The sequence below is a fragment of the Pseudomonas sp. Irchel s3h14 genome (assembly GCF_900187425.1).
Taxonomy (GTDB): Bacteria; Pseudomonadota; Gammaproteobacteria; order Pseudomonadales; family Pseudomonadaceae; genus Aquipseudomonas.
On sequence record NZ_FYDJ01000023.1, the window covers coordinates 1 to 57,671 of the forward strand.

The window sequence follows — 57,671 nt, forward strand, 5'->3', positions numbered from 1 at the left end:
CGTCCGGCCCCTCGCTTAGGCTCGGCGTTCCTTCGTTCCGGCATTCATCTGGGGGCATCGCCTCCGGTCGGCTTCGCTTCGACCTCCTCTCGATGTGTTCGACTGCGTCGAACGGCGCTGCGCGCCTACCCCCCAGATGAACACCTCCACTCAGCCTGCCGAAGGGGCGGGTGGATCAAGATCACAAGCTGCAGGCGAGCTAACGCTCGGCCTGTTGAGTGGTGAGGGGCGAAAGGCTTACCCGATTCCCTGTGGGAGCGAGCTTGCTCGCGATGGCGGCCTGACAGCCGACCAATCATTCGCAGATGGACACCGTTCCACTGTAGGAGCCGAGCTTGCTCGCGAAGGCGGCCTGACAGCCGACCAATCACTCGCAGATGTACACCATTCCACTGTAGGAGCCGAGCTTGCTCGCGATGACGGAGCGTCAGCCGGCCAATGTCTCGCAGATGGACACCGTTTCGGGCATTGCATTCAAAAACCATCACCCACAAAAAAGGCGACCCCCTCACAGGAGTCGCCTTTCCTTTAACCGCCGCTAAAACTTACTCGGACAGTTTGTACGCAATCACGTAGTCACCTTGCTTGGTGCCCAGCGACCCGTGGCCGCCTGCAACAACAAGCACGTATTGCTTGCCGTCCTTGCCGGTGTAGGTCATCGGTGTGGTTTGTGCACCTGCTGGCAGGCGACCTTCCCACAACTGCTTGCCGTTTTTCACGTCGTAGGCGCGCAGGTACTGGTCGAGGGTGCCGCTCAGGAAACCAACGCCGCCAGCAGTGACGAAGGTCCCGCCCAGGCTAGGCACGCCCATGCTCAGCGGGATCGGAACCGGTGAGCTGTCGCGCACGGTGCCGTTTTTGTGTTTCCAGATGATTTTGCTGGTGGTCAGGTCGACCGCTGCCACGTAACCCCAGGCCGGTGCCTGGCACGGCAGGCCCAGTGGCGAGAGCAGGGGTTCGAGGATGACGCCGTATGGCGCGCCTTTGTTTGGCTGCACGCCTTCGGTTTCGCTTTTGCGCGGGCCTTGGGCCGCGATTTCGGCGGCCGGGATCATTTTCGATTTGAACGCCATGTAGTCCGGGTTCATGAAAGCAATCTGACGCACCGGGTCAACCGAGATGCCGCCCCAGTCGAACACACCGAAGTTGCCTGGATACACGATCGAACCTTGCAGCGATGGCGGTGTGAACGGGCCGTCGTAGCGCATGGATTTGAAGTCGATCCGGCAGATCAGTTGGTCGAACGGGGTGACGCCCCACATGTCGCGTTCTTTCAGCGGCGGTGGCATCAGGTTCAGGTCGGATTTCGGCTGGGTTGGCGAGGTGTGATCACCTTCGACAGCGCCTTGTGGCACCGGCACTTCGTTGATCGGCACGATCGCCTGGCCAGTGCTGCGGTCCAGCACGTAGATGCTGCCTTGCTTGGTGGACGCGAGTACCGCCTGTTTAACACCGTCTGCGGTTTTCAGATCCATCAGGGTTGGTTGGCCGCCGACGTCCATGTCCCACAGGTCGTGGTGGGTGAACTGGAAGTGCCAGCGAACCTTGCCGGTGGCGATGTCGAGGGCGGTCAGGCCGGCGGCGTGCAGTTCCGATTCAGGGGTGCGAGCACCACCGAACTGGTCCGGGGTCTGGTTGCCCATCGGCAGGTAAAGCATGCCGAGTTTTTCGTCGACGGCGAACATGGACCACATGTTCGGCGAGTTGCGGGTGTAGACCTTGCCTTCGGCAATCGGCGTGGTGTCGTCCGGGTTGCCGCTGTCCCAGTTCCACACCAGTTTGCCGGTGTGCACGTCGAACGCGCGGATCACGCCGCTTGGCTCGTCGGTTGAAACGTTATCGGTGACGTGGCCGCCAATCACCACCAGGTCTTTAGTGACCGCTGGAGGTGAGGTGGAGTAGTAACCGCCTGCAGTGAAGCCGCCGATGTTGGCGCGCAGATCAACCTGGCCCTTGTCGCCGAAGTCTTCGCACATCTTGCCGGTGTCGGCGTCGAGGGCGATCAGACGGGTGTCGGCAGTCGGCAGGAAGATCCGGCGTGGGCAGACGTTGCTGACCGGCGCAGGGCTGGCAGTGCCGGTCGGGCTTTGCTCGGACGCGTAAGCGGCGTCATCGTGATACGTCACGCCACGGCAGGTCATGTGCGCCCAACCCTTGAAGTTCGCCGCGTTTTGCGTGGAGAGCTTCGGATCGAAACGCCAGATTTCCTTGCCGGTGTCTGGGTCGAGCGCGATCACCTGGCTGTGCGGCGTGCAGACGTAGAGCATGCCGTTGACTTTCAGCGGGGTGTTTTCGGCAGTGGTTTCGCCCGGGTCGTTCGGCCCTGGCAGGTCGCCGGTGCGGTAGGTCCAGGCCGGAACGAGCTTGTTCACGTTCTGCGGGGTGATCTGTGTCAGTGGCGAGTAACGATCGCCATGGGCGCTGCGGCCGTAGGAGTTCCAGTCACCGTCGGGCATGGCCGGGGCGGTGTTGGTCATGCCTGGCACGCTGTCGCGGTCCAGTTGGCCTTTGATTTCACCGGGGTTGGTGAACTGACTGGCGAGCGCGGCAACACCGGCAATCGCCACGGCAGCGCTCAGCGCACCCGTGCCGACCGGATTGAACTCACCGCGATGCAGCGGGCGGCGGACCCACGGCAGCAGCATGACGATACCGATGGCAAACAACATCGCCAGACGCGGCACCAGTTGCCACCAATCGAGGCCGACTTCCCACAGGGCCCAGATGGTGCTGGCGAACAGCACCGCAGCGTACAGGCCCAGCGCAGAGCGGCGGGCAGCGATCAGCAGCACGCCGGTCAGCGCCAGGCCGATACCGGCCAGCAGGTAATACAGCGAGCCGCCGAGCATGCTCAGCTTGATCCCCCCGGCCAGCATGGCCAGGCCCATTAGCAGAAGCAGGATACCGAGCAGGCTCGGCAGCAGACGGCTTCGACTCAAAGCACCATCAGTGCTCATAGTGTGGTTCTCCGTGACGTTTTAAGTAGTCCCGCGCAAGTTCACTGTAGATGACGATCCGGTGCGGGCAGGGTTCATGTAAAAAGTGTTGGGTTGATGTAACCCTTGTAGGAGCAGAGCTTGCTCGCGATGGCGGTGTGTCAGGCAGCGCCAATGTCAACTGACACTCCGTCATCGCGAGCAAGCTCTGCTCCCACAGGATTTGTGGTGTTGGTTAGAACGATGACTGGATCTTGATCCCGCCAATCAGCGCGTCATCGACCTTGTCCACGCCACCGGGGTGGCGGATGTATTGCAGGTTCGGGCGCACGGTCAGCCAGTTCGTGACGTGCACGCCGTAATAGAGTTCGGCGCTGTATTCGGTGTCCTGCGGTGGCAGGAAGGATGGGGCGTCGTAGTCGAAGACCGCGCGGGCCTGATTGGTCGCCTCGGCGTTCTTGCGATAGGCCGGGTTGACGTGGACGCGAGCCAGGGCGAAACCGATGTCGTCCTTTGCGCGTGCATCGAACAAGCCTTTGTAGACGACGCCTGCCTGGACATAGTTGTCGATGGCGTTGGTCTTCTTGTCGTGCATCGTGCCGTTGGCGAACACGCTCAGGCCGCGGGAGTTGTCGCTGGCGCGGCTGGTCAATTGCTGCTGCACACCGAGCCACACACCGTGTTTGCTCGACGCGCTGCGGTAAGCCTCGCCACTCAAGGCAGCCGGCTGACCGTTGCTGTCCTTGTAAGCGTCAGTGGCGTTGGCACTGCTGTAGTAATAGCCGGCGCGGTATTCACCCGGCAGGCCATTGAGCTTCGGCGACCACACCAGTTCCACCGGCAGGATCGCGCCCTGGGTGCCGCTGCCGCTGAGCTTGAAGCCATTGTCGCGATCAAGGTTCGACGGGTTTTGCTCGTAGGCGCCGACCTGTGCATACAGCTCCGGCGTCAGGTGATATTTGACCCGCATCGCCCATTGGCTGACCGGCCAGTTGTACCAGATGCCACCGACCCAGTTGCCGACCTGCGAGCCGCAGAACGCGAGGTTCTGGAAGTCGCAGGGGAAGCTGTTGAAGTCTTCGCCTTCGCCAAAACGACCGACCTTGATGTCGAGCTTTTGATCGAAGAATTTCTGCTGATACCACATCTGCGTCAGGCGCCAGGTCTGGCCACGGCCCCAGACTTCCTGAGCCGAGGTGAACCCGCCCACGCGCGGATCGTTGATGCGGTCGTTGCTGATGTTGTTGCCGTTGCGCTCGGTGATGGTCAGCTGAAACTCGGCGTCGTCCCAGCCCAGAATCTTCTGCAAGTCCATGTGGGTGCCGAGGGCAAACTGGTCGCTGTAGCGAGCGGTGCGGTCATGGTCGTAACCACCGTGCAGATTGCTGCCCATTTCGCCGGTGTAATCGACTTTGAAGTCGTAGCCTTTTTCCGAAAGTTCGGTGCGCGTGCCATTCCAGTCGCCGAGCATCCATGGCGACTCGCTATCGAAGGCCGGAGCGGCCTGGGTGCAAGTGGCGAGGCCCAGCGCGGTGAATCCGCCAATCAGGGTCAGGGCTTTTCGACCAGCAATAGCGGTGCAGACAGCGCTGTCTCGCGAAGTTTGAAGATAAGGCATAGGGGAAGTAATTCTGGGTCTTTTTCTGGGAAGTGAACTGAAGCGGCAGTATGTCGCGGGCAGAAGAAACGTTTCAGCTTGACGGGCGCAAGGATAATGTCCTGTTACAAATAGAGAAAGCGCTTTTACTGACATGGAGCGTTTCGGATTTGGTAACAGTCCCAGTCGGCACAACGCATTCCGTAGGAGCATGGCTTGCCAGCGATGGCGTCCTCAAGATCGCCATCGCGGGCAAGCCTCGCTCCTGCAGGTCCGGGTGCGTTCTTTTGCAGGTCACCTACATTTAACGGAGGAACACACAGAGCGCTTCCACCCGACCACACCCTCGGCTAAGGTGCGCGGCTTCCCATTCTTTCACCGCTCGAAGGCCCGGCATGACCGAACAGAACAACAACCCGCTGCACGGCGTGACGCTGGAGCAAATCCTCAACGCGCTGGTTGAACACTACGAATGGTCGGGGCTGGCCGAGCGCATCGATATCCGCTGCTTCAAGAGTGACCCGAGCATCAAGTCGAGCCTGACATTCCTGCGCAAAACCCCATGGGCGCGGGAGAAGGTCGAGCGCTTGTACGTGAAGCTGATGCGCACCAAGCGCCCGGTCTGAACATGGTCAACCCACCGACGCCAGGTTCTGCCGCGAGGCGTCGATTTGTGGCCGTGGCGGCGGTGCTTGGCTGGGCAGGACTGAGCATTCAGCTGTACTTGATTCTCTACTCACGCTGGACGCTGGCGGCCAGTCTGCTCGGCGGGCTGGTCAGCTTCTTCAGCTATTTCACCGTGCTGACTAATACGCTGGTGGCGACCGTGCTGACATGCGAGCTGACGTCCCGCGAGTCGGCGGCGCGACGCTGGTTTTTGCAGCCGTGGGTGAGTAGCGGCATTGCCGTGAGCATCGCCGTGGTCGGGCTCGCGTACAGCCTGTTGTTGCGCCATCTGTGGCATCCCGAAGGCTGGCAGTTGCTCGCCGATGAGTTGCTGCACGACATCATGCCGCTGCTGTTTCTGGTGTATTGGTGGTGTTGCGTACCCAAAGGCACATTGCGCCTGGGGCACATTGCCTTGTGGGTGATGTATCCGCTGGTGTATTTCGCTTATGCACTGCTGCGCGGGCATCTGCTCGCTGCTTACCCGTACCCGTTCATCGATGTGAGCACGCTGGGTTATCCACAGGTGTTTCTCAATGCCGCGGGGATATTGGCGGGGTTTGTGGTGATCGCGTTGTTGGTGGTGGGACTGGATCGCTGGCGAAAACCGAGCTAGCGAACACCACCGAACAACTGTGGGAGCGGGCTTGCTCGCGAATGCGGTGTGTCAATCACATCAATGCTGAATGACACACCGCATTCGCGAGCAAGCCCGCTCCCACAAGGGGGGCGTCGAGGTTGTTATTCCTCGTCGCCGTCATCCAGCCGCCAGTAACCCACGGCTTTGACGAACTTTTCATCCAGCCTATGCTCATCCAGCAACACCCGGCGTATCTGCCGCGACATTTTGGTTTCAGTCGCTACCCACGCATACAAATTGCCACTCGGCACTTGCAGCTGTTTCACGGTGTTCAGCAAGTTGTTTTTCCCGCCCTCGCGCAATACCCAGATCACATTGACTTGCGCGGCGCTTTCCAGACGTTGCTGCTCGGCGCCGTTCTCTACTTCCACAATCACCAATGCCCGGCGATTGGCCGCCAGGCCTTCCAGCCGCCGAGCGATCGCAGGCAGGGCGGTCTCGTCACCGATCAGCAAGTAGCTGTCGAAGATATCCGGCACGACCATCGAGCCGCGGGGCCCGCCGATGTGCAGGAATTGGCCGGGTTTGGCCTGCTCGGCCCAGGTCGCGGCAGGGCCGTCGCCGTGCAGCACGAAGTCGATGTCCAGTTCCAGCGTGTCGAGGTCGTAGCGGCGCGGCGTGTAGTCGCGCATCGCCGGCATCGGCCCGTTGTCTTTGCCGGCACCGAGCACCAGGGTTTCCAGGGCGGCTTGTTCCGCCGCGTTTTGAGGAAACAACAGTTTGACGTGGTCGTCCGTGCCGAGACTGACGAAGCCCGCCAGTTCCGGCCCGCCCAGCGTGATGCGGCGCATGCGCGGGGTCAGGTCGACCACCCGCAACACTTCCAGGCGACGGCGTTTGATCTCGTGGCTGACACGGTGAATGGTTTGCACGATCACTTCAGTCATTCGGCTTGCTCCTGAACGGGTTGAACGGCAGGGCCATCGACGATGGCTTTGGCGGTGTTGTTAAGCAGGTCGCGTACCCGCAGGATTTCTTCCAGGCTCCAGCGGCCGTGATGCATCTGCAAGGCATGACGCAAGTTGTGCACCGCTTCGTGGATCTCGGCGGGGCGGTCATGGCCGCGCAATGAGCGCTTGCTGACCTCGATGCGCATCCGCACGCCGTCCAGTGCGATCGCCTGATCGCTTAACGACAGACGTCCGGCATCGGTGATGGTGTAGCGTTTTTTCCCGCCCTCGGCGTCGCCCAGGATCATCTCGCTTTCTTCAAGGAAGGTCAGGGTCGGGTAAATCACACCGGGGCTGGGGCTGTACGCGCCGTCGAACATGCTTTCGATCTGGCGGATCAGGTCATAACCGTGGCAAGGCTGCTCGGCGATCAGCGCCAACAACAGTAATTTCAGGTCGCCGGGGGCGAACACCCGTGGTCCGCGTCCACCGCGTTCGCGGCCGGGGCCAGGGCGTTTCTCGAAGCCGTCGCGGCCGTCGCTGTGTTCGCGGTGGGGGGAATGATGGTCTCTCATTTTCCTTCTCTCTCGTCGTATTTAGATACAACTTAAGATATATCTTAAGGCGTAAGCAAGGTGTTTTTTGGGCAGCACCTTTCAGGCGACGAGTGGCAGGCAACCTTAGCGTTGACTTTCAATTGGCCTGGCACGCTTATTCTTTAGTGACTGCGAGTTGAGAATTAATTAAAGTCATTGCTCTAATAATAATTATTGGGTTTATCTTATAAAAGTCCTCGAAAGCCTCAAGTTTGTTAGTTGAAAGCGCTGTATGGTTTTTCCCGAAAAACTGTAGGTAGGGCGCAGCCTACAGTTGTTGTGTTGTGATTCTTGTTTTTGTTCTTTTTTCTGGCTGGTCATGGGGGCGATTAACTACGCGATTGTCGGAAGTTGCTTGCTTATTTTCCAGAGCGAACAGTCGATCATGGTCTGGCGTTGGAAGTGCAGGTAAACATGACCGAACCTGGTCGGTGTTGTTTGAACTTTCAATGATCTAATCACTTAAAGAAAACAGGTACTAATCGATGTTCAAAAAAATCGCATTTGCTGCTCCTTTGGCCGTCCTGGCACTGGGTTCGTCCATGGCATTCGCCGCAGAACCGATTAACCAGGTCATCAACATCAAGGCGTTCGTTCCTACTTCGCTGTTCAATGTTGCGCCGCAAAACCCGGATTTCGGGCGTGACGAAACCATGACCCGGCAGGGCAGCGGTGATCTGACCACCGTACGTGGTCTCTTCAACATGAAACACACCGACCCGAAAGGTGCCATCAACGCACTGATCGATGGTGACGCGGCGCTGTACAACGGCCGTGACAGCATTCCATTGACGGTTACGATTGGTGGCGTTGAATTGGGCAGCACCACTACTGAAGTCGTTAACCAACTGGACTCCGTACCGGGCGTGCAACGGGAAATGGTCATCAAGGCCCAAACGCCGACACCGACCCAGACGGGTGATTACTCCACCAGTTTTGCCGTGATATTCGAACCTGTTATCAAGCCGTAATTGAAATATCTTTTTGAATAAAGTTTTTTATTCAGCGGTCTTGCCCACTTGTCATCACTGGATGACAAGTGGGCGCCGAGTTCTTATGTAATTGAGATTTCAGATCATGTTCCCGATGACTCCCATCGCGACTGCGCTCGCACTTTTTTTGTGTGCCAGTGCCCTCGCTGCCCCCACTAACAACGACAACACACCGCGCAGTCTGCTTGCGCAGGCCAAAGGGTTGCCGGCGGAATTCGAAGAGCACTTCTTCGATGTGCCATTAGCGGTTCGGGTGGAGCGTGATCAGCAGTTTCTCGGTGAGGCGATGATCGTTTTGACCAAAGATGATCGTGTCACCCTGATAGATTTTACCGACGTTGGTGACAGTCGCATCCCCGCCAGTGAGCGAGAGGTCTGGGCCACTTACCTGAAACAAGGCGTTGCCTTGGGTGCCTGCCAGGGCAGCTGCCCGGAACAGATGCAGGCGGTGCATTACAACCTGCAGAACTCGTTGCTCTCGATGGCCACCGAAAATGCCGAGCGCGATGCCGAGACCCCGCGTTATTACGAATTACCCGACGGCGGCAGTACTGGCCTGATCGTGCGCAACCAGCTCAACCTCAATGGCGGCCAGGATCAGGACCTGGGTGGGCGCTATGGTCTTGAGGCCAGCAGCAGCCTGGGTAACTGGACCCAGCGGGTGAACCTGCAACTGGCCCGGCTCGGAGGCCCGGATGACAAGCTCTATCACGCGGTTCACGAGTTATACAGCCAGCGGGAATTGCAGGGCAGTTTTCTGCGACTCGGCTATTTCACCCCCAACTCCGAAGGCCTTACCCGACAACTGCGCTCGTTTGGTGCCAGCCCCGATACGGCAGCAGGCCTGATGTACGGCAGCTCCGACAGTCTGGCGATCAACAGCTCGGCGCCCAGCATTTATCCGATCTACGTCACGGCCAACCGCCAGGCGTCGGTGGAGATTTTTCGCAACGGCGTCTTGATCAACACCCAGGCCGTCGGTGCTGGCCTGCAAACCCTCGATACGCGGTCATTGCCCGGCGGCATCTACGAAGTCGAGGTGCGGTTGATCGAAGACGGCCAGATCACCTCGACCACCCAGGAGCTGGTGTACAAACCCACCAACTGGCGCAACCACGATGAGCGCTGGCGCTACAGCCTGTTCGCCGGCCAGGAAAGCAAATTGTTGAGCAATTGGGATCAACAGTCCCATGGCGATTTGACGGCCGGTGCGGCAGTCAATTACCTGCTGCATCCGCGGGTGATTCTGGGGTTGTCGGCGCGTCAGCTGCAGGACAAACAGCAGTATGGTTCGTCGATCGACTGGACCCTGGCCAACAACACCAGCCTGTACGCCAACCTCTATCAAACCAAAGACCACGGCACCGGCATGGACCTGCAAGCCCTCTACAACTACGGCTCAGGCAATCTTTTCGCCACGCACACCCGCAGTTGGCTGGACACCACCAATACGTATGAAACCTTGCCGGACGGCACACGCATACGCCAGCGCAACGTGTTCACCGGCCAGACCAGCAACAGCTCACTGGCGATCAACCATCGGCTCAGCAGCAAGAATTCATTCAATGGTCGGGTTTCCTACAGTGAGGGCAACACGGAAGGTGTCGCGCTTGATCTGGGCTGGTCGCAAAGAACCCGGTTGTTCGGCAGTGACGCCAGTTGGCGCTTCTCGGTATTCGACCGGCCGGGCAGTTTCAGCAGTGGCGACGAACGTAATCGCGGGGTCGACCTTAGCGTCAACGTGGCGCTCGGCGGACCGGGTGAACAATGGTCGGGCAGCATCGGCACTCGTACGGCCCGGGAGGGCGGACGCGACAACAACGGCTCGCTGACCTACAGCAAAACCCTTGAAGACCACGTTCTGCAAAACGTCTCGGTCACGGCCCTCGCCGACACTTATGGCGTGGGCCTGTCCGGACTCGGCAGTTTCAGGACCGACACGTTCAATGGCGATGCCTTCGTCCAGCGGTCGTCCTACAACGGCAACTACACCGGCGGCTTGAACTTCGACAGCACCGTGGCCGTGGGCGGGCAGCACATCGTCATGAGCAGCGAGCAACACCGCGGTGGCGCCGGGATGATCATTGATGTGGAAACCGATCTCGATGAGATCGCCCTGCGAGCCGACGACTTCAGCGGCGGCAGTGCGACGCTGCGGCCCGGCCGCAACTACGTGCCGCTGACCGCCTACAAAAACGGTTCGGTCAGCTTCGACTTCGAAGGCAATCACGTGCCGTCGGCGAGCATTCAGCCGCCGCGCACCCGCTATCACCTGAACAAGGGCGGGGTGGATTACAGAAAGATCACCGTGAGCAAAACCCTGACCGTGCTCGGTCGGTTGCTCGACCCCCAGGGCAAGCCGCTCAAGGGGCACCACATCATCAATCATGCCAGTCGTGGGGTGACGGAAGTGGACGGTTTCTTCTCCATGGAAATGAACGCCGGTTCGCCGACGCTGGAAGTACGACGCGGCGAGCAGTTGCTGTGTCAATTCCGGCTTGATCCGAGCAAGGCCCGCACTGAAAACAACCTGTTGCTGATCGGCGATCTTCGGTGCACCAGCGATACGTTGGCGCAGGGGCCCGACACCCTTCATGCACCGGGTTGATGAGCGGTTCAAGGACTTAATCAAGGCTGCTCACAGATCACTACCAAGAGGACAAGAAAATGAATTATCGATGGGCACTGCTGTTTGCTGGCTGGTTGCCGCTGATGGCCAATGCGGGGCCGGCGATCAATGTCGGGGTGGTCTACGACTACCTGGACGCTGACAAAAGTACGTACTTGAAACGGGTGTTCAACGGCGGCGATGCCACGGCCTTCGTCAAGGTCAATATCCTGGAAATCGTCTATGACGCGGATGGCACCTCGCGGGAAATCCCTCTGACGGCTCAGGTCGAAATGGCTGCCCGCAACGGTCTGATGGCCAGCCCCGCGCGCTTGATCGTTCCGGCCAACGGCATGCAGGGCACCCGTCTGGTGTACATGGGCGAGCGGGACCGTGAGCGTTATTTCCGGGTGCGATTTGTGCCTGTCGTGCCGGAAAAGGAAGACGAGTTCGCCGTGTCCAGCGACGAGCGCGACGCGTACAAAAAAGGTCTGTCAGCCGGGGTCAATGTGCTGGCCGGTTACGGCACGATATTTTTTGTCCGGCCCGAGCAAACACGCTTCGACAGCACGATCGATGACGGCCCGGGTCAGTACCGGATCCGCAATCAAGGCAATTCGGTGGTGGTGATCGATGAGTTCAGGGACTGCTCGGCCAAGAACGAATCCGACTGCCAGCCGACCACCAAGCATCACATCCTGCCGGGCCGCACATTCGAGTTCGACAAACAGAGCGGTCGCGAATATCGCTTCACGATGATCGAAGGCAAGGCGACGAAGGTGCTGGAACTCAAGGGCTGAAGCTCGCTGCGCAAGTGCCCTTATTGACCGTGTCAGGTGACAAATCATGTTCAAGGCAACACTCGTAACTACATCGCTGGCGCTGCTCATAGCGGTCAGTGGCGTCGTTCAGGCGACCACCTTCCGGGAAATCTTCGAGGTGGCGGTGACCATTCCCGTCGCGGAGTTTTACGTGATCCCGTCGGAGCCGGGCTGGATTCATCAGCAACAACTGCTGCCCTATAGCCCGATAACAAACCGGTTGGCTCCGTTGCGCAAAAACTTCGATGTGAAAAATACCCACGGCGGTATTTCCGCCAGGCTCAGTGTCGAGCCGTATCTGAGCAATGGCCAGGCCGGTGACGACATTCCCTTGATCGTGACGTTCAACAGTAAGCGACTGACTGTGGACGCCGAAGAGGTGATTTCCGAACTGGATGGCCGGGCCGGCAGGCGCGTAGGTCTGGAAGTGGCCGCAGTGGAAGTGCCGAACGGTTATCCGCCGGGCAGTTACTACGGCAGCGTGCACATGATTTTCGAGGCCTTGGCGCCTTAGCTGGACGTGATGGAAAACGCTCTGAAGGTGAATCGCAAGACCGCCTTGAGAACGGCCACTTTGCTGCTTTTCAGGACCCAAATGATGTATTTAAACAAGAGAATCACAAAGAACCGTGCTTCGGTACTTGCTCTCGGGGCGCTGTTGTTTCTGCACGCGCAGGCTACCAGTGCCGAAGACCTCGTCTATGAAATCGAGGCGTTTTTTGCGCCGAATGCGAACAAACCGACTGAAAACATATTTAAAAATACCACGCCAATAAGCAGCATTTGCCGGGTTCATATTCCCGCACAATGCCAAAGCCTGAACATTTTCAGTCTTCGATTTGACGGGTTTGCCGCAGACAGCACAGGGCCCTTTCTGGCCAACCATACAAACCCCAGAGAAGGAGCAATGTTCAAGGTTCCTTCGACGTTCAAAGACGTGGTGGTAAATCATGTCGGTACGAACAGAACGGAGGTTGTTCAAATGCGGATTGCCGGCGTCGGCTCGTCGTGGAGAATGCCTCGACCACCTGGGGTCAGCGCCTGGGGATTGGGGGAGGGAGGGGCGGGCTGGGACCAACAATGGCGGGAAGCCCCCAGCCCGTGCATGAGAACTGGCCATCTGGCGGCAGGCGTCCAAGACGCCAGTTTTTTCTGGATTGTGCCGGAGGGGGCGGGTGCCTGCAGCCGGCAGCCGACGATGGACGTCAATTGGTTCACTCTGCGCTCACTTGAATTTGCCTACGAACTCAAAACGCCCAATCCATTGGGGATGGCCGACGGGCAGTACACAGGCAGCACGAGTTATTCGGTGGGTCGAGGTAATGACTTCGATTTCGGTGATCTCATGAATGTCGTGAGCGGTAATACTTTCAACTTCAACTTCACCCTCACTGTGGAGCATCAGCTGAAGATCGAGGTTCCACCGGGCGGTAATAAAGTCGAACTGGTTCCCCAGGGCGGCTGGCAAGCCTGGCTGAATCAAGGACGCAAACCGACGCGGTTGTTCAGGGACCAGACCTTCAGCATTTCGTCCTCCTCGGCTTTTAAAATGACGTTGGAATGCCAGCATCAGGCTGACAACACCTGTGCCTTGAAGGATCCGGTGTCTGATCAGACGGTGGCGCTGGATATTGCCGTGAGCTTGCCCTATGGCTTGAACAGCCGTGGCGGAGAAGCCGTCAAAAGCCGTCCCTTGCGTCTGGATGGCGTGGGTACTGATTTCTTCCAGCCCGCTTTTTATGTGAGTCGTGGGGAGGGAACGCTGCACTTCGAAGTCGGACGCGACGAAGTCGAGAAAATGCTGGTATCGGGTGTTACCAATACGTATTCCGGCGATGTCACGGTTATCTGGGATTCGGAAGTTTGATAGAAAACTGTGGGAGCGCTCAACGCTGCGCCGTCTCGACCGGCAGGCACATCGTGTGGCCACCCGGTTGCAGGTACGGCGTCAGAATCGGCGCCATCCCCTTGAGCACTTGCACTGGCAAGGCCGAGGTGAACTTGAACGCTTCGGCCGATTGCCCGGGCACGAACGCAGTCATCGTGCCGAAGTGACGATCGCCGATGAAGAACACGAAGGTTGCGGTGCGGTTAATGGATTTCGAACTCAGGATTCGCCCACCCGAACCGAAAGCTTCGATGCGGTTATCGCCCGTACCGGTCTTGCCGCCCATGCCCAATGCTTTGCCATCGGGCGTCACGAAACTGCCGGACACGCGCTTGGCCGTACCGGCATCCACCACCTGCGACAACGCTTCACGCATGGCCGTGGCCACCTCGGAAGGCATCACCCGTTTACCGGCATCCGGATTATTGATCAGCTTGGTTTCATACGGCGTGTTCGCTGCAAAATGCAGGCTGTCGATGCGCAGTGTCGGCATGCGCACGCCGTCGTTGAGGATGGTGCCGATCAGTTCCGCCAATGCTGCCGGACGGTCGCCGGAACTGCCGATGGCCGTGGCCAGCGACGGCACCAGGTGGTCGAACGGATAGCCGACTTTCTGCCAGCGCTGGTGAATGTCGAGGAACGCCTCGATCTCCAGCATGGTGCGAATGCGGCTGTCGCGGGCACCCTTGTGACGGCTTTTGTACAGCCAGCTGTAGACTTCCTGGCGTTCGAACTGGCTGGCTTTGACGATCTGGCTGAACTTGGCGTCGGGGTTGTTCAACAAATAGCCGATCAACCATAGATCCAGCGGGTGAACCTTGGCGATGAAGCCTTGGTCCGGCAAGTCGTAGGCGCCAGGGCCGTAGCTTTCGTAGAGCCGTTGGAGGCGTTCGTCGGTCAGTTTTTCGGTGAGCTTGGCGCCTTTGAGGTGCGAGCGCACGAACATGTTGAAGCTTTCCTGACTGGCCTGTGGCAACAGATAACGATGCACCGCGGCCATGCGGATCGGGGTCGGGCGCATGCTGTCGAGGAAGGTCTCGAGCCGAGCCTGGGTGTCCTTGTTCTTGTACTTCTTCCAGAACTTCAGCAGGAACGACGTGCCTTCGCGGTCGGCAAACGAGGCCAGGTATTCCTGGCGGCGAGGGTCGCGGTCGTCCTTGAGCAATTCGGCGCTGCTATTGGCGCCGGAATACGTGGTGTAACGCACCAGGTCACGCATCAGCCGAATGAACGGCAGGTTGATCGACTCACGCAGGGCATCGCGCAGGGTAGGGAGGCGGCCGTTGTCTTCTTTGCGAAAGTTAACGAATGTGTGCAGCCCGCCACCGGTGAAAAAAGCTTCGCCGGGACTGGCCGAGTATTTGCGATCCAGCGCCGCGCCGAGCATGCCTGGCAAGTTGTGGTCTTTGTTCTGGATCAGGTAATCGACGGCCCAGCGACTCAGGCGGTCCTGTTCAGGGACGTCGACCTTCTTCAGTTCCGGGACGGTCATCGTTGCGTATTTATCGTGCAACTCGGCGATGATCTGCAAATAGGTGGTCATCACACGCATCTTGGCGGTGGAGCCCAGTTCCAGCTTGCTGCCTTCATTGATATCGAACGGCTGGTCGGTGCTGTCGGTTTGCACCCGCACCCGCGAGCCGTCCGGGGTCAGTTCGAACAGCGTGAAGCTGTAGCGCACTTGGGTGGTGCTGGTGGGGGTGAGCAGGCGTTCGCCCATCAAGCCGATCTGCGCTGCAAACACAGGGTCGGCCAGATGCTTCAGGTACTCGGTAGCCTGGGTTTGCAACTCGCCTTGCAGGGTGCTGGTGGCGGAAAGATCAAGGCGATCGAGGTCGTACAGCGGACGGTTGAGCAGCCCGCCCAGGCGACTGCGTGCCACGCTGATGCCCTTGTTGGTTTCGATCGGCTGAATGGTTGGCTGTGTCTGCCAGTCGCGATAGATCACTTTGCTGGTCAATGCCGCTGCCGCGAGTGGCGCATCGATCACGCCATTCAGTGCCAGCAGGCGAATGTGGCTGTCGGTGAGTTCGGCCAGTTCATCGTGCCCCTTGGTCAGGTAGTGGGAAGGGCGGCGCTGGGCAATCATCAAAGACAGCATCTCACGCAGGGCCAGACCTTTTTCCGACATGCTTTTCGGATCTGTCTCCTTACTGGCCAGCCGCTCGTTGGCCTGGTTGAAATCGGCGCCGTACCAGACGCGCAAACCTTCGGCCATGCCATGCACTTCACCGTGGCCCGGTACTGCCGACAGGGGCACGCTGTTGAGGTAATCGCGAATCACGTTCTGCCGGGCTTCGAGGGTCTCCGGTCCGGCCTGATAGGCGCGCACGCTGGCAGAAATCATCTGACGGATTTTTTCCGCGCCCGACACGGTCAGGCCATCGGGCGAATGCCGGTACTTTTCAAGTTGCGTTGCCAGGGTACTGCCACCCGCCGACTGGCCCGGCAGGTGCAATAACTTGGCGACCTGCGACCACGCCGCCATGCCGAACCGAGGCCAATCCACCGCGGGGTTGGCCCGGGGCTGACGGGGGTCGAGCAGAAAGCGGTTTTCGATGAACAGCAAACTGTTGACCACCACGGGGGGGATCGCCGCAAAGCTTGAATACAGTTGTTGTGGGTATTTGTACTGGTAAAGCGGTGCCGCACGGCAATCGGTGATCGACAATCCAGCCTGGATTTTCTCCGCGTAGGGCACGAAAAAGCCATTGTCGGTGTAGTCCATCAACTTTTGGGAAAACCGGGTCTGGGACGCCACAACATAGTCACGCTTGATCAGACGCGGCAGGAATTCATCCATGGAGCTGTAGCCCAGACGCATGTCGAAAGGACCGGCGCCGGGATAGTGAATGGCATCGCTGGGACCGGGTTTCAGCTCGTAGCTCAGGGTGGCGGCGTATTGGCTGAGTTCCCGGGATTGAAACTTCGACGTGCGCATTTCCTTGGCCGCGGCCAGCCCGAGGACAATCAGAATTATCAGCAACAACAACCAGAACGCCCCCCAACCGTGCTTCGTACGGCTGCGAGGGGGTTTTTCAGGTATAGGCGCTTCATCCACACGTTCAGTCGGAACCACATTTTTTCTCGGATCGGTTTGCCACAAAACGCCCATAGTCGACTGATCCATTCACGCAGATTGAGAGGACTTGTCTGAAGCTTAGACGGTGGTTGGCCTTGGTGAAAAAATTGTGAATACACAAATCTTGAATTTTCATCGTCAAGTCCCGCTTTACGGCTACTGCGCAACCGAACGGGGATAAAAGCTGCTGGCGAGCTAACGCTCGGCCTGATGAGTGGTGAGGAGCGAGGCGGGCATGCGCTAATGCCGATCAGTTAAGGAACGACACAGTCCGTAGCAGCTGGCGCAGCCTGCGTTCGGCTGCGCAGCAGTCGTAAAACCTGAGTTTGCGGTCTTCCTGAAACACCGCATCGTCTGATTTCACGACTGCTTCGTCCGAACGCGGCCCGAACCGAACGCAGGCTTCGCCAGCTGCTACGGATCGCGTTTTGGTTTATTCCCTCTCGGCTTGGGTCATCGAAGCCCAACGCGCAACCCAGTAAGGTATCCGCCGCCAATACGGCATGGGCATCGGCTTACGCACCGACTTCCCGCGTAGCGCGGGAGCGGAATAAAAAATGGGCACGCCAACGAGGTTGGGTGCCCATTTTTTATGCCTGACGAATCAGCTGACTCGATTTTGAAGCTTGGCGAAAATCGCCGCCATCTCGGGTTCATCCAGATGATCCAGCATTCGCTCCACCAACAAATGCACGCCGTCAGCCATGCGGCTGAGCGCCAAGGCTACGGAGCGGCGGGAACCGTCCACATCGTCGGCGAGGTTGGCGGCGATGGCGCTGATGGACAGCAAATCTTCCGAGGCATTGGCGAGAAGGGTTTCAGGGTGGATGCCCGGGCAGACGCTGAAGAGCTGGCCGTTGCGTTTTGGTGGTTTGGGATCGGCTGGCGGGAAGTGATGGTCGAGGGCGCGCTCGGCGGCTTCGTTGAGTTTGTTTGAATCAGGTTCGTATGGGGAGACCGGATCAGTATCCGGCGGATTTGGAGTTACCTTGAACATGTCTTAGCTCTCTCTTGAGTGAGGCTGCAACCAGTTCGCGACTAAACGAAAGGGAGGCAGCTGTGCACAGGTTAGTCGACCGACGAGCTAAGAAATCGGCGCACCCAAGAGTGCCCTGCGCACAGCCACCATAAGTACAGGGATGGGATACCTGACTAATTGGAACTATGCGACTTAGCAACGACGGGCGACTAAACCCGACCACTGATGGGCAGTGGCAGGGAAACGATAGAGGCCAGGGCTAAGGCGCACAAGCCGGCAGATTCTGGCGTAGCCGTAGGCAAAGACGCAAGGTGTTGTAGCTTGCAGGAAGTAACCTTGAGGCGTTTTAAACAAACGCCGTCGAGCGGTGTTTAACCATCGGAAATGTTGGCAAGAAAGAATCTTCCATGCGTCTTATCCGCTCGCCATCATGAGAAGTGGCACCCACAATCTAAACCTTGGCACTCACCTCACTGCGATTCACCAACGCATCCAGCGCATCATTCAAACTCGATGCCTTGTCGCCAATCAGCAGATGCCAAACACCACCGTCCAGCTGGCTGACACCCTGACACCCCAGCGCCTTCAAATCACACTCCGACAACGCCTTGCCATCCGCCAGTTGCAGCCGGATCCGGGTCATGGCGATGCAGTCCATCTGCAACACATTCTCGCCGCCACCCAAAGCATTCAGCCATTGCTGTGCTTCTGAATTCGCCACCGCCGCAGGTTTCGGCGCATCGATAACAGCAGGAGCGGAGGAAACAAGTGCGCGCCCCAACGCAGGCATCGCCAAGCGAATCTCATCGGCAATGCTGTCTGCCATCGGCCCGACCACGACCTGCAAACTCCCACCCTTGCCCGGACGCACAACCGCCATCGCACCCAACACTTTCAACTCCGCATCGTTCGCCTTGTTGCGATCCACCATGTCCAACCGCAACCGAGTGGTGCAGGCGCCCACGGTGATCAAATTCTGCGCACCACCCAGCGCCTTGATGTAAGCCCCGGCGCGTTCATTCTCGGCGATGACTACTTTGTCGCCATTCAGAGCATCTTCACGCCCCGGCGTCTTCAAGTTGAACCGACGAATGCAGAAATCAAACACCACGTAGTAGATCACCGCATACGCCAACCCCACCGGCACGACCAGCCAGCCATTGGTGGATTTACCCCAGCCGAGGATCATGTCGATAAAGCCACCGGAGAAGGTAAAGCCGAGGTGGATGTTCAACAGGTTGGTGACGGCCATCGACAAACCCGTTAGCAGTGCGTGCAGTAAAAAGAGCAGCGGTGCGAGGAACATGAAGGCGAATTCGACGGGTTCGGTGACGCCGGTGAGGAACGAGGTGAGCGCCATGGACAGGAAGATCCCGCCCATGACTTTGCGCCGTTCCGGCAGCGCATTGCGGTACATCGCCAGGCACGCGGCGGGCAGGCCGAAGAGCATCATCGGGAACATGCCGGTGGTGAACTGGCCGCCCTTGGGGTCTCCGGCAAAGTAGCGCGAGATATCGCCGGTCACGAGGGCGCCCGTGGTCGGGTCGGTGAAGTTGCCGAAGACGAACCACGCCATGTTGTTGATGATGTGGTGCAGACCGGTGACGATCAGCAGGCGGTTGAGCACGCCGAAAATGAAGGCCCCGATGCTGCCGCTTTCCAGCATCAACACACCGAAGCTGTTGATCCCGTGTTGGATCGGCGGCCAGATCAAGCCAAAGATGACGCCCAGGCCGACGGCGGCGAAGCCGGTGACAATTGGCACGAAGCGCCGGCCGCCAAAGAACGCCAGGTACTCCGGCAGTTTGATGTCCTTGAAACGGTTGTACAGCGCGCCCGCCATCAAGCCGCTGACGATTCCGGCGAGCATGCCCATGTTGATGCTCGCGTCGAGCACCTTGAGCGTGGAGATCATCACCAGGTAGCCAATCACCCCGGCCAACCCGGCGGTGCCGTTGTTGTCCTTGGCGAAACCGACCGCGATGCCGATGGCGAAGATCATCGCCAGGTTGGCGAAGATCACCTGGCCGGCGTCGTGGATGATCGCGATGTTCAGCAGGTCGGTGTCGCCCAGGCGCAGCAACAGGCCGGCGATCGGCAGGATCGCGATCGGCAGCATCAGCGCGCGGCCGAGGCGTTGCAGGCCTTCGATGAAGTAGTGGTACATGGCGGATCTCCCTGGGTTCTTGTTTTTGTTGTTGTGAGCTCAGCTCAGAGGCCATTGCTGGTGACAGGCGTGACGCACAGCAGCAGCGCTGCTCAATTTGAGCAAGTCCTGGCTGATGCGTCGGCATTCGCTCGCGTCCAGGTGACGGACGCGGTCCTTGATTTCACCGATCTGCACTGGGCTGATCGACAACTCGCTGACGCCCAGACCAATCAGTACCGGCGTGGCCAGCGGATCGGAGGCGAGCGCGCCGCAGACACCGACCCAACGGTTGTGCACCGCAGCGCCGGCGCAGGTCTGGGCGATCAGTCGCAGCAATGCCGGGTGCATGGCATCGACCCGCGAAGCGAGACCGGCGTGGTCGCGGTCCATGGCCAGGGTGTATTGCGACAAGTCATTGGTGCCGATGGACAGGAAGTCCGCATGCTCTGCAAGCTGCTCGGCCAGCAGGGCGGCGGCGGGGACTTCGATCATCACGCCCAGTTCTGGACGCTCAAGCACACCGAGCTCAGTGCACAACGCATCGAGACGCTGGCGGATGTGCAGCAGCTCATCGACTTCGGTGACCATCGGCAACAGGATCCGGCAGCGCGACAGCGGGCTGACATGCAGCAAGGCGCGCAGTTGCTGATCCAGCAATTCCGGGCGGACCTGAGCCAGGCGAATACCGCGCAGGCCGAGTACCGGGTTGGCCTCAACCGGTAGCGGCAGGTAGTCGAGTTGTTTGTCGCCGCCAACGTCGATGGTGCGGATGATCACCGACTTGTCGCCCATGGCGTCGAGCACGGCTTGATAAGCAGCGCGCTGTTCCTCTTCGTCCGGCGCGGTGTTGCGGTCGACGAAGAGAAACTCGGTACGCAGCAAGCCGACGCCGTCGGCGCCATTGGCCAGGGCATCAGCCGCTTCGGCGCTGGAAGCCACATTGGCGGCGACTTCAATTTGCAAACCGTCGAGCGTCAGCGCCGGGGTGTGAGCCTGAGCCTGTTGTTCGGCGCGGCGCTGTTGATGATCGAGTTGCGCCTGATGCACTTCGGCCAAACGTTCTGCATTTGGCGTCAGTTCGAGGCGACCACCATCGGCATCCAGCACAACCGCTTGGCCTTGCTGCTGATCCAGCAATGTCGAACCCAATGCAACGATGCACGGCAGGCCTTTGCCACGCGCGAGAATCGCCACGTGGGAAGTCGCGCCGCCCTCGGCCATGCACAACCCGGCGACACCTTGCTGACTGAGTTGCAGCAGATCGGACGGCGTCAGTTCATGCGCGGCGACGATGGCGCCGGCTGGCACGTCGTAGTGCCAGGTTTCGCCGAGCAGGGCGCGCAGCACGCGTTGTTTGAGGTCGCGCAGATCGTTGGCGCGTTCTGCCAACAGCGGGCTGCCGAGTTGCTGGAGCACCTCGCACTGCACGTCGATCGATTGGCTCCAGGCGTGGGTCGCGGCCATGCCCTGGTCGATGGAGGTGTTCGCTGCGTTCAGCAGCGCCGGGTCTTCGAGCAGTGCGAGGTGCGCGGCGAAGATCGCTTCTTCGTCGGTGTTTTTATGTTTCCTGGCTTGGGCCAGCGTGTGGTCGATTTCACTGCGTACGACGGTCAGCGCGGTGTCGAGGCTTTGCAGTTGTTGCTCGGTATCATGGTTGCCGACGTCCACCGGCAGGCTGATTGCGTTCAAGCGGAACAGCGACCCGGCAACCAAACCGGGCGCGGCACAAACACCGTGCAGCACGCCTGCTTCGGCAGCTCGAGTGCGTCGGGCAAGCGGTGTCGGCGCGGCGGCGTGGCTGTCTTCGGCCAGCGCTGTGGATAACGCGATCAGCAACGCTTGCAACGCTGCTTCGGCGTCCGGGCCCTGGCAGCTGACCTGAACCTCGTCCTGTTCGCCAACGGCCAAACCCATCAGTCCGATCAAGCTGTCGCAGGTCGCCGATTTGCCAGCGAAATGAAGCTGCGATTTGCTCTTGAAACCTTGCGCTGTCTGACGAATCAGCGCTGCCGGACGAGCATGCAGCCCGCCGCGATGGGCGATACGAATGTGGCCGTGAATCTCTTCCCCGGATAGCTCCGCTTCAGCCTGCGCTCCAGGTGTGTGCCGACGAATGATGTGCAGCAATGGCTCGCCAACTTTTACCGACTTCAGCGTGATGGGTCGCGCCTGAAAGTCCTGGCTGTTGGTCAGGATCATCAGGCTGACCAGGCTTTTGCACTGCTGCGCGACCTTGTCCAGGTCATAGCGCAACAGCGGCTGGCCATTGCTGACCCGCGCCCCTTCCTTGACCAGCATCGAGAAGCCTTCGCCCTGCAACTCGACCGTGTCGAGGCCCAGGTGCAGGAGCAATTCGGCGCCGTTGTCGGCACGCAAGGTGACGGCGTGGCCGGTGCGGGCGACGTGCACCACGATGCCGGCGCACGGGGCGTGGAGGGTGTCGTTCAGCGGGTCAATGGCGATCCCGTCGCCCATGGCGCCGCTGGCGAACACCGGGTCCGGGACTTTGGCGAGCGTGAGCACCGGGCCGCTGAGCGGGGCGCTGAGGGTCAGCTCTTTATTATTGTTGTGCATGGCTCGGTCTCATCAGTAAAAACGGTTCGGATCAACTCGCCCCTGTAGGAGCCGAGCTTGCTCGCGATGACGGTGTTTCGGTCGCAGATGATGCATTGGATGTACCGACGTCATCGCGAGCAAGCTCGGCTCCTACAGGGTGCGGGTCACTTTGCTCAAGTGCCGCGGCTGGTCCGGGTCCATGCCACGGGCGACAGCCAAACCGGCGGCCATGACGTAGAAACTCTGGATCGCCAGAATCGGGTCGAGGGCCGGGTGCTCGGCGCGGGTCAGGGTGAGGTCGCGTTCGGCAATGTCATCCGGTGCGGCCAGCAATACGCGGGCACCGCGCTGGCGCATGTCGGCGGCGAGGCTCAGCAAGCCGGCCTGCTCGGCACCGCGCGGGGCGAAGATCAGCAGTGGATAATTTTCGTCGATCAACGCCATCGGGCCGTGACGGACCTCGGCGCTGCTGAAGGCTTCCGCCTGAATCGCCGAGGTTTCCTTGAATTTCAACGCAGCTTCCTGGGCGATGGCGAAACCCGCGCCACGGCCAATCACCATCAGGCGCTGGCAATCGCGCAGGGCATCGATGGCCAGGCTCCAATCCTGTTTCGCCGCCTCGCGCAAACCTTCCGGCAGTGCGAGGCCGGCCTCCAGCAATTCCACGTCCTCTTTCCAATGGGCGATCAGACGGGCGCTGGCGCTGAGGGTGGCGATAAAACTCTTGGTCGCCGCGACGCTGCTTTCGGTGCCTGCACACAGCGGCAGGCTGAACTCACACGCGGCCTCCAGCGGCGAACTCTCGGCGTTGACCATCGAGATGCTCAGGGCGCCGCGCTTGCGCAGCAGACGCATGCTATTCACCAGGTCGGGACTTTGACCGGACTGCGAGAAGGCGAACGCCACTTGGCCGCTGACCTTCAACGGCGCTTGCAGCATGGTCACCACCGACATCGGCAACGACGCCACCGGGAAGCCCAGCTGCTGCATGGTCAGGTAGGCAAAATAACTGGCGGCATGATCGGAGCTGCCGCGAGCGACGGTCATTACCACTTGCGGCGGCTGACGGCGCAGGCGCCCGGCGATCTCGATCATCTGCGGGTCGAGGTGCTGCAATTGGGCTTGCACGGCCTCGAACGAGGACAGCGCCTCTTCAAGCATTTTTGAAGTCAATGTCTTCTCCTTCGACCATGACGGCGGTCAGTGTGAGTGAGCGATCGAGCCGCACGCAGTCGGCCCAGCTGCCGGGTTGCAGGCGCCCGCGTTCGTTGAGGCCGAGGTAGTCGGCGGGGAATTGCGAAAGACGTTGCGAGGCCTCGGCGATTGGCAAACCGATCTTCACCAGATTGCGCAGGGCTTGATCCATGGTCAGCGTGCTGCCGGCCAGCGTGCCGTCGGGCAAGCGCACACCGCCCAGGCATTTGGTCACCGTGTGGCTGCCGAGCTTGTACTCACCGTCGGGCATGCCGGCGGCGGCGGTGGAATCGGTGACGCAATACAGGCATGGGATCGAACGCAGGGCCACACGGATGGCGCCGGGGTGCACGTGCAGCAAATCCGGAATCAGTTCGGCGTATTTGGCGTGAGCGAGCGCCGCGCCGACGATGCCCGGCTCGCGGTGATGCAGCGGGCTCATGGCGTTGTAGAGGTGGGTAAAACTGCTGGCGCCGGCGTTCAGCGCGGCAACGCCTTCCTCGTAACTGCCGAGGGTGTGGCCGATTTGCATGCGCACGCCACGGGCGCTGAGGGCGCGGATCAAGGCGTCGTGGCCGGCGATTTCCGGGGCGATGGTGATCACCCGGATCGGCGCCAGTGCCAGGTATTCTTCGACTTCGGCCATCAACGCGGTGTGGGCGAAATTCGGTTGGGCACCGAGTTTTCCGGGGTTGATGTACGGGCCTTCGAGGTGCACGCCGAGGACTCGGGCGCTGCCTTTCGGGCGCTGTTCGCAGAACTCGCCGACGTCCTTGAGTACTCGCGAAATCTCTTCGTTCGGCGCGGTCATGGTGGTCGCCAGCAGCGACGTGGTGCCGAAACGCACGTGGGTTTTGGTGATGGTCTCGAAGGCTGGCGCGCCTTCCATGATGTCTTTGCCGCCGCCGCCATGAACGTGCAGGTCGATGAAACCCGGCAGCAGGTAAGGCAGGTCGTTGTCGGCCGGATCGCACGGTTGGCCTTCGATCGACACGACCTTGCCGTGTTCGTGAATCAGCCGGCCGCGAACCCAGCCGCGGGCGGTGAGGATGTTGTCTTCGGACATGATCAGTTCTCGGTTGCTTGTCTAGCGACGAAGCTCTGCGACAAAGTCGTAGTAGTCGTTGCGGCAATAGGTGTCGGTGACTTCGATTGGCGTGTTGTCTTCCAGGTAACCGACCCGGGTCATCAGCAGCATGGCGGTGCCGGGGGCGATTCCTACCAGGGCGGCGAATTCGTCCGAGGCGTTGATCGCCTGAATGTGCTGCAGGGCGCGGACGATTGGCTTGCCGATGCCGTCGAGGTATTCGTAGAGGGAGTCGCCTACGGCTAGCGGCTTGGGAATGATCGAGGCGGGCAGGGTGCTCATCTCGATCGCCATCACCGTGTCGTCGGCTTTACGCAGGCGTTTGAGCCGCGCGACCTTGTCGTTCGGCGAGAGGCCCAGGCGGATCAGTTCTTCGTGGGTCGGCGGAGTGATTTCACGCTCCAGCCATTGCGAGCCGGGGACGAAGCCTTTCAGGCGCAGCATTTCGCTGAAACCCGAGAGGCGCGACAGCGGTTGTTCCAGGCGTGGGGTGATGAAGGTGCCGGAACCCTGGTTGCGGCGGATCAGGCCTTGCTCGAACAGAACTTCCAGCGCTTTGCGTGCAGTGACCCGGGAGATGCCCAGCATTTCGCTGAGGTTGCGCTCCGATGGCATGGCCTGTTCGGCTTTCCACTGGCCGGCATGGATCGCCGCTTCCAGATTGCGCGCCAGTTGCAGGTACAACGGCGTGGGCTGGGTGTCGTCAGGGCGTAGGGCCTGGAGGTCATTCATGTAGGTTTGGTCCGATGCGGATATAGGATTGTTGTCGCCCGGTGGTGGGGTGAAACCTAATACCACTTAAATACCATGTCAATGAGACCACTTTGCTGTTGGCGCGGGAAAGCCTGCCCTGATTGATGGGCAAGAGGGTTGCTGGTTTGAAGTGGTATTAGAGGTGGGGGTTTTGAAAGCAAAGATCGCAGCCTGCGGCAGCGCCTACCGATGGGAGTGGTATCTACCCGGTAGGCGCTGCCGCAGGCTGCGATCTTTTGAATTTATTTTTCGAGGAGTGACCAACGGTAGCCAATTTGATCGTTCCCACGCTCTGCGTGGGAATGCAGCCCGGGACGCTCCGCGTCCCATCAGGAGCCGAACGCAGAGCGTCCGTTGAGGCATTCCTTTGCTGCGCGTGGGAACGATCATAGGAGGGGGATTACGGACGGATTTCGATCATCGTGCCGTCCGGCACCAAACCCCAAACCTCGCGCATGTCCATGTTGCGCATGGCAATGCAGCCGTCGGTCCAGTCCAGCGTGTGGAACAGGTCTTCGGGGTTTTCTTCAGTGTCCGGGGTGCCGTGGATCATGATCATGCTGCCGGGTTCGACGCCTTCACGCCGGGAGCGCGCAGAGTCACTGATGTTCGGGTAGGAGATGTGCATCGCCAGATTGAATTTATCGCTGACCTTGCGCCAATCCAGCCAATAGAAACCTTCAGGCGTGCGCTTGTCGCCTTCCATCAGCTTCGGCCCTTTGGGGCGTTTGCCCAAGGAAATGCGATAGGTCTTGAACGGCTTGCCGTCATTGATCAATTGCAATTGGTGGGCGGACTTGAGCACCAGAACTTTTTCGATGACTTTGCCGTCCAGTGTTTCCGCAACGGAAGCCTGGGAGACAGCGACGAACGACAAGCAAAACAGGGCAAGCAACCAGCGCATTGAAACGATATCCCTAAGAGGTGTCGCGACTATTTAATAGTTATAGGTGTTTTTGCAGGAGCTGCCGCAGGTTCGGGCCGCGTTCGGACGATCTTTTAGCGGCCTGCAGAGGTTCCGAAATCAAATCAAGTATTGGCAGGCTGAGCAAGCGGCGGGATCGACTCGGACCGCACGGGGTAGACCTCGGTCCGCCGGTCAGCGAAGAAGCATTCTAAGGTACGGCCCACCGTGCGGAAAGCCAGCTCGGACCAAGGGATGTCGGCTTCTTCGAAAAGCGCCACTTCAAGGCTCTCGGGACCGGCGCAAAAGTCCAGGTCCACCAGCTCGGCGCGGAAGAATACATGCACCTGGCTGATGTGCGGCACGTCGATCAACGTATAGATGCTCAGGTTGCGCACCCGCGCGCAGGCTTCTTCGGCCGTCTCGCGAATGGCCGCCTGCTCGATGGTTTCACCGTTTTCCATGAAACCGGCGGGCAGGGTCCAATAACCGAGCCGAGGCTCGATGGCGCGTCGGCACAGCAAAACCCTGGAGCCCCAGGTCGCGACGCAACCGGCGACGATATTGGGGTTCTGGTAGTGAATCGCCTGACAGCTGTCACAGACAAAACGCAAGCGCGAATCGCCCTCTGGAATGCGCTGGGTCACCGGGTTGCCGCACTGACTGCAAAATTTCATGCTTGGGTTCCTGAATGCTGCGCCTATCTTGGCGTGCGACGGTGTCTGTCGGCAAGTTGTCGTTTAGCGACATGCAGTGGTTATGGGCTTGGGCGGTCGGTTCGATTGGTGCATGATGCGAGTAGCGAACAAATCGAGAAGTCTCATGCTGGACGAGCTACTGCATCGAGTAAGCAACCACACCCCTCGCACACTGGAAACCGACAAACGTTTCCCTGAAGCCGCGGTACTGGTGCCCATCACTCGCAGTGACGAACCGGAACTGGTTCTGACCCTGCGCGCCAGCGGGCTCTCGACCCATGGCGGCGAAGTCGCCTTCCCCGGCGGGCGGCGCGACCCCGAAGACCCTGACCTGATTTTCACCGCCCTGCGCGAAGCCGAAGAAGAAATCGGCCTGCCGCCCGGGCTGGTCGAAGTGATCGGCCCGCTGAGCCCGTTGATCTCCCTGCACGGCATCAAGGTCACACCCTATGTCGGTGTGATTCCGGACTTTGTCGAGTACCGGGCCAACGATGCCGAGATCGCCGCAGTCTTCAGCGTACCGCTGGAGTTCTTCCGCAAGGATCCGCGCGAACACACCCATCGCATCGATTACCAGGGTCGAAGTTGGTACGTGCCGAGCTATCGTTATGGCGAGTACAAAATCTGGGGCCTGACGGCGATTATGATCGTCGAGTTGATCAACCTGCTCTATGACGCCAAAATCAGCCTGCATCAGCCACCCAAGACGTTTATCAACACCTGAAGCCATCGCCCGTATGGCGTGAACCCCGCTTTTTGCAAGTGAGCCAGCCTGGCCTTGAGGACAATAAGATGAAATATCGCCTGGGCGACGCCCGCGTCGAAACCCATCCGCAGAGCTGGGTCGCACCCAATGCCGTGCTGGTGGGTAAGGTCAAACTGGAAGAGGGCGCCAACGTCTGGTTCAACGCCGTGCTGCGTGGCGACAACGAACTGATCCTGATCGGCAAGAACAGCAACGTCCAGGACGGCACGGTGATGCACACCGACATGGGTTATCCGCTGACGATCGGCACCGGCGTGACCATCGGCCATAACGCCATGCTTCATGGCTGCACGGTGGGCGATTACAGCTTGATCGGGATTAATGCGGTGATCCTCAACGGCGCGAAAATCGGAAAGAACTGCATCATCGGCGCCAATTCGCTGATCGGTGAAGGCAAGGAGATTCCAGACGGTTCGCTGGTCATGGGCTCCCCCGGCAAAGTGGTGCGCGAGCTGACCGAACCGCAGAAAAAAATGCTGGAGGCCAGCGCCCGTCACTATGTGCATAACTCGCAACGTTATGCCCGCGATCTGGTTGAGCAGGAAGAATGAGCGCCACTGAACGGCCGGTGCTATCGCCCTGCGTGAACATTTGTGCGTTGGACGACGATGACATTTGCACCGGGTGTCAGCGCACGGTGGAAGAGATCACGCGCTGGAGCCGAATGGACAACGAGGAGCGCCGCAAGGTGTTGGGGTTGTGTCATGAGCGGGCCAAGTCCAGCGGGATACTCTGGATGATCGGCAAAACTCCCAATCTGTAGCAGCTGGCGGAGCCTGCGTTCGGCTGCGTTCGGCTGCGTAGCAGTCGTAAATCCTGAGTCCGCGGTGTGCCTGAATAATTGCATTGCCTGATTTTGCGACTGCTTCGCAGCCGAACGCAGCCTTCGGCAGCTGCTACAGGATTCGCGTTTGGGTTTGGTGCTTGTGTATGGCTGAAGTACCCTGTGCGCCAAATTGACAGGTATCCCGCCGCCCCATGTTCTTCCTGATCGCTTACATCAGCAGCGTCGTGCTGATCAACTTCGCCTTTTCCACCGCTCCGCACCTGGACATCCTCTGGTCAGCCTGGGGTGGTTTGGTGTTCGTTTTGCGCGACATGGTGCAAACCCGTTTCGGCCATGGCGCGATCGCGGCGATGCTGGCAGCGCTGGTGTTGTCCTACGTGACGTCCGATCCGTCCATCGCGCTGGCCAGCGCCACGGCGTTCGCGGTGTCCGAATGCATCGATTGGCTGGTGTTCAGCATCACCAAGCGTCCCTTGCACGACCGCCTGTGGATAAGTTCGGCCCTGAGCATTCCTCTCGATACCTTCATTTTCTTCGGCATGATCGATGCGTTCACCCCGGGCGTGATTCTCACCGCCATGGGCTCGAAGTTCGCGGGCGTGACCGCCGTGTGGCTGATCATGGCCTGGCGCTTGCGTAAGCAGGCCGTTGTCAGCTGAAGCCAAACCCGCAGGTTCATGTAAAATGCCGCGCTTTCTCCCCATGGGAAGCGCGCCAGGCGCTGCGACCCTCGATGATCCGCTTCTTGAGGACCTGAGATGACCCGTATCGGAACTCCATTGTCGCCAACCGCGACCCGCGTATTGCTGTGTGGCTGTGGCGAGTTGGGCAAGGAAGTGGTGATCGAGCTGCAACGCCTGGGCGTTGAAGTGATTGCCGTGGATCGCTACGCCAATGCCCCGGCCATGCAGGTTGCCCATCGCAGCCATGTGATCAACATGCTCGATGGCGCCGCCCTGCGTGCGGTGATCGAAGTCGAAAAGCCGCATTTCATCGTGCCGGAAATCGAAGCCATTGCCACCGCGACCCTCGTGGAACTGGAAGCCGAAGGCTTCACCGTGATCCCGACCGCTCGCGCCGCGCAGTTAACCATGAACCGCGAAGGCATCCGTCGCCTGGCCGCTGAAGAGCTGGACCTGCCGACCTCGCCGTACCACTTCGCCGACACCTTCGAGGATTACAGCAAGGCTGTCGAAGACCTCGGCTTCCCATGTGTGGTTAAACCGGTGATGAGCTCGTCGGGTAAAGGCCAGAGCCTGCTGCGTAGCGTCGATGACGTGCAGAAAGCCTGGGATTACGCTCAAGAGGGCGGCCGTGCCGGTAAAGGCCGCGTGATCATCGAAGGCTTTATCGACTTCGACTACGAAATCACCCTGTTGACCGTGCGTCACGTCGGCGGCACTACGTTCTGCGCGCCAGTCGGTCACCGTCAGGAGAAGGGCGACTATCAGGAATCCTGGCAGCCACAAGCCATGAGCCCGATTGCCCTGGCCGAATCCGAGCGCGTTGCCAAAGCCGTCACTGAAGCCTTGGGTGGCCGTGGTCTGTTTGGTGTTGAGCTGTTCATCAAAGGCGATCAAGTCTGGTTCAGCGAAGTCTCGCCGCGTCCACATGACACCGGTCTGGTGACGTTGATTTCCCAGGACCTGTCGCAGTTCGCGCTGCACGCACGGGCCATTCTGGGCCTGCCGATTCCGTTGATCCGTCAGTTCGGCCCATCGGCTTCGGCGGTGATTCTGGTGGAAGGGCAGTCGACTCAAACAGCTTTCGCCAATCTCGGTGCTGCGTTGAGCGAGCCGGATACGGCGCTGCGTCTGTTCGGCAAGCCTGAGGTGAATGGTCAGCGTCGGATGGGTGTGGCGTTGGCGCGTGATGAATCCATCGAAGCCGCTCGTGCCAAGGCGACCCGCGCGTCCCAGGCCGTTGTTATAGAGCTGTAACCGCGTCGCTGCATTCGCGGGCAAGCCTTGCTCCTACAGGTTTCGCGTCGTTCACACCATCGTGAATCGACGCAAACCTGTAGGAGCAAAGCTTGCTCGCGATTGCGGTCTATCAGACCACCCGATTCAGATCGTTATCGCGCGTTTCCTTCAGGCACAGCACCGCAATCAAACTCAGCACCGCCGCCCCCGACACATACCCGCCGACATAACTCAAACCGCCCATCGCCACCAGCTTCTGTGCGAAGAACGGCGCCGCCGAGGCTCCGACAATGCCGCCCAGGTTGTAGGCCGCCGACGCACCGGTATAACGCACGTGAGTCGGAAACAGCTCCGGCAGCAGCGCGCCCATCGGCGCAAACGTCACGCCCATCAGAAACAGCTCGATGCACAAGAACAGCGCCACGCCCCAGGTCGAACCTTGGGTCAGCAGTGGCTCCATCAGGAAGCCGGACAGAATCGCCAGCACACCGCCGATGATCAGCACCGGTTTACGCCCGTAACGATCACTGGCCCAGGCCGACAGCGGCGTAGCGGCGGCCATGAACAGCACGGCAAAGCACAGCAACGCGAGGAAAGTCTCGCGGGTGTAGCCGAGCGTCGACACGCCATAACTCAGCGAAAACACCGTCGAGATATAGAACAGCGCGTAGCACACCACCATCGCCCCGGCACCCAGCAACATCGGCGCCCAGTATTGGCTGAACAGCTCGACCAGCGGGATCTTTACCCGCTCCTGGCGAGCCATTGCGTTGGCAAACACCGGGGTTTCGTGAAGCTTGAGGCGAACATACAGACCGACCATCACCAGCGCAGCACTGAGCAGGAACGGAATCCGCCAGCCCCATGAGCGGAACTGTTCGTCGTTCAGGGTCATTGCCAGCGTCAGAAACAGGCCGTTGGCCGCGAGGAAACCGATCGACGGGCCGAGCTGCGGGAACATGCCGAACCAGGCGCGTTTGCCCTTCGGCGCATTCTCCGTCGCCAGCAACGCCGCGCCGCCCCATTCGCCGCCGAGTCCCAGGCCTTGGCCGAAGCGCAGCACGCAGAGCAGGATCGGCGCCCAGGCCCCGATGCTGTCGTATCCCGGGAGCACGCCGATTAGCGTGGTGCACACGCCCATTAGCAGCAGCGAGGCAACCAGCGTCGATTTTCGCCCGACGCGGTCTCCGAAGTGACCGAAAAGCGCCGAGCCCAACGGTCGAGCCAGGAAGGCGATGCCGAAAGTGAGGAACGCCGATAGCATTTGGGCCGTGCCGGAGGTTTGCGGAAAGAACACCGGACCGATCACCAGTGCAGCGGCAGTGGCATAGACGTAGAAGTCGTAGAACTCGATGGCGGTGCCGATGAAACTCGCGGTCGCCACGCGGGTGGCGGAGTTCGTCGGTTGCGCAGGCGCGGTGTCGTTATAAGTCGTGCTGGTCGTCATGCGGTTATCCCTGACAGTCATGTGGCCCAGTGGAGCGAATTATTATGGTCGAACACCCAGGGATGTGGGAGTGAGGCGCGGCCGATGTTCAAGGTAGGAACAGTCGTCGGTGTGGTGCGGATATTGTCGATGATCTGGCCGGAACCTGCTGCGTGCGGGGTAAACACTTGGTCCGGCGGGGCTTGGGTAAGCGGCTTGATTATAGGAAGGCAGCTATCGATCGAACAAGGGGGAAAAAAGGATCTAGCGGACGGGTAAGACTGCCGGCGTCGAACTGGTATGCCAGATCAACACCCGGGTAACGCGATTCTCCTCGGTCTCCAGAATCTCCAGCCGATAACGCCCGATCTTCAGGCATACCGCACTGTCCGGAATCGTTTCCAGCGCCTCGGTCACCAACCCATTGAGGGTTTTCGGACCGTCGCTTGGCAAGTGCCAGCCCAGGCTCTTGTTCAATTCGCGAATCGACGCCGCCCCTTCGATCACCAGGCGGCCATCGGCCTGTGGGTGGATGTGCGGGTTATCCAGGCTGTGCTGGCTTTCGAACTCGCCGACGATTTCTTCGAGAATGTCTTCCAGGGTCACGATACCGAGTACTTCGCCGTACTCGTCGACCACCATGCCCAGGCGTCGCTGTTGTTTATGGAAATTCAACAGCTGCAGTTGCAGCGGGGTGCTTTCCGGCACGAAGTAGGGGTCGTGACAGGCTGCCAGCAGTGCCTCTCGGGTCAGGCTGGCGTCGGACAGCAGATGGCGGATCTGCCGGGTATTGAGCACTGCTTCGACCTGATTGATGTCACTGTGGAAAACCGGCAAGCGCGTGCGTTTATTGGTGCGAAGTTGCTCGATGATTTCCTCGAGGGAGTCGTCCAGATTGACCCCGTCGACGTCACTGCGTGGCACCAGAATGTCGTTGACCGTGATGTTGTCCAGCGCATGGATGCCTGACAGCGGGTGTGGGCGGCAGACGGCGTGTTCGTGATCGTCGTGCCGATCGTTCGGGGCCTCGTCTTCGCTCTGCTGCACCACGTTGACTTTGCGGGCGAACGGTCGCATCAGCAGCTGGCTTATGCCATTGAGCAACCAGGCGGCGGGATAGATGATTTTCAGCGGCGCGCCAAGCAAGGTGTTGCCCAGGGCCAGGACGGCGTCCGGATAACGGACGGCGAGGGTGCGCGGCAGGTAGTCGGCGAACACCAGAAGCACGGCGCCAGCCCCCAGGCAGGCCACCCATGGACCGTTTTCCGCCCAGGTGAAAACCGCCAGCAAGGTGCTGATGACCACGACCAGTGCGCGGCACAGGGTGTTGCAGAGGATCAGGCTATTGAGCGAAAAGCTCAGTTTTGCCACCGGCTTGTCGCTCGAGCGCGAAGCGGTCCGCTGGGCGAGCAAGTGCTGTTGCGCAGCTTCGATGGCGGTAAACAGCCCCGACCATAAAATCAGCAGGGCCACTACCGCGAGCATCGGCCCTATGGGCAAGTCGTCCATTAATGCCGCCCGTCAGATATGCAGGATGTATTCACGAACCAGCTTACTGCCGAAATAGGCCAGCATCAGCAGGCAGAAACCGGCGAGGGTCCAGCGAATGGCCTTGTGTCCGCGCCAGCCGAGGCGGTTACGGCCCCAGAGCAGCACGCTGAAGACGATCCAGGCGATGCAGGCCAGCAAGGTTTTGTGCACCAGGTGCTGGGCGAACAGGTTGTCGACGAACAGCCAGCCGGAGATCAGCGACAGCGACAGCAGGGTCCAGCCGGCCCAGAGGAAACCGAACAGCAGGCTTTCCATGGTTTGCAGCGGTGGGAAGTTCTTGATCAGGCCCGACGGGTGCTTGTGCTTGAGCTGATGGTCTTGAACCAGCAGCAGCAACGCCTGGAATACCGCGATGGTGAACATGCCGTAGGCGAGGATCGACAGCAGGATGTGGGCGAGGATGCCCGGTTCTTCGTCGATGATCTGCACGGTGCCGGCGGGGGCGAACTGTGCGAGCAGCACGGTGGCGGCGCCGAGCGGGAACAGCAATACAAGCAGGTTTTCCACCGGGATCCGCGAGCAGGCCAGCAGGGTCAGGGCAATCACCGCCGCGGCAATCAGGCTGGCGGCGCTGAAAAAATCCAGGCCCAGGCCAATCGGTGTCAGCAGGTGGGTGAACAGACTGGCGCTATGAGCCAGCACGGCGAACACGCCGAGCGTGACCAGCAGGCGTTTGTTCGCCTTGGCACCGGTGGCCAGACGAGTGCCCTGATAGAGGGTCGCAGCGGCATATAAGCAGGCGGCGGCGAGGGTAGCTAGCAAACTGGGTGACAAGGGGAGCATAAATCCTGTTAGGCAAGCCCGAAAGGCGCTGAGTTTGGCATAGAACCCCCGCAGCACGAAAGACCATGCAAGCTGACGACGAGGTGTCCGCCAGACGCAGTCTTCGCTATAATCCGCGACCTGCCCACGCCGCAGGCTCGCCGAGCACATGTTTATTCCGGTCTGGGCCGCCATTATCCCGGTCTACACAGGGCCTGAAAGGATCGCGCAATGTTTGAAAACTTAACCGACCGTCTCTCGCAGACGCTGCGCCATGTCACCGGCAAGGCCAAGCTGACCGAAGACAACATCAAAGACACCCTGCGCGAAGTGCGCATGGCGTTGCTCGAAGCTGACGTCGCCTTGCCGGTCGTCAAGGACTTCGTCAATTCGGTCAAGGAACGCGCCGTCGGCACCGAGGTGTCGCGCAGCCTGACGCCGGGCCAGGCCTTCGTGAAGATCGTCCAGGCCGAACTCGAAAGCCTGATGGGCGCAGCCAACGAAGACTTGAACCTGAGCGCCGTTCCTCCTGCCGTCGTGCTGATGGCCGGTTTGCAGGGCGCGGGTAAAACCACCACCGCCGGCAAACTCGCGCGCTTCCTTAAAGAGCGCAAGAAGAAGTCGGTCATGGTCGTATCTGCGGACGTTTACCGTCCGGCAGCGATCAAGCAGCTGGAAATGCTCGCGGGTGAAGTCGGCGTTACCTTCTTCCCGTCCGACCTGAGCCAGAAGCCGGTCGACATCGCGCAAGCGGCTATTAAAGAAGCAAAACTGAAATTCATCGACGTGGTCATCGTCGATACCGCCGGTCGCCTGCACATCGATGAAGAGATGATGGGCGAGATCAAGGCGTTGCATGCCGCGATCAACCCGGTCGAAACCCTGTTCGTGGTCGACGCCATGACCGGTCAGGACGCCGCCAACACGGCCAAGGCCTTTGGCGACGCGCTGCCGCTGACCGGTGTGATCCTGACCAAGGTCGACGGCGATGCCCGTGGCGGTGCCGCGCTATCGGTTCGTGCCATCACCGGCAAGCCGATCAAGTTCATCGGTATGGGCGAGAAGAGCGACGCGCTCGAACCGTTCCACCCGGAGCGTATTGCTTCGCGCATCCTTGGTATGGGCGACGTACTCAGTTTGATCGAGCAGGCCGAACAGACCCTCGACAAGGACAAGGCCGACAAACTGGCCAAGAAGCTGAAGAAGGGCAAGGGCTTCGACCTCGAAGACTTCCGCGATCAGCTGCAACAGATGAAAAACATGGGCGGCCTCGGCGGCCTCATGGACAAACTGCCAAACATGCCCGGTATGAACCTGGCGCAGATGGGCAACGCCCAGGGCGCGGCAGAGAAACAATTCAAGCAGATGGAAGCCATCATCAATTCCATGACCCCGGCCGAGCGCCGCGACCCTGAGATGATCAGCGGTTCGCGCAAACGCCGGATCGCCATGGGTTCCGGCACTCAGGTGCAGGACATCGGTCGCTTGATCAAGCAGCACAAGCAGATGCAGAAGATGATGAAGAAGTTCTCCGCGAAAGGCGGAATGGCCAAAATGATGCGCGGCATGGGCGGTATGTTGCCCGGCGGCGGCATGCCGAGAATGTAAAGAATTCACGCAAGGGCTTGCCCTTGCACCTCCCACATGGAAGTGGGATCTCCAGCAAACCCGCGCTTGGCGGGAGCTGACTGGCCGTTTTCAACGACGGCTCTATAGCAAATCTTGATGGCGACTGAAAGGCCGCCGGAAAAAGTCATTTGCAAAAGTCCGGATATTCCTTAGAATATGCGGCCTTTCGGGCACCTATGCCCGCTGTGCCTTTAGATTTGCAGCACCGACTACAGGAACGATGTTCACATGCTAACAATCCGTCTTGCCCTTGGCGGCTCCAAAAAGCGCCCGTTTTACCACTTGACCGTAACCGACAGCCGCAACCCGCGCGACGGTTCGCACAAGGAACAGGTTGGTTTCTTCAACCCTGTTGCTCGTGGTCAAGAAGTCCGTCTGTCCGTGAACCAAGAGCGCGTAGCCTACTGGCTGAGCGTTGGTGCACAACCTTCTGAGCGTGTTGCTCAGTTGTTGAAGGACGCGGCTAAGGCTGCGGCCTGAGCAATATGAACGCGACGCCAGCTGTTGCTGATGATTTGATCGTTATCGGCAAAATTTATTCGGTTCATGGCGTTCGCGGCGAAGTGAAGGTGTATTCCTTTACTGATCCGACTGAAAACCTGTTGCAGTACAAAACCTGGACGCTCAAGCGCGAAGGTAGTGTGAAACAGGTTGAGCTGGTCAGCGGACGTGGGAACGACAAGTTCCTGGTCGCAAAGCTCAAGGGTCTTGATGATCGTGAAGAAGCGCGTCTTCTGGCCGGTTATGAGATCTGCGTGCCGCGCAACCTGTTCCCTGAATTGACCGACGGCGAGTACTACTGGTACCAGCTGGAAGGTCTGAAGGTCATTGATCAACTCGGGCAATTGCTCGGGAAAATCGATCATCTTCTGGAAACCGGCGCTAATGATGTAATGGTGGTCAAGCCTTGCGCTGGCAGCCTGGATGATCGCGAACGCCTGTTGCCCTATACGGAGCAATGCGTGTTGGCCGTCGACCTTGCCGCAGGCGAGATGAAGGTGGAATGGGATGCGGACTTCTAAGCGTGGCTAACTTGCGCGTAGAAGTGATCAGTTTGTTTCCCGAGATGTTCTCCGCCATCAGCGAGTACGGCATCACCAGTCGTGCGGTGAAACAGGGGCTCTTGCAGCTCACCTGTTGGAATCCGCGAGACTACACGACGGATCGACATCACACTGTGGACGATCGCCCATTTGGCGGTGGTCCGGGCATGGTGATGAAGATCAAGCCCCTGGAAGATGCGTTGGTTCAGGCCAAGGCAGCAGCCGGGGAGGCGGCGAAGGTAATTTACCTGTCCCCCCAAGGCCGTCAACTGACTCAGTCGGCGGTACGCGAGTTGGCGAATCTGGATGCATTGATCCTGATTGCCGGCCGCTATGAAGGCATTGACGAGCGTTTTATAGAGGCTCATGTCGATGAAGAGTGGTCGATTGGCGACTATGTACTGTCTGGCGGCGAGCTGCCGGCGATGGTCCTGATCGATGCGGTTACACGACTGCTGCCTGGAGCTTTAGGGCATGCGGACTCCGCCGAGGAAGATTCCTTTACGGATGGTTTGCTGGATTGCCCGCATTACACCCGACCGGAGGTGTATGCGGATCAGCGTGTTCCCGACGTGTTGCTAAGTGGCAATCACGCGCATATCCGGCGTTGGCGTTTACAGCAGTCCCTTGGTAGGACCTTTGAACGACGCGCCGATCTTCTGGAAAGCCGCTCGCTTTCTGGAGAAGAGAAGAAGCTGCTCGAGGAATACATCCGCGAGCGGGACGATAGTTAACAACGTATCGATGGTAGATCCGACGATTTACCTTAGGAGCACAGCATGACTAACAAAATCATCCTTGCACTCGAAGCAGAGCAGATGACCAAAGAGATCCCTACCTTTGCCCCGGGCGACACTATTGTCGTTCAGGTGAAAGTGAAGGAAGGCGACCGTTCGCGTCTGCAAGCGTTCGAAGGTGTTGTTATCGCCAAGCGTAACCGCGGCGTAAACAGTGCTTTCACCGTTCGTAAAATCTCCAACGGTGTTGGCGTAGAGCGTACTTTCCAGACCTACAGCCCGCAAATCGACAGCATGGCCGTTAAACGTCGCGGTGACGTACGTAAAGCCAAGCTGTACTACCTGCGTGACCTGTCCGGTAAAGCAGCTCGCATCAAGGAAAAACTGGCTTAAGTCCAGCTTCCGATGCAGAAAAAAGCAGCCTACGGGCTGCTTTTTTGTTGCCTGCGATTTATCTTCCCTGACCGTACTGTCGGTCTTGCCTGAGCCTTTATGCCTGCCATCGATCATCCTTTGATAGACCAGTTTCTCGACGCTCTGTGGCTGGAGAAAGGTCTTTCCGATAATACCCGCGATGCCTATCGCAGCGACCTGGCCCTGTTCAACGGCTGGCTGCAGGAAAAAGGGCTGGAGTTGATCAATGCCGGCCGCGAATTGATCCTCGATCACTTGGCCTGGCGTCTGGAGCAAAACTACAAACCCCGCTCGACGGCGCGATTTCTCTCCGGCGTGCGTGGCTTTTATCGCTATTTGCTGCGGGAAAAGCTGATTGCCGTCGATCCGACCTTGCGTGTCGACATGCCGCAGCTGGGTAGGCCATTGCCTAAGTCCTTGTCGGAAGCGGATGTGGAGGCCTTGTTAAAAGCACCTGACCTGAGCGAAGCCATCGGCCAGCGTGACCGCGCCATGCTCGAAGTGCTTTATGCCTGCGGCTTGCGTGTGACGGAGCTGATCAGTCTGACACTGGAGCAGGTCAATCTGCGCCAAGGCGTGCTGCGAGTGATGGGCAAGGGCAGCAAGGAGCGGCTGGTGCCGATGGGCGAGGAGGCGATTGTCTGGGTCGAGCGTTACCTGCGCGATGGCCGCCAGGAGCTGCTTGGCGGGCGTCCCAGCGATGTCATGTTCCCCAGCCAGCGCGGCGAGCAGATGACTCGGCAGACCTTCTGGCATCGCATCAAGCACCAGGCCAAGGTTGCCGGGATCGGCAAGTCGCTGTCGCCGCACACCTTGCGCCATGCCTTCGCCACGCACTTGCTCAACCATGGCGCGGACTTGCGGGTGGTGCAAATGCTGCTCGGCCACAGTGATCTGTCGACCACGCAGATCTACACCCACGTCGCCCGCGCCCGCTTGCAGGACCTGCACGCCAAGCATCACCCGCGCGGCTGAACACAGCCCCTGTAGCAGCTGGCGAAGCCTGCGTTCGGCTGCGTAGCAGTCGTAAATCCTGAGCTCGCGGTTTAACTGAAACACTGCAGTGTCTGATTTCACGACTGCTGCGCAGCCGAACGCAGGCTTCGCCAGCTGCTACATAAAAGCGTCGTGCACCGTGAGCGAGATGTCCAACATCACCCGCATTCGGCCACACGGGCCTTATGTGGTAGGCTTTGTCGGTTTGCACGATGGGCGTTTATGACCCGGTGTTTCGGCACGGGCGTTCTGATCGTCCCATTTGTCCGCCTTCAGGAGTTCTCATGCGTCTGACCCAGATTTTCGCCGCCGCAGCCATTGCGTTGGTCAGCACCTTTGCCGTCGCCGATGACGCGGCCGACAAAGCCATTCGTAAAAGCCTGGAAAACCTCCAGCTCGACGTGCCGGTAGAAACCATCACCGCCAGCCCGCTGCCAGGTCTGTACGAAGTCAAACTCAAGGGCAGTCGCGTGCTCTACGCCAGTGCCGACGGCCAGTACGTCGTTCAGGGCTACATGTTCCAGCTCAAGGACGGCAAGCCGGTCAACCTGACCGAGAAGACCGAACGCCTGGGTATTTCCAAACTGGTCAACGAAATTCCGGTGGCTGAAACCGTGGTATACCCGGCGATCGGCGAAACCAAATCGCACATCACCGTGTTTACCGACACCACCTGCCCGTACTGCCACAAGCTGCACGCCGAAGTGCCTGAGCTGAACAAGCGCGGCATCGAAGTGCGTTATGTCGCATTCCCGCGCCAGGGCCTTGGCTCGCCGGGTGACGAACAGCTGCAAGCGGTCTGGTGCTCGAAAGACAAGAAAGCCGCCATGGACAAGATGGTCGACGGCAAGGAAATCAAGGCCGCCAAGTGCGATAACCCGGTTTCCAAGCAGTTCGCCCTTGGTCAGTCGATCGGTGTGAACGGTACACCGGCCATCGTTTTGGCCGACGGCCAAGTGATTCCGGGCTACCAGCCTGCGCCACAAGTCGCCAAACTGGCACTGGGCGCGAAGTAAATTCGCATCGTCACGGTCAGCCATTGACGATCATGGTTCGGCGGCAGCATTCGCCGGGCCATTAATAGAGAACCGCGAGTATGCGGTTGTTTTCACGGCCGGCCTTGAGTCGGCCGTTTTATGGGGAGTTCACAGTGAAACCGGTCAAAGTAGGCATCTGTGGGTTAGGGACCGTCGGTGGCGGTACCTTCAACGTACTTCAGCGTAACGCCGAGGAAATTGCTCGTCGTGCCGGGCGTGGAATCGAAGTGGCACAAATTGCCATGCGCACGCCAAAGCCTCAGTTCCAGACGACCGGTATTGCGATTACCAACGATGTCTTCGAAGTGGCCACGAACCCTGAGATCGACATCGTCATAGAGCTGATGGGCGGCTACACCGTTGCCCGCGAGCTGGTACTCAAAGCGATCGAGAACGGAAAACATGTTGTGACCGCGAACAAGGCGTTGATCGCTGTTCACGGTAATGAAATTTTCGCCAAGGCCCGGGAGAAGGGCGTGATTGTGGCGTTCGAAGCCGCCGTGGCCGGTGGCATTCCGGTGATCAAGGCGATCCGTGAAGGCCTGTCGGCCAACCGCATCAACTGGGTCGCCGGCATCATCAACGGCACCGGTAACTTCATCCTCACCGAAATGCGTGAGAAGGGTCGCACCTTCGAAGACGTACTCGCCGAGGCGCAAGCCCTGGGTTACGCCGAAGCCGATCCGACCTTCGACGTTGAAGGCATCGACGCGGCCCACAAGCTGACGATCCTGGCGTCGATTGCGTTCGGTATTCCGCTGCAGTTCGACAAGGCCTACACCGAAGGCATCACCAAGCTGACCACCGCTGACGTGAACTACGCCGAAGCGCTGGGCTATCGCATCAAGCACCTGGGCGTGGCGCGCAGCACCGCGGCCGGCATCGAACTGCGCGTACACCCGACGCTGATTCCGGCCGATCGCCTGATCGCCAACGTCAACGGCGTGATGAACGCGGTGATGGTCAACGGTGATGCCGCCGGTTCGACCCTGTTCTACGGCGCTGGCGCTGGCATGGAGCCGACCGCTTCGTCGGTGATCGCCGACCTGGTGGACGTGGTTCGCGCCATGACTTCCGACCCGGAAAACCGCGTACCGCACCTGGCCTTCCAGCCGGATTCGCTGTCGGCCCACCCGATCCTGCCGATCGAGGCCTGCGAAAGCTCCTATTACCTGCGTATCCAGGCCAAGGACCATCCGGGCGTGTTGGCGCAGGTGGCGAGCATCCTGTCGGAGCGCGGCATCAACATCGAATCGATCATGCAGAAGGAAGTCGAAGAACACGACGGTCTGGTGCCAATGATCCTGCTGACGCACCGTGTGCTGGAACAGCGCATGAACGACGCGATCACCGCCCTGGAGGCCTTGGAAGGCGTGGTCGGTCCGGTCGTACGGATCCGCGTCGAGCACCTGAACTAAGCCGTTATCGTTCACCGGGCCCGCCTGCGGGCCCGGGTTTGCGAACACTGTCTATTGGAGCCAGTCATGCGTTATATCAGTACCCGCGGCCAGGCACCGGCCCTGAATTTCGAAGACGTCCTGCTGGCCGGTCTGGCCACGGACGGTGGTCTGTACGTCCCGGAAAACCTGCCACGCTTCACCCAGGAAGAAATCGCCTCCTGGGCCGGCCTGCCATATCACGAGTTGGCCTTCCGGGTGATGCGCCCGTTCGTGACCGGCAGCATCCCTGACGCTGATTTCAAAAAGATTCTGGAAGAGACTTACGGCGTGTTTTCGCACAACGCCGTGGCGCCATTGCGTCAGCTGAACGGCAACGAATGGGTGCTGGAGCTGTTCCACGGCCCGACCCTCGCGTTCAAAGACTTCGCTTTGCAGCTGCTGGGTCGTCTGCTCGACTACGTGTTGGAAAAACGCGGTGAGCGCGTAGTGATTGTCGGCGCCACCTCCGGCGACACCGGTTCGGCCGCCATCGAAGGCTGCAAGCACTGCGAAAACGTCGACATCTTCATCCTGCACCCGCACAACCGCGTGTCTGAAGTGCAGCGTCGCCAGATGACCACCATTTTCGGCGAAAACATCCATAACATCGCCATCGAAGGCAACTTCGATGACTGCCAGGAAATGGTCAAGGCCAGCTTCGCTGACCAGAGCTTCCTCAAGGGCACGCGCCTGGTAGCGGTGAACTCGATCAACTGGGCGCGGATCATGGCCCAGATCGTTTACTACTTCCACGCAGCCCTGCAGTTGGGCGGCCCGGCACGTTCGGTATCGTTCTCGGTGCCGACCGGCAACTTTGGCGACATTTTTGCCGGTTACCTGGCGCGCAACATGGGCCTGCCGATCAACCAGTTGATCGTCGCCACCAACCGCAACGACATCCTGCACCGCTTCATGAGCGGCAATCAGTACGTCAAGGACACCCTGCACGCCACGCTGTCGCCGTCGATGGACATCATGGTGTCGTCGAACTTCGAACGCCTGCTGTTCGACCTGCACGGTCGCAACGGCGCAGCGATCGCCGGTCTGATGGACACCTTCAAGCAAGGTGGCGGTTTCAGCGTCGAACAGGAACGTTGGACCGAAGCCCGCAAGCTGTTCGATTCGCTGGCCGTGGATGACGCTCAAACCTGCGAAACCATTGCTGAAGTTTATGAGCAAACCGGCGAACTGCTGGATCCGCACACCGCCATCGGCGTGAAGGCGGCGCGCGAGTGCCGTCGCAGCCTGGATATCCCGATGGTGATCCTCGGTACGGCGCATCCGGTCAAATTCCCGGACGCAGTGGAAAAAGCTGGCGTAGGAAAAGCGCTCGAACTACCTGCACATCTTTCTGATTTGTTTGAGCGAGATGAGCGCTGCACCGTGCTGCCAAATGACCTGAAAGCCGTGCAGGCCTTTGTCAGTCAGCATGGCAACCGCGGCAAGCCTCTGTAACCAATTAAATCTGTCACATTTTGAAGCCCGTCTCCTGACGGGCTTTCTCATTTCTGCGTGCCACACTTGTCGGGTTTTCGCCCCATGAAGGACGGGCGAGTTGATCACGAAGGAAGTGGCAATGCTGTTTTTCAGAGGGTTAAAACCAGCCGCGTGCTGGTTGTTTTTTTTAGTCGGTACCTTGGGCTTTGCTCAATGGGGGAGCGCGTCGCAATTGGCGGCGACCGATTCCAAAGGATCGGTTGCTGGCCTAAGGATCGAGCTGGATGCTCAAGAGTTGAAATGGATTGCCGAGCATTCAAAAGTCATCGTCGCATCGGTGCAATATCCGCTGTACCTGTTCAAGAATGAGCACGGCCAATGGAGCGGCTTGAACAATGATCTGCTCAGCCGCATCAGCGCAATGACGGGATTGCAGTTTGTTCACGAAGAATCGTTTTCCACCGATCAGTTGCTCGGGCGACTGGAAAGTGGCGCAGCGGACTTGAGCACGACGCTGGCGATGAATGACGAACGCAAGACGTTTCTGGATTTCAGTCATGCGTTCGGTGGCGCTGGCTGGGTGTTTGTCGGGCGGGCCGGGGCGCCAGAGGTGCAATCCCTGGAGCAGCTGTCGGGAAGGGTTCTGGTGTTGCCGACCCGGCATGCGCTGGAGGCCACGATTCGCCGCGACTATCCGGACATCGACCTGCGCTCGGTTAAAACCTATGCGGAGGCACGGGCGCTGGTCGAGAGCGGTGAGGCCTATGCCACCATCGAAAACGAAACCGGAGCACAACTCTATCCGTCCAGGCAGCTCAAGGTCGGGTATACGGTGGAGGGCAAATGGGAGGCGGACCACCTGGCCGTACGCAAGGGTCAGCCTCAGCTGTCGAGCATCCTCAACAAGGCGCTTGAAGCGCTTGATCCTGCCGAATTGCGCGCCATTCGCCTGAAATGGCTCAATGGGATTGCCCCGGTCAAGGTGCCCGGCGCCTGGCAACGACTCGCCGAGTGGGGCTGCTGGGGTATGTTTATCGTCAGTCTGTTCGGCCTGTTGTCCCTGCTCTGGAACCGACGGCTCACGGTATTGATCCAGCAACGCCTGGATGCCGAGAAGAGTCTGAGTGATCAGCTTGCCTTCCAGCATGCGTTGATGGACGCCATGCCCGATCCGATGTTTGTTCGTGATCTGGAAGGGCGCTTGATCATGTGCAACAAAAGTTATGAGGAGGGCTTGTCGACCCGTTTCGACCAGGTTCAGGGACGACAGCTGATTGAACTGGACGTCTTGCCCAAAGAGACCGCCGAACTGCTGCATGCAGAGTTCATGGCCCAGCTCGGTACGCGCAAGACGCGCTTCAGTGAGCGTCAATTGATGTTCAACAACGGCATCAGGCATGTCTATCAGTGGACGGTGCCTTTTTACAGTGCCGACGGACAATTGCGTGGCCTGCTGGGAGGATGGATCGATATTGGCAAGCGTAAGCAGCAGGCGTGAGGCGGCTGTTTTTTCCCTGTCATCTTGGCCGTGCATGCTCTATTGACCCGCGGCGCAGGTTCACCAGCAGTCGGTATCCAGAACTTTCTTCTCGAGCCAGTGGTCATTTACTGTAGGTACGCCCCAGGCACTTTGTTTTCGGACTAATGAGTGGTGATCGAGATGGAAAGTATCAGTCTATTGCTCGGTGAAGCTCTGAGCCCGTATCAGGTAACGTTGACCCCGTCGGGGACCCATGGCGAATGCCTGGTGACACTGAAAAATGCGACCGGCGCTATCGTGGTCGAGCGGGCGTTCAATCAGGCCCAGTTGACCAGCAAACGTCTGCTGACGGATGTCGTCGACGGTTTGCATCGCGACGTGCTGATCGCCGAAGGTCGGCTGGAGCCCTGCGTCATCGCGGCGTTACGTAATGCTGCTCAGGATAAAATCCTGGCCAACCGAAATTGAATTGTTTTTTGTGGGAACCTTCCTGCGCTTAGGTCAGTCAGACCATGTAACAGCAGGATCAAGCATTGTGCTCCGGTGCTTGTAGATTGCTGTTACTGGTCTTTATGTAGGCCACGTTTAACCCCGAGTCGTCTCCCCACTTCTCGGGGTTTCTTTTTGCCTGCGATTTTTCATTGCTCGGCCTGCTGTATGAAAAATGCCCGGCTGGCCTCCAGGTAGTCGCTGCGACTTTCGGGGTCCAGCCAGGCGGCGTATGCCTCGCTCAAATGATCGTGGGGCAGGGTGCGCAGCAGTTGGTTGATCTCGATGATCGCCTGCCGGCCCTGGGGGGTGTCGGTACAGCCGATGTAACCGGACAGGTATTTGCCCGTGCCGCTAATCGGGTAGAACTGCAATTCATCCTCCGCGATCCCTTGCTGCTGGGCCTGGTAGCGGATCTCCGAGCGGTACCCCAACAGCATCCGCAAGCGCCCGAGGCGTTGCATTTGCAACAGGCTGCCCAAGGCATCGTTACCGTAATGGAGGGTCAGTGAGTTGGCTGGCGCTTGTTTGAGCAGCGCGTCGAGATATTCGCCGTAGTTGCGCTCGGCAATAATGCCCAGTTTCTCGCGGCCACTGGCGAGCAGGGCCGCCAGGTCCACTTCGCCGTCCTTGATAAAGGGCGCCAGCACCTCCCGATCAACGCGGCGCACGGCCAGGCCATTACTCATGGCCCGAAAGACCGGGATGGAAAACGCGATCCAGCCATCGCGCTCCTTGCTCCAGTTCAGCGCTGCATCGCACGTGAGGGATGGCTCGTGGAGCATTTGCAAGCCACGAGCGCGATTGACTCGCATCAGGGAGTGTTCATATTGCGGCATGCGGGCGATCAGCAGCGGCAACAGTTGATCGATGACGCCCTGGCCCTTTTTCGATCCTTCGAAAATCATCAGCGGTGGAAGGTCGCGCAATAACCAGACCAGGGTTTCCTTCGGTTGCGCCAACGTTGGCTGAGCCTGGCCGGCGAGCAACAGGAAAAACGCGAACGCGCACACTGCTCGTCCACCGCGGGTCAGGCAGTGGTTGATGGGCCGCGCAAGCAGTCGCCTCAGCTTAGATGGCCCCGTCTTCACGCAGCTTTGCGATCTGTTCCTTGTTGTAACCAAGATCGTTGAGTACCTGCGCATTGTGTTCGCCCAACTGCGGCCCGACCCATTCCGAAGTGCCGGGTGTATCAGAGAGTTTCGGCACGATTCCCGGCATCTTGAAATCTTTGCCGTCCGGCAACTTGGCCTTCAGGAACATTTCCCGGGCCAGGTACTGTGGATCACTGAACATGTCTTGCGCACTGAAGATCCGGCTGGCCGGTACGTCGGCCTGATTCAACTGCTCGATGATGGTGTCCAGCGGCAGCGAGTTGACCCAGCGATCAATCACCCCATAAATCTCGTCGCGACGGCTATCGCGTCCGTCGTTGCTCGCCAACGCAGGGTCATTGGCCAGGTCCTCGCGACCAATGATCAGCATGAAGCGCTTGAAGATCGCGTCGCCATTGGCGCCGATCTGCACATGTTTGCCGTCGGCACTGGTGTGGATCGAGGAGGGCGTGATGCCCGGCATGATGTTGCCGGTGCGTTCGCGGATGAAGCCGAACACGTCGAACTCGGGGACCATGCTTTCCATCATGGCGAAGATCGCTTCATACAGCGCCACATCCACCACTTGGCCGAGGCCACCGTTAACCTCGCGATGACGCAAAGCCATCAGCGCACCGATCACGCCCCAGAGCGCGGCAATCGAGTCACCGATGGAAATACCGGTGCGCACCGGTGGCCGATCTTCGAAACCCGTGATGTAGCGCAAACCGCCCATGGATTCACCGACGGCACCAAAGCCTGGCTGATCCTTCATCGGCCCGGTCTGACCGAAACCCGAGAGACGCACCATCACCAGTTTCGGGTTCAGTGCGTGCAAGACTTCCCAGCCAAGACCGAGTTTTTCCAACACGCCCGGGCGAAAATTCTCGATCAGAATGTCCGCTTCGCTGAGCAGTTTTTTCAGGATCGCCAGGCCGTCGGGGTGTTTGAGGTTCAGGGTCAGGGATTTTTTGTTGCGCGCCTGGACGAACCACCACAGCGAGGTGCCTTCATACAGTTTTCGCCATTTGCGCAACGGATCGCCGCCATCGGGGGACTCGATTTTGATCACCTCGGCACCGAACTCGCCGCAAATGCGCGAGGCAAACGGCCCGGCGATCAGTGTCCCCAATTCAATGACTTTCAGACCTGAGAGCGGTTTTCCGGTGAGCGGCATGCTGGATCCTGTAGGACAAAGGTTGAGCGGATACAGGGTTTTAACATAGCCGAACGTCAGACGACCAAGGTTGATCGCCTTCAATTCGTGGATTGCCTACCGCATCGGTTAGACTTGCCGCCTTTCCCCGTATCAAGAAGCCCGTTCATGGCCCAGCCGTCCACGACCTACAAGTTTGAACTGAACCTTACCGACCTCGATCGCAGCGTGTACGAGAGCGTGAAGCAGACCATCGCCCGTCACCCTTCGGAGACCGAAGAGCGCATGACCGTGCGGCTGCTGGCCTACGCCTTCTGGTACAACGAGCAGTTGTCGTTCGGTCGCGGTCTGTCAGACGTGGACGAACCAGCCCTGTGGGAAAAGAGCCTGGACGACCGTGTCCTGCACTGGATCGAAGTCGGCCAGCCAGACGCCGACCGCCTGACGTGGTGCTCGCGTCGCACCGAACGCACCAGTCTGCTGGCCTACGGCAGCCTGCGCGTCTGGGAGACCAAAGTGATCCCGGCGATCAAGAACCTGAAAAACGTGCATATCGCTGCTGTTCCGCAGGAAGTGCTGGAAACCCTGGCCAAAGACATGCCCCGGGTTATCAAGTGGGATGTGATGATCAGCGAAGGGACGATTTTCGTCACCGACGACCGTGGTCAGCACGAAGTCCAATTGCAGTGGCTGAGCGGCGAGCGCGGCTGATTATTCGCTGCTGGTCCGCGTTACCCGTTTTTATCCTACGTATTCAAGAGAAGCACCTGTCACCCCATGCGCATCGAACCTCGCCTGTTGCCCGACACCCTGCCATTCCTCGGTGATCTGCCGCCGCTGCTGACCCGTCTGTACGCGGCGCGGGGCGTGCTGTCCGAGGCTGAACTGGACAAGAGCCTGGCGCGGCTGATTCCGTACCAGCAACTCAAAGGCATCGATGCCGCGGTGGATTTGCTGGTGACGGCACTGGAGCAGCGTCAGCGGATTCTGATCGTCGGTGACTTCGACGCCGATGGCGCGACGGCCAGTACCGTGGGCATGTTGGGTTTGCGCCTGCTGGGCGCGGCGCACGTCGACTATTTGGTGCCGAACCGATTCGAGTACGGCTACGGCCTGACGCCGGAAATCGTTGAAGTGGCGCTGACCCGTACACCACAGTTGCTGATCACTGTGGACAACGGTATCTCCAGCGTTGAAGGCGTGGCGGCGGCGAAAAAGGCCGGGCTCCAGGTGCTGGTCACCGACCACCACTTGCCCGGTGACGAGCTGCCGTTGGCCGATGCCATCGTCAATCCCAATCAGCCAGGTTGCGAGTTTCCGAGCAAGGCGCTGGCCGGCGTCGGGGTGATTTTCTATGTGCTGATGGCCCTGCGTGCGCGTTTGCGCAGCCTCGGCTGGTACGAGAGCAAGCCGCAGCCGAACATCGGCGAGTTGCTGGACCTTGTGGCCCTGGGCAGCGTCGCCGACGTGGTACCGCTGGATGCCAACAACCGGATTCTGGTGCACCAAGGCCTGGAGCGGATTCGCGCCGGGCGCGCGCGGCCGGGGATCAAGGCGATCCTCGAAGTCGCCAAACGTGACCACACGCGCATCACCTCTACCGACCTGGGTTTCATTGTTGGCCCGCGCCTGAACGCGGCGGGGCGTCTGGATGACATGAGCCTGGGCATCGAATGCCTGCTCACCGAAGACGCTGGTCTGGCGCGTGAAATGGCCGCTCAACTCGACGGCATGAACCAGGACCGCAAATCCATTGAGCAGGGCATGCAGCGTGAAGCACTGGCTCAACTGAAGGATTTGCCGGTCGAGTCGATGCCGTTCGGCTTGTGCCTGTTCGATCCCGAGTGGCACCAGGGTGTCATCGGAATCCTCGCATCGCGTATGAAAGAACGCTATTTCCGTCCGACCATTGCCTTTGCCGATGCCGGCGATGGCTTGCTCAAGGGCTCGGGGCGTTCGGTTCAGGGGTTTCATATTCGCGACGCGTTGAGCGTGGTAGCGGCGCAGCATCCGAACCTGATCAGCAAATACGGCGGCCATGCGATGGCCGCTGGTTTGACGCTGCCGGAAGCGAATTTTCCGTTGTTCGCCGAAGCCTTTGATGCGGAAGTGCGTAGGCAATTACGCGAAGAAGACCTGACCGGGCGATTGCTGTCGGACGGCACGTTGGCGGTCGAGGAATTCCACCTGGAACTGGCCCGAGCCCTGCGTCATGCCGGACCTTGGGGGCAACATTTTCCGGAGCCGCTGTTCCACGGCGTGTTCCAGTTGGTCGAGCAGCGGGTGGTCGGCGAGCGGCACCTCAAAGTGGTGCTGAAGAGTGAGTGTGGTTCGGTAAAACTGGATGGCATTGCCTTCGGAATCGACCGCGACATCTGGCCGAATCCGACCATCAAGTGGGTGGAATTGGCCTACAAACTCGACCTCAACGAGTTTCGTGGCAACGAGACGGTGCAGTTGATGATTGCCCATATCGAACCGCGATAGCGATCTCTTTGAGAGTGAACCCTCCCTCATCCCGCGATGTCGACTAGGCTCTAAGCACTGCTTGATTATCCTTGTGACGTCTTGTCGAATTTTTTGCCCGCGGGGGCGGGTGCTGCACCTTTTTCCTGTCACTCGTCGACTTTCAAACAGAACCCTGGAGCCTGCCCACTGATTCGAGAGGTGCCCCATGAGTCTGCTGCTTGAACCCTATACCCTTCGCCAATTGACCCTGCTCAACCGCATTGCGGTGTCGCCGATGTGCCAGTACTCCAGCGTCGATGGACTGGCCAATGACTGGCACCTGGTCCACCTTGGCAGCCGCGCTGTCGGCGGGGCCGGCCTGGTGTTTACCGAAGCCACGGCGGTGACCGCCGACGGACGCATCACCGCCGAGGACCTCGGCCTGTGGAACGATGAACAGATCGAACCGTTGCAACGCATCACGCGCTTCATTGCGGCACAAGGCGCTGTGGCCGGCATTCAGTTGGCTCACGCCGGGCGTAAGGCCAGCACCCATCGGCCGTGGATCGGTAAACATGGCAGCGTCAAACCCGAAGACGGTGGCTGGATCCCGGTGGGCCCATCGTCGATTGCTTTCGACCCGCAGCACACACATCCCAAGCAGCTTGATGAAAGCGAGATCGCTGAGGTCATTCAGGCCTTTGTCGCTTCGGCCAAGCGAGCACTGACCGCCGGTTTCAAAGTGGTGGAAATACACGCCGCCCACGGTTACCTGTTGCATCAGTTTCTTTCGCCCCTGAGCAATCAGCGGCGCGATCAATATGGTGGTTCGTTCGAGAATCGCATCCGGCTGGTGCTGCAAGTCACCGAAGCGGTGCGTGCGGTGTGGCCGGAAGAGCTACCGCTGTTCGTGCGGGTGTCGGCCACCGATTGGGTGGAAGACGGCTGGAACCCGGATGAAACCGTGGAGCTGGCGCGACGCCTCCACGCGTTGGGCGTAGACCTGATTGACGTCTCGTCGGGCGGTACTGCGGCCAACGCCGAGATTCCTACAGGTCCCGGTTATCAGACCCGTTTCGCCGAACGTGTGCGCAAAGAGTCAGGTATTGCCACCGGCACGGTAGGAATGATCACTGAGCCGGCACAGGCCGAGCACATTCTGCGCACCTGCCAGGCTGACATCATCTTTCTCGCCCGTGAACTGCTGCGTGATCCGTACTGGCCGCTGCATGCCGATGATGACCTGGGTGGACGCAAGGCCATCTGGCCGGCGCAGTATCAGCGTGCCACCCATCGTGAACAGCCTATTCATGAGTCGGATTTGCGCGACTGAGTGATGCTGTAAAACCAAAAAGCCCCGGTCGAGTTGACCGGGGCTTTTGCGTTTTTGTGCCGGAATGTTGGTTGCCTGTTCCTCCGCCTTCGCGAGCAAGCTCAGCTCCTACAAGGGTAACGTGTCGAACACATCATTTTCGTTCGACACGATACCCTTGTAGGAGCTGAGCTTGCTCGCGATGGGGCCAGCCCAGACACCCAATTACTCTCAGGTGTACTTACGCTTATCCGGTGCAGGCGGGAAGTACTGGTACAACCAGGTTTCACTCAACGTCCGGTCATTGGTGCGAATGAACAACCGCAGCTCCACCGGCGCCACGCTGTCATTGGTCGGGTACCAGTCAAAGGTAATGCGGTAACCCTTGATGTCATCCAGTACCAGCACGTTGAAATCCTTCACTTGCCCATTCGAACACGTGACTACCGGCTCGATCCCCGCGCCTTGCGGTAAGCGGTCCAGACCGCCGCCCGTGAAGTCCACGGCAAACCGTCGCGCCCAGACTTCCGGGTAATGTTCGCCAGGCGCCCAGCCTTCGATGAAGCCGCCCATACCCGAACGAGTCGCGTTGACTCGCGCCAACGGCGTGCTGACCGGTGGCAGTGCGCTCCAGTACAGCTTGTAGCCGTAGTTCAGTGAGTCGCCGGCCGCGACCGGTTTTTTCGGGGTCCAGAACGCGACGATGTTATCCAGGGTTTCGCCGGTTGTAGGAATTTCCAACAGATCGATAGAGCCTTCGCCCCACGCGGTCGTAGGTTCTACCCACAGGCTCGGACGCTTGCTGTACCAGTCGACGGTGTCTTGATAGCTGTCGAACTCGTGATCGGTCTGCACCAGGCCGAAACCTTTCGGATCGGTGTCGGCGAAGGCGTTGAATTGCAGGGTGGCCGGGTTATTCAGCGGGCGGCAGATCCACTCGCCGTTGCCGCGCCACATGGCCAGGCGATCCGAGTCGTGGATTTGCGGGTGAATCGTGTCGCACATGCGTCGTTCATGGGTGCCGCAGCTGAACATGCTGGTCATCGGCGCGATGCCCAGTTGTTCGATGGCAGTGCGCGCATTGATGTGGGCATCGATGCCCATGACGACCTGGCTGGCCTGACAGTCGATGTCGAAACGGTAAGCGCCGGTGGCGCTCGGTGAATCCAGCAGGGCGTAGACCACGAAGCGGGTGCTGTTCTTGTCCGGCGTCTCGAACCAGAACTTGGTGAAGTCCGGGAACTCTTCACGCTTCTTGGCATAGGTATCGATCGCCAGGCCGCGTGCCGATAGACCGTACTGGCCCGAGGCATCTACCGCACGGAAATAGCTGGCGCCGAGGAAGGACAGCACGTCGTGCTGGTCCAGCTCCGGGGCTTTGAACAGCTTGAACCCGGAAAACCCCAGGTCGCCCGTGAGCTGTTTGGTATCGACCGTGGTTTTTTCATAGTTGAACAGGGACGGGCGGAAATGCACCTCTCGCGCCTGACGCGTCTTGGGATCGACGCTGTACATGCGCACCGGTTGTTTGAAACCCATGCCGACGTGGAAAAACTGCACATCCAGCTGACCGTTGAGGTCATTCCACAGTGAGTGGTTGCCGTCGTAGCGGATCGCGTTGAAGTTCTGCGGCGTCATGGTCGCCAGGGTCGGCGGCAACACCTGCTTGGTGTCTTGATAGCGATTGCCGGCGAGCTGCTTGGCCTGGATCTTCAGCGCTTCGAAGTCGAACGCCTGAGCTTCGCCATCCGCCGCGCCAGTACCGGCCCAGGCCCGCGAAGCCAGCAGGCCAGTGGCGGATAATCCGGTGTAGGCAGCGATGGCCATGGATGCTTTGAGCAAATTCCTGCGGTGCATAAGTTCAACCTGTCGTGAACAATCCCGCGCCGTTCCTGGCACGTGCTGGATCAAAAATAAAGGTTCGGACATGCCTTCGGCCAAACGCAACGGACATTAAACAGATAACAAATAGCTTAAACCGTTCGGTTGTGTAGAAAAAATGATTGGTAGCACTTTGGCTTCGTGGCAATGAAACAAGAAATGTCGGTTAAGTTTTCCGACAGTACTTTCTGATTTATAGGGCATTTCTGCTTTTTTGACTAATTACTCTAAAAACCGCTTTTCAGCGCCCGGATAGTTTCTATTCTGTGGTCATGACCGGTTTCTGCCCTTCAGGCCGGCGACTGACAAAAAGGAGAGGGCGATGCGGTTTTTGAAGTTTTCTCGGGCTTATAGAAGGACATCGTCCATGACGAAAGTACAAGGCATCACCCAGTTGCTGGGAATCCTTCCTTGCCTGACCACTGTGCGCCGAAGGCGTCGGGTCAGTTCGGACGAGATGAAGTTGTTGGAGCGCTATCGGGAGCTGTCGGAAAGCGACCAGATTGCGATGCGGTATCTGGTGGATGCGATGAGGAGTGTTTCGCGGTTTTGACCGAGGATGGTTACCGTGAAAGCCATTTGGCTTTTACGGTGGCCAGGCAGGTCAGTTTGCCTGCTTCGGCGTCGGTGATGCCTTCTTGGATTGCTTGGCGGCGAGCCGCGATATTTTTTTGCTCGATGGTCTGTTGCAGATACTTTTCTGAAAAGGCGCTATCACTTGGAATCACTTCAGTGACGCTTTGGCTGGTGATGCGCGGTTTGCTCATGGCTGCGGATTGCTCTTACGGGAGATTGAACAGGTGTATTCAAACCAAAGGGGCGGACTGTGAAGTCTGCCCCTTTTTCATTTTTTCACTCTACCTTCAACTGCAAGTGCCCACGATCGTGAACGGCCGTTGTGCCTGCATCAGATCAGGCATGTCCCGCCACTTGACCCAGGCCTGATGCTGCCAATGCAGCAGCGGCACCGAGATCCCGGCCCACTGCAACGAACTCAGGCTTGGAATGTTATCCACAGGAGTCGTTTTCGAATCACGCAGCATTGGGATGACTACGTTGCTCAACCATTGACGCAGGTTTCGGTTTTCCGGCACGAAATGGTGCACCAAAAGGGCATACATCCCTGATTCGCTGACCATCAGTGATTCGACTGTTTTGCCGTACTTGAGCAGCCAGACGTATCGACGCTGATCCGGATCAAGTTTCAGGGTGAGGCGTTGGTCCATCGGACGGCCCATCAGGCGACCGAGGTCCTGGACGCAGAACCAGGCTTGGTTGTCCTGCATGATGGCGTGGAGGAAGCGGTTGTGGCGGGTGAAGATGGTTGGGGTGAAGTACGGATGGATTTCAGACGGACTTGGTGTGTGCGTATGCATTTTTTCGACTCCATGTTGAAAAAGGAGCCGCCACTAATCCTTCGACAGATTTGGGTGGCGGACCGTGCGGCGTTCGAAGTCGGGACATTCTCGATCAACATGCAAGCCAAGAGGCCCGCGCCACACGGCCCACCATAAAGCGAAGCTGAAAGGCAAAAGTTGCCCCAGTTTCTATGGGGGCGCGGATGCGCCATGTTGATGATTTACCGGCTTCGACCCCGGGTCGCTGATTTTGCAGCGACGGGTTGAAGCCTATCTGCAAGGCGCTCGCGGCGCCAAGTCTACCTTGGCGCCGCATGCTGTAGGAATCGGTGTCTATGCCGGAAGGTTCGATCTGTAGGAATTGCCTGTTTTTGCATGAGGTGCAGTCAAACAGCGTCACAGCCGTGGTTTTTCCTATAGTTTTCCCGTATTCAGGAACGAACTGCAGGTTTGCTACATGTTGATCGAATTTTCAGTTTCCAATTATCGCTCCTTCCGTGACAAACAAACCCTGTCCATGGCTGCGACGCCGCGCTTGAGCAAAAAGCGCAACGTGTTCACACCCATCGTAAATGGAGAAAAACTGCCTGATTTATTAAAGGTGGCGGCGATTTACGGACCGAACGCATCCGGTAAATCTTCGCTTATCCGGGCAATGGGGGTCATGGGGAGTTTGCTCGCTTCGATACCTACATCAAATGATGAACCGTTACCGGTCTCGCCATTTCGTTTTGACCCGCAACTTCAAAACGAACCCAGTTCTTTTGAGTACAACTTCATTCAACGCGGGGTCCGATATCGGTTTGTTCTGCGCATGACGGCGCAGCGGGTTATCGAGGAACAATTGGTTTCCTATCCAAAAGGTAAGGAAACACTGTTGTATTCGCGTCGCTTTGTTGATGAGGGGGAGCATTATGTTTTTGGCTCAAGCCTTGAGGGCGGTAAAGAGGTGCACAACGCTTGGCGGCGTCTGACGAGCCCCAAGATGTTGTTTATTTCACAGGCGGTTGCGAACAGTAGCGAAGAGTTAACCCAGTTGCGGAGGCCGTTTAGCTGGTTTCAAACCGGTCTACTCGTTATTGAGCAGAACAACATGATGGGGCTGTCAGCAGCGTCCATCAGATTTCTTCGGATGGCATCGGATTACACACATGATTTACGAGACTTTCTAAAAGAAGTGGATATCCCGGTGTCAGCGATCCGGCTCAACACCGAAGACGCAGAGTCTGTTCAACGCACCAAAAAACTCACACTGAAAGAGTTCTTCGCAGCCGCCCAAAAAGACAAAGTAACCCTGACGCATACGAGTCTTTTAGGCAGTGCGGAGTTTGATTTTTCCGAGGAGTCCGACGGTACGAAAAACCTGATTGGGTTCTGGCTGCCCTGGTTCATGATCAATCACGCCGATGGTAGCGGGATACTTTCTGTCGATGAGTTGGACAGCAGCCTTCATCCCTCAATAGTCGCGGACTTGATTGAGAAACACCTGGACAGTGGGCTGGATACTCAACTGATCTTTACCACTCACGACACTCATCTAATGAACGCCAAAGCGCTTCGACGCGATCAGTTCTGGATCACCGAAAGAGACGCTAACGGTGCAACCTGCCTTTTTTCTGTTTACGACTTTGAAGGACGGGAAGGGGAGGATGTCGAAAAGCGTTACTTTGAAGGCCGTTATCGCGGGTTGCCACTGATAAGGCGGGGTTGATCATGGCGCGTTCGATACGGCTATTTGATCGAAAGGCACCGCGGTTCAAGCCTCAACCCAAAGTGTTGATCCTCTGTGAAGACAGCAAGTCAGGAAAGCGATATCTGGAGGAGGCTGCATTTCATTTTCGCGCCAAAGCTCAAGTGGAAATTGCCCACTGTGGCGTCACACACCCAAGCGGCATTGTAGAAACAGCAATAGCCCGCCAGAAAGGCTTCGACAAGGTGTTTTGTGCATTGGATCGCGATACACATCTGTGTTTTGAACGAGCGATAAATCTGGCGAAGTCTCATCCGAAAATCAAAGTCATCGCTTCGTACCCCTGTTTTGAGTTTTGGCTGCTTCTGCACTTCGGTTTCAATCGAAAGCCATTTCGAGCGGTTGGGAAGCACTCTCCAGGCGACTTGGTGGCCAAGAGCCTCAGAGAAAAACCCAGCATGGATAAATACGAGAAAGGCGAAGACACCAACTATTTCGCACAACTTTTAGGTGAGCCCTTCCAAAGGGCGAGAGATTTGGCACCAAAGATTATCGAGGACGTTGCTATCAGCGGCGACCCCAACCCCAGCACCGAAATCCATTTGCTGATGGACGAATTCGAAACTCTCTCCAAACCCCTGCCGATCTAACACTTCAAACCCTGCCCGCATCACTACGGGCAGGGTAATTACCCTTATCGACTAACCTTCCAAGCATCCCCCGCAGGCGCAGTCCCATGGTCATACGGCTTGGCAAGCCACATGTAAACCAGCCCCAACCCAATCACGATCGCAGTACTCAACACCATCGCATAGTTGATGTACCACGCAGCATCCGGCGTGCGCGGCCAGGCCATGTTGATGATCGCGCCCACGCCATAAACCAGCGCGCCGATGTTCACTGCCCAGCCCCAGGCGCCGAGGGTGAATTTGCCACTCGGTTTCCAGCCTTTCATGCGCGCATACAACGCGGCGAGCACGATCATCTGGAACGCCAGGTAGATGCCGATGGCTGCGAAGCTGACGATGGTTGCCACCGCATCCTGCAGGAAGAAGCCCAGCACAATGATCAGTGCCGGCAGGACACCGGACACGAACAGTGCAGCAACCGGAACCTGAGTCGTAGGGGAAATCTTCTTCAGCAGTGAGCTGCCGATGACCATTTCATCCCGAGCGTAGGAATACAGCAGACGACTCGCCGCCGCTTGCAGGCTGATGACGCAGGAGATGAAGGAAATCATCACCACGCCCATCACCACTTTCGAACCGACCGGGCCGAAGGCGTTGTTGAGGATGGTGGTGACCGGGTCCTTGTCGGTGCCGTTGATCACCGCTTGCATGTCTGGCACGGCGAGGATCAGCGCCAGGCAGGCGAACATCGCCGCGATGCCGCCGATGTAGATGGTCATGCGCATGGCCACCGGGATTTGCTTGCTTGGGTTCGGGGTTTCTTCGGCCACATCGCCGCAGGCCTCGAAGCCGTAGTACAGGAACATCCCCGCCAGCGAGGCGGTGAGGAACGCCGGCAGATACGAGCCGTCGACGCTGATATCGAAGGTGTTGAACAACACACTGATCGATTGATGACGCTCGAAGATCAGCAGGTAAACGCCGACGATCACCGCACCGACCAGTTCACAGAGGAAGCCGAACATGGCGATCCGTGCCAGCACTTTGGTGCCGCTGAGGTTGACCAGGGTGGCGAACAAGGTCAGGAACAGTGCGATGACGATGTTGGTGTTGTTGCTCGGTTCAAAGCCCATCATGGCGGCCAGGTACGGA

Annotated in this window: 51 protein-coding genes (1 of these 51 running past the window's edge); 29 read left to right on the forward strand and 22 right to left on the reverse strand. The window is 59.0% G+C overall.

Annotated features, from left to right (window positions below; genetic code table 11):
* Window positions 1–545 precede the first annotated feature (545 nt).
* The gene (locus CKW16_RS27325) at window positions 546–2,957 is read right to left on the reverse strand and encodes a glucose/quinate/shikimate family membrane-bound PQQ-dependent dehydrogenase (RefSeq protein WP_095132272.1); all 2,412 of its coding nucleotides are present in this window, start codon (window positions 2,955–2,957) and stop codon (window positions 546–548) included.
* A gap of 214 nt (window positions 2,958–3,171) precedes the next feature.
* The gene (locus CKW16_RS27330; RefSeq protein ID WP_095132275.1) at window positions 3,172–4,554 is read right to left on the reverse strand and encodes a carbohydrate porin; all 1,383 of its coding nucleotides are present in this window, start codon (window positions 4,552–4,554) and stop codon (window positions 3,172–3,174) included.
* 374 nt (window positions 4,555–4,928) lie between these two features.
* On the opposite strand from CKW16_RS27330, the gene CKW16_RS27340 reads away from it, so the two are divergent.
* Window positions 4,929–5,159: a VF530 family DNA-binding protein gene (locus CKW16_RS27340; protein ID WP_007944895.1), complete on the forward strand. Its 231-nt coding sequence runs from the start codon at window positions 4,929–4,931 to the stop codon at window positions 5,157–5,159.
* Between the two features lie 2 nt (window positions 5,160–5,161).
* Entirely contained in the window at window positions 5,162–5,815 is a 654-nt protein-coding gene (locus CKW16_RS27345; RefSeq protein WP_095132279.1) for a Pr6Pr family membrane protein, read from the forward strand.
* Window positions 5,816–5,940: 125 nt separating this feature from the next.
* Here CKW16_RS27345 and CKW16_RS27350 read toward each other — a convergent pair whose 3' ends face one another.
* Window positions 5,941–6,726 (reverse strand): siderophore-interacting protein, encoded by a 786-nt coding sequence (locus tag CKW16_RS27350; protein ID WP_095132282.1) that lies wholly within the window; start codon window positions 6,724–6,726, stop codon window positions 5,941–5,943.
* Entirely contained in the window at window positions 6,723–7,304 is a 582-nt protein-coding gene (locus CKW16_RS27355; RefSeq protein WP_095132285.1) for a PadR family transcriptional regulator, read from the reverse strand. Before CKW16_RS27355 ends, CKW16_RS27350 begins: the two co-directional genes overlap by 4 nt.
* A gap of 506 nt (window positions 7,305–7,810) precedes the next feature.
* Here CKW16_RS27355 and CKW16_RS27360 point away from each other — a divergent pair.
* The 5 genes from CKW16_RS27360 to CKW16_RS27380 all read left to right on the forward strand — a co-directional run bounded on the left by CKW16_RS27360 (window position 7,811) and on the right by CKW16_RS27380 (window position 13,613).
* Window positions 7,811–8,296 (forward strand): CS1 type fimbrial major subunit, encoded by a 486-nt coding sequence (locus CKW16_RS27360; protein ID WP_095132287.1) that lies wholly within the window; start codon window positions 7,811–7,813, stop codon window positions 8,294–8,296.
* A gap of 106 nt (window positions 8,297–8,402) precedes the next feature.
* Complete coding sequence (locus CKW16_RS27365) at window positions 8,403–10,925, forward strand: TcfC E-set like domain-containing protein (protein ID WP_095132289.1); 2,523 nt, start codon at window positions 8,403–8,405, stop codon at window positions 10,923–10,925.
* Window positions 10,926–10,984: 59 nt separating this feature from the next.
* On the forward strand, window positions 10,985–11,725 hold the full coding sequence (locus tag CKW16_RS27370) for a pilus assembly protein (RefSeq protein ID WP_095132291.1): 741 nt from the start codon (window positions 10,985–10,987) through the stop codon (window positions 11,723–11,725).
* Window positions 11,726–11,771: 46 nt separating this feature from the next.
* Entirely contained in the window at window positions 11,772–12,260 is a 489-nt protein-coding gene (locus CKW16_RS27375; protein ID WP_095132292.1) for a CS1 type fimbrial major subunit, read from the forward strand.
* A gap of 9 nt (window positions 12,261–12,269) precedes the next feature.
* On the forward strand, window positions 12,270–13,613 hold the full coding sequence (locus CKW16_RS27380) for a hypothetical protein (protein ID WP_256580550.1): 1,344 nt from the start codon (window positions 12,270–12,272) through the stop codon (window positions 13,611–13,613).
* A gap of 19 nt (window positions 13,614–13,632) precedes the next feature.
* Here CKW16_RS27380 and CKW16_RS27385 read toward each other — a convergent pair whose 3' ends face one another.
* The 9 genes from CKW16_RS27385 to CKW16_RS27425 form a co-directional block, all read right to left on the reverse strand.
* Window positions 13,633–16,749, reverse strand: coding sequence for a transglycosylase domain-containing protein (locus CKW16_RS27385; RefSeq protein ID WP_095132294.1), 3,117 nt, complete (start codon window positions 16,747–16,749; stop codon window positions 13,633–13,635).
* Between the two features lie 571 nt (window positions 16,750–17,320).
* On the reverse strand, window positions 17,321–17,713 hold the full coding sequence (locus CKW16_RS27390; RefSeq protein ID WP_095132296.1) for a DUF6124 family protein: 393 nt from the start codon (window positions 17,711–17,713) through the stop codon (window positions 17,321–17,323).
* A gap of 433 nt (window positions 17,714–18,146) precedes the next feature.
* Window positions 18,147–19,862 (reverse strand): N-acetylglucosamine-specific PTS transporter subunit IIBC, encoded by a 1,716-nt coding sequence (gene nagE, locus CKW16_RS27395; RefSeq protein WP_095132298.1) that lies wholly within the window; start codon window positions 19,860–19,862, stop codon window positions 18,147–18,149.
* 39 nt (window positions 19,863–19,901) lie between these two features.
* A complete protein-coding gene (gene ptsP / locus CKW16_RS27400) occupies window positions 19,902–22,418 on the reverse strand; it encodes a phosphoenolpyruvate--protein phosphotransferase (protein ID WP_095132301.1) in 2,517 nt (838 codons plus the stop codon).
* Between the two features lie 132 nt (window positions 22,419–22,550).
* On the reverse strand, window positions 22,551–23,573 hold the full coding sequence (locus CKW16_RS27405) for an SIS domain-containing protein (protein WP_095132303.1): 1,023 nt from the start codon (window positions 23,571–23,573) through the stop codon (window positions 22,551–22,553).
* On the reverse strand, window positions 23,554–24,660 hold the full coding sequence (gene nagA / locus CKW16_RS27410; RefSeq protein ID WP_095132305.1) for an N-acetylglucosamine-6-phosphate deacetylase: 1,107 nt from the start codon (window positions 24,658–24,660) through the stop codon (window positions 23,554–23,556). The genes CKW16_RS27405 and nagA overlap by 20 nt, the downstream gene beginning before the upstream one ends.
* Window positions 24,661–24,681: 21 nt before the next feature.
* Window positions 24,682–25,413, reverse strand: coding sequence for a GntR family transcriptional regulator (locus CKW16_RS27415; RefSeq protein WP_046048202.1), 732 nt, complete (start codon window positions 25,411–25,413; stop codon window positions 24,682–24,684).
* 421 nt (window positions 25,414–25,834) lie between these two features.
* Complete coding sequence (locus tag CKW16_RS27420) at window positions 25,835–26,338, reverse strand: murein L,D-transpeptidase family protein (protein WP_046048201.1); 504 nt, start codon at window positions 26,336–26,338, stop codon at window positions 25,835–25,837.
* Between the two features lie 125 nt (window positions 26,339–26,463).
* On the reverse strand, window positions 26,464–27,015 hold the full coding sequence (locus tag CKW16_RS27425; protein ID WP_095132307.1) for an NUDIX hydrolase: 552 nt from the start codon (window positions 27,013–27,015) through the stop codon (window positions 26,464–26,466).
* A 145-nt stretch (window positions 27,016–27,160) separates the two neighbouring features.
* On the opposite strand from CKW16_RS27425, the gene CKW16_RS27430 reads away from it, so the two are divergent.
* From CKW16_RS27430 to purT, 5 genes are all read left to right on the forward strand, one after another.
* A complete protein-coding gene (locus CKW16_RS27430) occupies window positions 27,161–27,760 on the forward strand; it encodes a CoA pyrophosphatase (RefSeq protein WP_056743377.1) in 600 nt (199 codons plus the stop codon).
* 68 nt (window positions 27,761–27,828) lie between these two features.
* Window positions 27,829–28,353: a gamma carbonic anhydrase family protein gene (locus tag CKW16_RS27435; RefSeq protein ID WP_095132309.1), complete on the forward strand. Its 525-nt coding sequence runs from the start codon at window positions 27,829–27,831 to the stop codon at window positions 28,351–28,353.
* A complete protein-coding gene (locus CKW16_RS27440) occupies window positions 28,350–28,565 on the forward strand; it encodes a DUF1289 domain-containing protein (protein ID WP_095132311.1) in 216 nt (71 codons plus the stop codon). Before CKW16_RS27435 ends, CKW16_RS27440 begins: the two co-directional genes overlap by 4 nt.
* Before the next feature lie 215 nt (window positions 28,566–28,780).
* Window positions 28,781–29,248, forward strand: coding sequence for a VUT family protein (locus CKW16_RS27445; protein ID WP_095132313.1), 468 nt, complete (start codon window positions 28,781–28,783; stop codon window positions 29,246–29,248).
* 99 nt (window positions 29,249–29,347) lie between these two features.
* The gene (purT, locus tag CKW16_RS27450) at window positions 29,348–30,529 is read left to right on the forward strand and encodes a formate-dependent phosphoribosylglycinamide formyltransferase (protein ID WP_095132315.1); all 1,182 of its coding nucleotides are present in this window, start codon (window positions 29,348–29,350) and stop codon (window positions 30,527–30,529) included.
* Window positions 30,530–30,641: 112 nt separating this feature from the next.
* Here the strand turns inward: purT and CKW16_RS27455 are convergent, their stop codons facing one another.
* From CKW16_RS27455 to CKW16_RS27465, 3 genes are all read right to left on the reverse strand, one after another.
* The gene (locus CKW16_RS27455) at window positions 30,642–31,958 is read right to left on the reverse strand and encodes an MFS transporter (RefSeq protein ID WP_095132317.1); all 1,317 of its coding nucleotides are present in this window, start codon (window positions 31,956–31,958) and stop codon (window positions 30,642–30,644) included.
* Window positions 31,959–32,201: 243 nt separating this feature from the next.
* Window positions 32,202–33,446, reverse strand: coding sequence for a transporter associated domain-containing protein (locus tag CKW16_RS27460; RefSeq protein WP_095132319.1), 1,245 nt, complete (start codon window positions 33,444–33,446; stop codon window positions 32,202–32,204).
* Between the two features lie 12 nt (window positions 33,447–33,458).
* Window positions 33,459–34,271 (reverse strand): inner membrane protein YpjD, encoded by an 813-nt coding sequence (locus CKW16_RS27465; protein ID WP_095132321.1) that lies wholly within the window; start codon window positions 34,269–34,271, stop codon window positions 33,459–33,461.
* A 210-nt stretch (window positions 34,272–34,481) separates the two neighbouring features.
* On the opposite strand from CKW16_RS27465, the gene ffh reads away from it, so the two are divergent.
* The 11 genes from ffh (at window position 34,482) to CKW16_RS27520 (ending at window position 44,930) form a co-directional block, all read left to right on the forward strand.
* Window positions 34,482–35,858: a signal recognition particle protein gene (gene ffh / locus CKW16_RS27470; protein ID WP_033056394.1), complete on the forward strand. Its 1,377-nt coding sequence runs from the start codon at window positions 34,482–34,484 to the stop codon at window positions 35,856–35,858.
* 249 nt (window positions 35,859–36,107) lie between these two features.
* Complete coding sequence (rpsP, locus tag CKW16_RS27475; RefSeq protein ID WP_007944872.1) at window positions 36,108–36,359, forward strand: 30S ribosomal protein S16; 252 nt, start codon at window positions 36,108–36,110, stop codon at window positions 36,357–36,359.
* A 5-nt stretch (window positions 36,360–36,364) separates the two neighbouring features.
* Entirely contained in the window at window positions 36,365–36,901 is a 537-nt protein-coding gene (rimM, locus tag CKW16_RS27480; protein ID WP_010565276.1) for a ribosome maturation factor RimM, read from the forward strand.
* A complete protein-coding gene (gene trmD / locus CKW16_RS27485) occupies window positions 36,883–37,656 on the forward strand; it encodes a tRNA (guanosine(37)-N1)-methyltransferase TrmD (RefSeq protein ID WP_154503229.1) in 774 nt (257 codons plus the stop codon). The genes rimM and trmD overlap by 19 nt, the downstream gene beginning before the upstream one ends.
* Window positions 37,657–37,701: 45 nt before the next feature.
* A complete protein-coding gene (gene rplS / locus CKW16_RS27490) occupies window positions 37,702–38,052 on the forward strand; it encodes a 50S ribosomal protein L19 (RefSeq protein WP_003175895.1) in 351 nt (116 codons plus the stop codon).
* Between the two features lie 99 nt (window positions 38,053–38,151).
* Window positions 38,152–39,048 (forward strand): site-specific tyrosine recombinase XerD, encoded by an 897-nt coding sequence (xerD, locus tag CKW16_RS27495; protein WP_008151625.1) that lies wholly within the window; start codon window positions 38,152–38,154, stop codon window positions 39,046–39,048.
* 305 nt (window positions 39,049–39,353) lie between these two features.
* Window positions 39,354–40,085, forward strand: coding sequence for a bifunctional protein-disulfide isomerase/oxidoreductase DsbC (gene dsbC / locus CKW16_RS27500; protein WP_059406274.1), 732 nt, complete (start codon window positions 39,354–39,356; stop codon window positions 40,083–40,085).
* Window positions 40,086–40,219: 134 nt separating this feature from the next.
* A complete protein-coding gene (locus CKW16_RS27505; protein ID WP_095132383.1) occupies window positions 40,220–41,524 on the forward strand; it encodes a homoserine dehydrogenase in 1,305 nt (434 codons plus the stop codon).
* A 66-nt stretch (window positions 41,525–41,590) separates the two neighbouring features.
* On the forward strand, window positions 41,591–43,000 hold the full coding sequence (gene thrC, locus CKW16_RS27510) for a threonine synthase (RefSeq protein ID WP_095132323.1): 1,410 nt from the start codon (window positions 41,591–41,593) through the stop codon (window positions 42,998–43,000).
* A gap of 121 nt (window positions 43,001–43,121) precedes the next feature.
* On the forward strand, window positions 43,122–44,480 hold the full coding sequence (locus tag CKW16_RS27515; protein WP_095132325.1) for a transporter substrate-binding domain-containing protein: 1,359 nt from the start codon (window positions 43,122–43,124) through the stop codon (window positions 44,478–44,480).
* Between the two features lie 162 nt (window positions 44,481–44,642).
* Window positions 44,643–44,930 carry a DUF3509 domain-containing protein gene (locus CKW16_RS27520; protein WP_033056390.1) on the forward strand — a complete coding sequence of 96 codons (288 nt, stop codon included), beginning with the start codon at window positions 44,643–44,645 and terminating at the stop codon, window positions 44,928–44,930.
* Between the two features lie 170 nt (window positions 44,931–45,100).
* On the opposite strand, the gene CKW16_RS27525 is transcribed toward CKW16_RS27520, so the two are convergent.
* Window positions 45,101–45,964, reverse strand: a complete 864-nt coding sequence (locus tag CKW16_RS27525; RefSeq protein WP_371918059.1) for a TIGR02285 family protein — start codon at window positions 45,962–45,964, stop codon at window positions 45,101–45,103.
* Between the two features lie 58 nt (window positions 45,965–46,022).
* The gene (locus CKW16_RS27530) at window positions 46,023–47,222 is read right to left on the reverse strand and encodes a CaiB/BaiF CoA-transferase family protein (protein ID WP_095132329.1); all 1,200 of its coding nucleotides are present in this window, start codon (window positions 47,220–47,222) and stop codon (window positions 46,023–46,025) included.
* A gap of 147 nt (window positions 47,223–47,369) precedes the next feature.
* On the opposite strand from CKW16_RS27530, the gene CKW16_RS27535 reads away from it, so the two are divergent.
* The 3 genes from CKW16_RS27535 to CKW16_RS27545 all read left to right on the forward strand — a co-directional run bounded on the left by CKW16_RS27535 (window position 47,370) and on the right by CKW16_RS27545 (window position 50,982).
* Window positions 47,370–47,912: a YaeQ family protein gene (locus tag CKW16_RS27535; RefSeq protein ID WP_007897614.1), complete on the forward strand. Its 543-nt coding sequence runs from the start codon at window positions 47,370–47,372 to the stop codon at window positions 47,910–47,912.
* A gap of 66 nt (window positions 47,913–47,978) precedes the next feature.
* Complete coding sequence (gene recJ / locus CKW16_RS27540; RefSeq protein ID WP_095132331.1) at window positions 47,979–49,688, forward strand: single-stranded-DNA-specific exonuclease RecJ; 1,710 nt, start codon at window positions 47,979–47,981, stop codon at window positions 49,686–49,688.
* Window positions 49,689–49,875: 187 nt separating this feature from the next.
* Complete coding sequence (locus CKW16_RS27545) at window positions 49,876–50,982, forward strand: NADH:flavin oxidoreductase/NADH oxidase (RefSeq protein ID WP_095132333.1); 1,107 nt, start codon at window positions 49,876–49,878, stop codon at window positions 50,980–50,982.
* Between the two features lie 210 nt (window positions 50,983–51,192).
* Here CKW16_RS27545 and CKW16_RS27550 read toward each other — a convergent pair whose 3' ends face one another.
* Window positions 51,193–52,818: a glucan biosynthesis protein D gene (locus CKW16_RS27550; protein WP_095132335.1), complete on the reverse strand. Its 1,626-nt coding sequence runs from the start codon at window positions 52,816–52,818 to the stop codon at window positions 51,193–51,195.
* A 391-nt stretch (window positions 52,819–53,209) separates the two neighbouring features.
* Between CKW16_RS27550 and CKW16_RS27555 the strand changes: the two genes are divergently transcribed.
* Window positions 53,210–53,395, forward strand: a complete 186-nt coding sequence (locus tag CKW16_RS27555) for a hypothetical protein (RefSeq protein ID WP_008151642.1) — start codon at window positions 53,210–53,212, stop codon at window positions 53,393–53,395.
* A 10-nt stretch (window positions 53,396–53,405) separates the two neighbouring features.
* Here CKW16_RS27555 and CKW16_RS27560 read toward each other — a convergent pair whose 3' ends face one another.
* The gene (locus CKW16_RS27560) at window positions 53,406–53,609 is read right to left on the reverse strand and encodes a hypothetical protein (protein WP_095132337.1); all 204 of its coding nucleotides are present in this window, start codon (window positions 53,607–53,609) and stop codon (window positions 53,406–53,408) included.
* 96 nt (window positions 53,610–53,705) lie between these two features.
* Complete coding sequence (locus CKW16_RS27565) at window positions 53,706–54,218, reverse strand: Bro-N domain-containing protein (RefSeq protein WP_095132340.1); 513 nt, start codon at window positions 54,216–54,218, stop codon at window positions 53,706–53,708.
* A 439-nt stretch (window positions 54,219–54,657) separates the two neighbouring features.
* Between CKW16_RS27565 and CKW16_RS27570 the strand changes: the two genes are divergently transcribed.
* Window positions 54,658–55,911 carry an ATP/GTP-binding protein gene (locus CKW16_RS27570; protein ID WP_095132341.1) on the forward strand — a complete coding sequence of 418 codons (1,254 nt, stop codon included), beginning with the start codon at window positions 54,658–54,660 and terminating at the stop codon, window positions 55,909–55,911.
* 2 nt (window positions 55,912–55,913) lie between these two features.
* Entirely contained in the window at window positions 55,914–56,540 is a 627-nt protein-coding gene (locus CKW16_RS27575) for an RloB family protein (protein WP_095132342.1), read from the forward strand.
* Window positions 56,541–56,584: 44 nt separating this feature from the next.
* On the opposite strand, the gene CKW16_RS27580 is transcribed toward CKW16_RS27575, so the two are convergent.
* Window positions 56,585–57,671 carry the 3' portion of an APC family permease gene (locus CKW16_RS27580; RefSeq protein WP_056743403.1) on the reverse strand. The gene runs 398 nt beyond the window's last position, so only the last 1,087 of its 1,485 coding nucleotides appear in the window; its start codon lies off the right edge, out of view — the gene reads right to left on this strand; it ends in the stop codon at window positions 56,585–56,587.

Bases quoted from the DNA above. Each gene is read 5' to 3' on its own strand.
- CKW16_RS27545 (WP_095132333.1), top strand. From the start codon at position 49,876: ATGAGTCTGCTGCTTGAACCCTATACCCTTCGCCAATTGACCCTGCTC.
- CKW16_RS27530 (WP_095132329.1), bottom strand. From the start codon at position 47,222: ATGCCGCTCACCGGAAAACCGCTCTCAGGTCTGAAAGTCATTGAATTG.
- CKW16_RS27570 (WP_095132341.1), top strand. From the start codon at position 54,658: ATGTTGATCGAATTTTCAGTTTCCAATTATCGCTCCTTCCGTGACAAA.
- CKW16_RS27360 (WP_095132287.1), top strand. From the start codon at position 7,811: ATGTTCAAAAAAATCGCATTTGCTGCTCCTTTGGCCGTCCTGGCACTG.
- CKW16_RS27440 (WP_095132311.1), top strand. From the start codon at position 28,350: ATGAGCGCCACTGAACGGCCGGTGCTATCGCCCTGCGTGAACATTTGT.
- rpsP (WP_007944872.1), top strand. From the start codon at position 36,108: ATGCTAACAATCCGTCTTGCCCTTGGCGGCTCCAAAAAGCGCCCGTTT.
- CKW16_RS27340 (WP_007944895.1), top strand. From the start codon at position 4,929: ATGACCGAACAGAACAACAACCCGCTGCACGGCGTGACGCTGGAGCAA.
- CKW16_RS27325 (WP_095132272.1), bottom strand. From the start codon at position 2,957: ATGAGCACTGATGGTGCTTTGAGTCGAAGCCGTCTGCTGCCGAGCCTG.
- CKW16_RS27460 (WP_095132319.1), bottom strand. From the start codon at position 33,446: ATGGACGACTTGCCCATAGGGCCGATGCTCGCGGTAGTGGCCCTGCTG.
- ptsP (WP_095132301.1), bottom strand. From the start codon at position 22,418: ATGCACAACAATAATAAAGAGCTGACCCTCAGCGCCCCGCTCAGCGGC.
- CKW16_RS27420 (WP_046048201.1), bottom strand. From the start codon at position 26,338: ATGCGCTGGTTGCTTGCCCTGTTTTGCTTGTCGTTCGTCGCTGTCTCC.
- CKW16_RS27550 (WP_095132335.1), bottom strand. From the start codon at position 52,818: ATGCACCGCAGGAATTTGCTCAAAGCATCCATGGCCATCGCTGCCTAC.
- CKW16_RS27565 (WP_095132340.1), bottom strand. From the start codon at position 54,218: ATGCATACGCACACACCAAGTCCGTCTGAAATCCATCCGTACTTCACC.
- CKW16_RS27350 (WP_095132282.1), bottom strand. From the start codon at position 6,726: ATGACTGAAGTGATCGTGCAAACCATTCACCGTGTCAGCCACGAGATC.
- CKW16_RS27425 (WP_095132307.1), bottom strand. From the start codon at position 27,015: ATGAAATTTTGCAGTCAGTGCGGCAACCCGGTGACCCAGCGCATTCCA.
- rplS (WP_003175895.1), top strand. From the start codon at position 37,702: ATGACTAACAAAATCATCCTTGCACTCGAAGCAGAGCAGATGACCAAA.
- CKW16_RS27330 (WP_095132275.1), bottom strand. From the start codon at position 4,554: ATGCCTTATCTTCAAACTTCGCGAGACAGCGCTGTCTGCACCGCTATT.
- dsbC (WP_059406274.1), top strand. From the start codon at position 39,354: ATGCGTCTGACCCAGATTTTCGCCGCCGCAGCCATTGCGTTGGTCAGC.
- CKW16_RS27535 (WP_007897614.1), top strand. From the start codon at position 47,370: ATGGCCCAGCCGTCCACGACCTACAAGTTTGAACTGAACCTTACCGAC.
- CKW16_RS27465 (WP_095132321.1), bottom strand. From the start codon at position 34,271: ATGCTCCCCTTGTCACCCAGTTTGCTAGCTACCCTCGCCGCCGCCTGC.
- purT (WP_095132315.1), top strand. From the start codon at position 29,348: ATGACCCGTATCGGAACTCCATTGTCGCCAACCGCGACCCGCGTATTG.
- rimM (WP_010565276.1), top strand. From the start codon at position 36,365: ATGAACGCGACGCCAGCTGTTGCTGATGATTTGATCGTTATCGGCAAA.
- CKW16_RS27385 (WP_095132294.1), bottom strand. From the start codon at position 16,749: ATGGGCGTTTTGTGGCAAACCGATCCGAGAAAAAATGTGGTTCCGACT.
- CKW16_RS27560 (WP_095132337.1), bottom strand. From the start codon at position 53,609: ATGAGCAAACCGCGCATCACCAGCCAAAGCGTCACTGAAGTGATTCCA.
- CKW16_RS27345 (WP_095132279.1), top strand. From the start codon at position 5,162: ATGGTCAACCCACCGACGCCAGGTTCTGCCGCGAGGCGTCGATTTGTG.
- CKW16_RS27520 (WP_033056390.1), top strand. From the start codon at position 44,643: ATGGAAAGTATCAGTCTATTGCTCGGTGAAGCTCTGAGCCCGTATCAG.
- nagE (WP_095132298.1), bottom strand. From the start codon at position 19,862: ATGTACCACTACTTCATCGAAGGCCTGCAACGCCTCGGCCGCGCGCTG.
- xerD (WP_008151625.1), top strand. From the start codon at position 38,152: ATGCCTGCCATCGATCATCCTTTGATAGACCAGTTTCTCGACGCTCTG.
- CKW16_RS27355 (WP_095132285.1), bottom strand. From the start codon at position 7,304: ATGAGAGACCATCATTCCCCCCACCGCGAACACAGCGACGGCCGCGAC.
- ffh (WP_033056394.1), top strand. From the start codon at position 34,482: ATGTTTGAAAACTTAACCGACCGTCTCTCGCAGACGCTGCGCCATGTC.
- CKW16_RS27370 (WP_095132291.1), top strand. From the start codon at position 10,985: ATGAATTATCGATGGGCACTGCTGTTTGCTGGCTGGTTGCCGCTGATG.
- thrC (WP_095132323.1), top strand. From the start codon at position 41,591: ATGCGTTATATCAGTACCCGCGGCCAGGCACCGGCCCTGAATTTCGAA.
- CKW16_RS27445 (WP_095132313.1), top strand. From the start codon at position 28,781: ATGTTCTTCCTGATCGCTTACATCAGCAGCGTCGTGCTGATCAACTTC.
- CKW16_RS27430 (WP_056743377.1), top strand. From the start codon at position 27,161: ATGCTGGACGAGCTACTGCATCGAGTAAGCAACCACACCCCTCGCACA.
- CKW16_RS27415 (WP_046048202.1), bottom strand. From the start codon at position 25,413: ATGAATGACCTCCAGGCCCTACGCCCTGACGACACCCAGCCCACGCCG.
- CKW16_RS27380 (WP_256580550.1), top strand. From the start codon at position 12,270: ATGGAAAACGCTCTGAAGGTGAATCGCAAGACCGCCTTGAGAACGGCC.
- CKW16_RS27515 (WP_095132325.1), top strand. From the start codon at position 43,122: ATGCTGTTTTTCAGAGGGTTAAAACCAGCCGCGTGCTGGTTGTTTTTT.
- CKW16_RS27555 (WP_008151642.1), top strand. From the start codon at position 53,210: ATGACGAAAGTACAAGGCATCACCCAGTTGCTGGGAATCCTTCCTTGC.
- CKW16_RS27435 (WP_095132309.1), top strand. From the start codon at position 27,829: ATGAAATATCGCCTGGGCGACGCCCGCGTCGAAACCCATCCGCAGAGC.
- CKW16_RS27455 (WP_095132317.1), bottom strand. From the start codon at position 31,958: ATGACGACCAGCACGACTTATAACGACACCGCGCCTGCGCAACCGACG.
- CKW16_RS27365 (WP_095132289.1), top strand. From the start codon at position 8,403: ATGTTCCCGATGACTCCCATCGCGACTGCGCTCGCACTTTTTTTGTGT.
- CKW16_RS27390 (WP_095132296.1), bottom strand. From the start codon at position 17,713: ATGTTCAAGGTAACTCCAAATCCGCCGGATACTGATCCGGTCTCCCCA.
- CKW16_RS27575 (WP_095132342.1), top strand. From the start codon at position 55,914: ATGGCGCGTTCGATACGGCTATTTGATCGAAAGGCACCGCGGTTCAAG.
- recJ (WP_095132331.1), top strand. From the start codon at position 47,979: ATGCGCATCGAACCTCGCCTGTTGCCCGACACCCTGCCATTCCTCGGT.
- CKW16_RS27375 (WP_095132292.1), top strand. From the start codon at position 11,772: ATGTTCAAGGCAACACTCGTAACTACATCGCTGGCGCTGCTCATAGCG.
- nagA (WP_095132305.1), bottom strand. From the start codon at position 24,660: ATGTCCGAAGACAACATCCTCACCGCCCGCGGCTGGGTTCGCGGCCGG.
- trmD (WP_154503229.1), top strand. From the start codon at position 36,883: ATGGGATGCGGACTTCTAAGCGTGGCTAACTTGCGCGTAGAAGTGATC.